The following is a 57,409-nucleotide window of genomic DNA, read 5'->3' as shown; positions in this document are numbered from 1 at the left end:
CAACGTCGCGCGCTGCTTGTCTCGCCCGATGGGCCCGTAAAGGCCCACCCCGGAGGGAACGGGGAGGCGCTGGGGCTCGGGCTTCGCTGCGGCCGCCTGGGCCCGCAGATCGGCCAGTTCGGTCCTGGCAGCCCGTGCATCCGCATCATTCCGGCGCGCCGCGCGCCGCCAGTGCCGCTGGCCGAGCCAGACCGCGCAGCCGCCCGCAACGACCCCGAGGGCCGCCACCAGGATGAGGAGCAGGAACAGCGGCAGCGTCACCGAGAATGACGGGTCGTTCGTAATGAAGGGGTCGAAAGAGACCGTGACGAAATGCCGGTTGGCGACGGCGAAGGTCACCAGGATCAGGCCCAGCGGAATCACGATCAGCGCGGTCAGGAACTTTCGCATCTCGCTTCGCTCGCCTTGAATCAAGCTTCCGGCCGCATCTCTCGCGACCGCGGAAAACCCTGACGCCGGCCTCAGTCTGGCGCGCCTGGATCCGGATGGTCGCGGTTCAGCCGTTCGCGCATTTCCTTGCCGGTCTTGAAGAACGGAACGCTCTTCTGATCGACGGGTACATGGGCGCCGGTGCGCGGATTGCGCCCTGCGCGCGCAGGGCGATGCTTGACCGAGAAGGCACCGAAGCCGCGCAACTCGACGCGATCACCGCGCGCGAGAGCCGCTACGATCTCTTCGAGAATCGCATTCACAATGTTCTCGACATCCCGCTGGTACAGATGCGGGTTGTGCTCGGCGATACGCTGAACAAGTTCGGATTTGATCATCGAGAGATAGGACCCGGAAGCGTGCGGATGACCATTTCCGTGAAAATACCGTGATCTGTCAAGACGCCAAATGAAGGTTGAGCGTCGGGAAAATGCGTGACAAATGCCGAAAAAGCGGGCTGACCCGTCACCCGCCAGACGGGAAAAGCCTCTGAAGCTCGCCCGGTTCCATCAATTTGACGCAGCCGGCTGCCACAGGGCCAGCATTCCATCCATTCCAAGTCGATCGACGGCCTGCGCGACGCCGGTTTGCCCGATCTGATGCGCAATCGAGCCTAAACCAAGCGCTTCCAGCGTGACGACAGCAGCCGTTTTGAGGAATGGCAGATCGCCAAAGCGGGGCTGGAGCTTGTAATCGCGGACGGTGAGGCCCTTCTTGACGCCCTTCTGCTCGACCAGCCAGGTCACCGCGGTCTTCTCGTCGCCGAGCTGATCGATCAGCTTGAGATCGATCGCCTGGCGTCCGGTGAAGACGCGGCCATCGGCGACTTTTTCGAGCTGCGTGTCATCCATGCCACGCCGCTCCTTCACCAATCCCTTGAACCAGGCATAGGAATCCTTCACCAGCGCATCGAGCGCGGCGCGTGCCTCGGGGCTGGTCGGCTCAAAACCGTTCGGCGCGGCCTTCAGCGGCGAGGATTTCACCTCCTCGACCTTCACGCCGACGGTCTTCAGCAGCTCCGTGACGTTGGGAAACTGGAACAGCACGCCGATCGAACCGACCAGCGAGCTCTGCTGGGCGATGATGTGGTCGCTCGCAATCGCGGTGATGTAACCGCCGGACGCCGCGAGGCCTTCGACCACGACGACGAGCGGCTTCTTCGCCTTCAACCTCACAAGCGAGTCATAAAGCTGCTCGGAGCCGGCGGTGGTGCCACCCGGCGAGTTGATGTGAATGATGACGGCGGCGGCCTGCGAGTTCTCCAGTCGCTCCAGCGCCTGGGTGCGCTCGGAGTCGCTGCGGATCAGGCCATCGATCTGGACCCGCGCGATCGAGCCGGCGGATGCGAACGTGCCGCGCGCACCGGGTGTTGCGATCAGCGCGAAGCCCGCAATCGCCGCGATCGCGATCAGCGCAGCCAGCACGCGCCAGAACGTCAGCTTGCGACGAATCCTGCGACGATCGACGATGATGTCCGAATCGAGCGACATCGGAATATCTCCAAATGAAAGGCTGGGCGCGTTGTGCCGTCACAGCGTGACCATTGGCTTATCTGGATACATCAATTGCGGCGTAATTTGAAGAAAACAAGGCTGGGGTAGCCCGGATGGAGCGCAGCGCAATCCGGGACCGCTTTCGATCGTGGCGAGGCCCCGGATTTCGCTGCGCTCCATCCGGGCTACAAGCCGCAAACAAAAAAGCCCCGGCGCGAACCGGGGCTTTGATGGTTGCGAAACAGGCGTTTCGCTTACTTGTCGCGGTTCTTGAGCGCGGTGCCGAGGATGTCACCGAGCGTCGCCCCCGAATCGGAGGAGCCGTACTGCGCGATGGCTTCCTTCTCTTCGGCGACTTCGAGCGCCTTGATCGACACCTGGACCTTGCGGGCCTTCTTGTCGAACTGGATCACGCGGGCATCGACCTTCTCGCCGACGGCGAAGCGCTCGGCGCGCTGGTCGTTGCGATCACGGGCGAGCTCCGAACGCTTGATGAAGGTCGAGAAGTCGGTACCGGTGATCTTCACCTCGATGCCGCTTTCCTTCACTTCGAGCACTTCGCAGGTCACGACCGCGCCCTTCTTGACATCGCCCGGCTCGGCGAAGGGGTCGCCTTCGAGCTGCTTGATGCCGAGCGAGATGCGCTCCTTCTCGACGTCCACATCGAGCACCACGGCTTTCACCACGTCGCCCTTCTTGTAGTTGTCGATCACCTGCTCGCCCGGAAGCTTCCAGTCGAGGTCGGAGAGATGGACCATGCCGTCGACGTCGCCCTCGAGGCCCAGGAACAGACCGAACTCGGTCTTGTTCTTGACCTCGCCCTCGACCACCGAACCGGTCGGGTGACCTTCGACGAAGACCTCCCACGGGTTGCGCATGGTCTGCTTGAGGCCGAGCGAGATGCGGCGCTTGACGGAATCGACTTCCAGCACCTGCACTTCGACTTCCTGCGAGGTCGAAACGATCTTGCCGGGGTGCATGTTCTTCTTGGTCCACGACATCTCGGAGACGTGGATCAGGCCTTCGATGCCCGGCTCGAGCTCGACGAACGCACCGTAGTCGGTGATGTTGGTGACGCGGCCGGTGAAGCGGGCACCCAGCGGGTACTTGGCTTCGATGCCCTGCCACGGATCGTCCAGCAGCTGCTTCATGCCCAGCGAGATGCGGTGCGTCTCGTGGTTGATCTTGATGATCTTGACCTTCACGGTCTGGCCGATCGAGAGCACCTCGGTCGGGTGGTTGACGCGGCGCCACGCGATGTCGGTGACGTGCAGCAGACCGTCGATACCGCCGAGATCAACGAACGCACCATAATCGGTGATGTTCTTGACCACGCCGTCGATGACCTGACCCTCTTCGAGGTTCTGCACCAGCTCCTGACGCTGCTCGGCGCGGGTCTCTTCGAGAACCGTGCGGCGGGAGACGACGATGTTGCCGCGGCGGCGATCCATCTTGAGGATCTGGAACGGCTGCGAGTTGTTCATCAGCGGCGCAACGTCGCGGATCGGACGGATGTCGACCTGCGAGCGCGGCAGGAAGGCCACGGCACCGTCGAGGTCGACGGTGAAGCCGCCCTTGACCTGGTTGAAGATGACGCCGTTGACCTTCTCGTTGTTCTGGAAGGCCTTCTCGAGCTTGCCCCAGCTCTCCTCGCGGCGCGCCTTGTCGCGCGACAGCACGGCTTCGCCGAGGGCGTTCTCGATGCGATCGAGGAACACTTCGACCTCGTCGCCGACCTTGATCTCGCTGTCACGGCCGGGGCCGGAAAATTCGCGCAGGGCAACGCGGCCCTCGGTCTTCAGGCCGACGTCGATGACGGCCATGTCTTTCTCAATTGCAACCACCTTGCCCTTGACGACGGAGCTTTCCTGCAGGTTGCCACCTGCGAAGGACTCGTCGAGCATCGCGGCGAAATCGTCACGCGACGGGCTATAGGTATCAGCAGAAGTCGAAGCCATTTGTTCTCCAGTTGCGGATGTCGTGCCGGCCGTTGGGTTCATGGGCGCATCGCACACGCAGTGTCGGAAGGTCCGCAAGACCTTCGAGCGACCGCTCGCTGCTCCGGCATGGAGGCGGAGCAGCGGAGGCGGGCCGGCTGAGGCCCGCGCGTTCGATACGTGGAAATCTTGGTCCGGAGCCTGGATCGCGCCGGGCCCAAACAGGGGACCGGGGTATCGACCTCAAAGAGCGGGAGCGGGCGCTTCCTCCAATGACGGCGGCGGCTTAACCCCGCGACCGGCCCGCTCGGACGGCCTCGATAATGTCGATGGCGGCCCGGACGCCGCCTTCTATATCCAGTTGGGAGTTATCTAGCAAGTAAGCATCCGGGGCCGGTTTCAAGGGCGCAATCGGCCGGTTCTTGTCGCGCTCGTCGCGCCGGATGATGTCGGCGAGCACCGCCGCCTCGTCCGCCTCCTCGCCCCTCGCCTTGGCCTCCATGGTCCGGCGGCGGGCGCGGACCTTGGGATCGGCGACCACGAAGATCTTCACGTCGGCATGGGGGCAGATCACGGTTCCAATGTCCCGGCCGTCGAGCACGGCGCCGGGCGGATCGGCGGCGAATTGCCGCTGGAAATTGAGCAGGACCTCGCGAACCCTGGGGATCGCCGAGACGATCGAGGCGCCCTCGCCGGCCTCTTGGGTCTTCAGGGCGGGATTGCCGAACTTTTCGGGATCAAGCTCCAGCGCAGCCTGCACCGCAGCCACCTCGTCCCGGAGATCGTGACCGGATTCCATCAAGGCATAGGCCACCGCGCGGTAGATGACGCCGGTATCGAGATGACGATAGCCGTAATGATGGGCGAGGCGCTTGCCGAGCGTCCCCTTGCCCGAGGCCGCGGGCCCGTCGATGGCGATGATCATGAAAACTCGGCCCCTAGCGAACGCATCATCGGGATGAAGTCCGGGAAACTGGTGGCGATGAAGGCGGTGTCGTCGACGGTCACGGGTTGGTCGGAGGCGCAGCCCATCACCAGCGCGGACATCGCGATGCGATGATCCATGTGCGTGGCGACAGTGCCGCCGCCCGGAACGTGGCCGCGCCCCTCGACGATCAGATCGTCACCGGAGACCTCGACTTTCACGCCGTTGACACGGAGCATGGCGGCGGTGGCCTCCAGGCGGTCGGATTCCTTGACCCGCAGCTCGTGCAGGCCGCGCATGATCGTCGTGCCCTCGGCGAAGGAGGCCGCCACCGCCAGCACGAGATATTCGTCGATCATCGACGGCGCGCGCTCCGGCGGCACCTCGACGCCACGCAGTTTCGACGCGCGTACGCGCAGCTGCGCCATCGGCTCGCCGGCATCGCCGCGGACTTCGCTTTCCTCGATCGAGGCGCCCATTTCACGCAGCGTGGTGAACAGGCCGGTGCGCAGCGGATTGGTCATCACGTCGGACAGGACGACATCGGAGCCTTCGACGATCAGCGCCGCGACGACCGGGAAGGCCGCCGAAGAGGGATCGGCGGGCACCACGACGGTGGCGCCATGCAGCTCGGGCTGGCCAATCAGCGTGATGCGGCGGCCGTGCTGCCCCTCCTGCGCGGAGGTGATGTCGGCGCCAAAGTGCTTCAGCATCAGTTCGGTATGGTCGCGGCTGGCCTCGGTCTCGATCACCGTCGTGGTGCCGGGCGCGGCCAAGCCCGCCAGCAGCACGGCCGATTTGATCTGGGCCGAGGCGACCGGGGTCTTGTAGGTGATCGGCAGCGGATCGCGCGCGCCCTGGACGGTCAGCGGCAGACGGCCGCCCTCGCCGCCGGACACCACTTTGGCGCCCATTTTCTCGAGCGGATCGAGGATCCGGCGCATGGGGCGGCTGCGCAGCGAGGCATCGCCGTCGAAAACCGCCGAAATCGGGCAGCCGGCGACGGCGCCCATGACGAGCCGGCAGCCGGTGCCGGAGTTGCCGAAATCAAGCGGCGCCCTGGGCTCGGCGAAGCCGGCAACGCCCACGCCGTTCACCTTCCAGGCGAAATCGCCGGTACGCTCGACCCTGGCGCCCAGCGCCTGCATGGATTTTGCGGTGTTGAGGACGTCCTCGCCCTCGAGCAGGCCAGAAATCTTGGTCTCGCCGACCGCGAGCGCGCCCAGGATGAGGGCGCGGTGGGAGATCGACTTGTCCCCGGGGACCCGTACTTTCCCGGTCAGGGGACCGCTTGCGCGCGACTGAAGCGGCGTCGGCTTGTCGGAATCAGTCAAGTTTGTGTCCTTGGATAGGCCCGAAACGTCCCTGCGGGGCTCGCGGGGCAGGTACCACAAGGTCTGCCCGCCGTCACGGGCATGTCTTTCTCCCGTAATGCGCTATTGACAGCGGGCCGCCAACTAGCCAAGTGAAACACCGCTTTTCAGACATTCCCAGGATTCCTGCCGTGGCCAAGTCCGAACTCGGAACCAAACGTATTTGCCCGACCACGGGCAAGAAATTCTATGACCTCAACAAGAATCCGGTGATCTCGCCCTATACCGGCGAAGTCGTACCGATCGCGCCAGTGGCGCCGGCTCGCGCAACCCGCGGCGCCGAACCTCGCCACACGCCGGCTGCCGACACCACGCCGGAGCCGGCAGAGGTCGAAGAGGTCTCGCTCGAGGAGGCCGACGCCGAGGAGAACACCGGCAAGGTCAAGGCCGCGGTGCCCGAATCCGAGGACGACATCGAGGTCGACGAGACCATCGAAGACGATGACGACGATGATTCGACCTTTATCGCCGACGACGAAGAGGGCGATGAGGACGTTACCGACATCATTGGTGATGTCGGAGGTGATGAAGAGACTTGAGATCAGCCCTGATCTGTGAAAAAGGGTGCACCGCGCGAGTCACCAGGCTCGCCGGTCGGGAGTGATCCGAAAGGATCGTCCCAATTGGAAGACTAAGGGGCCATAGCTCAGCTGGGAGAGCGCTTGCATGGCATGCAAGAGGTCGGCGGTTCGATCCCGCCTGGCTCCACCAGCCTTCGCTGGCTTCGCCAGCTTCGGCTCGGCAAGCCCATCGTAGCGAAGGCTGTCGCGGCGTAGCCCGAAGGGCGAAGCCGGGCTTTAGCAGATCGAAAGCGGATGTAAGCTCTCCCTCGACAGCTCGGGAGCCTGCCGTGAGATACGTCTACATTCTCGAGAGCCTTGATTCCCTCCATTTCTATGTCGGGATCACTGACGACCTGCGCGCCCGACTGACAAAGCACAATGCCGGCGAGGTGCCACACACGTCGAAATTCGGACCTTGGCGTCTCAAGACTTACATTGCGTTCAGCAACGAGAAGCAGGCCGTCGCGTTCGAGAAGTACCTGAAGTCAGCGTCCGGCCGCGCCTTCGCCAAAAAGCGCCCCTAGCCCCCTACTCCCCGATCACCGCATTCAACCGGTCGCGCAGCGCGACGATCTCGTCCTTCATCGCGACCAGTTCCGAAACCGAGCAATCCGACGCCGCCAGGATCGAATGCGGCACGGCACGCGCTTTTTCCTTCAAGGCGTGGCCCTGCGGGGTCAGCGCGATCAGCACCTGACGTTCGTCCTCGCGCGAGCGTGTGCGCTTGACGAGGTGCGCGGCCTCGAGGCGCTTGAGCAGCGGCGTTAGGGTGCCCGAATCGAGGAACAGCTTTTCGCCGATGTCCTTGACCGGCACGTCGTCGCGCTCCCACAGCACCAGCATCACCAGATATTGCGGGTAAGTCAGGCCGAGCCGGTCGAGCAGCGGCTTGTAGACGCGGTTGAAGGCATGCGCGGCCGAATAGACCGCGAAGCAGATCTGGTTGTCGAGGCGCTGCGGGTCCAGCGCCGATAATTTCCGGGGCATCGAGAATCTCACGCGGTTTCCTCCATTCTGGGACCGGGCGGCCGTACATTCAATTGCGAACAATTAAATGTGAGGCATGCAAATTTCAATTGCGCGCAATCTAATTGTTTGCGATGTAGGTTCCACCCCAACCCGAACACCCGAGGAGACGAAAATGTCCGTGAACGTCCTGTACAAGACCAGCGCCAAAGCCACCGGCGGCCGCGACGGCCATGCGGCGACCCTCGACGGCGCGCTCGACGTCAAGCTCACCACGCCGAAGGAGCTCGGCGGCGGAGGCGGCGCCGGCAACAATCCCGAGCAGCTGTTTGCGGCGGGCTATGCCGCCTGCTTCATCGGCGCGATGAAGTTCGTGGCCTCGCAGGGCGGCCCGAAGGTTCCGGCTGACGCCTCTGTCACCTCCACCGTCGGCATCGGCCCGCGCTCGGCCGGTGGCTTCGGTCTCGACATCGACCTCGCCGTCTCGCTGCCGGGCCTTGCCCGCGCGGAAGCCGAAGCGCTGGTCGAGAAGGCCCACCAGGTGTGCCCCTACTCCAATGCCACGCGCGGCAATGTCGACGTTCGCCTGACGGTCGTCTGATCAAACGGCGGATTGGCTGGCCCGAGATCCCCCTCGGGCCGGCCGCTTTCCTTTGGTTTTGTTGTTGCCACGCCGCGGGATTGCACGGCGGCACCGCATACGCCCCTACGCGCCAAGCCATTGCTGGCGCAAAAAAACCTCGCTACGCCTGTGATCAACGACCGACACAGGGGAAGCGAAGGCATGACTGAAGCCGTTTTGGGCGCAATGAGCGGACTGCGCGTCATCGATCTCACGCGCGTGCTTGGCGGTCCCTACTGCACCCAGATCCTCGCCGACCACGGCGCCGACGTGATCAAGGTCGAGCCGCCCGCCGGCGACGAGGTGCGCGACTGGGGCCCTCCGTTCCATGAGGAAGACGCGGCCTATTTCATCGGCATCAACCGCAACAAGCGCTCGATCGGCCTCGACCTCGCCTCCGAGGGCGGCCGAATCGTGCTGCTCAAGATGCTGGAGACCGCCGACGTCCTGATCGAGAATTTCAAGCCGGGCACGCTGGAGAAATGGGGCATCGGCAACGATGTGCTCAGCAAGAAATTCCCGCGCCTGGTGCATTGCCGGATCTGCGGCTTCGGCGCCGACGGTCCGCGCGGCGGCAATCCCGGCTATGACGCCATCATCCAGGCCATGACCGGCATGATCGCGGCGACCGGTTCGCCCGAGAGCGGTCCGATGCGGATCGGCGTGCCGCTGGTCGACATCACCACCGGCCTCTATGCGGCGATCGGCATCCTGATGGCGCTGTCGGAGCGACAGCGCTCTGGGAAAGGCCAGTTCCTGGAGACGACGCTGTACGAGACCGGCCTCGCCATCATGCATCCGCACACCGCGAATTATTTCATGCACGGCAAGCCGCCGTCGCTCACCGGCAACGAGCATCCCAACCTCGTGCCTTACGCGATCTTCCCGACCAGGACCGACAACATCTTCATCGGTGTCGGCAATGACGGCACCTTCCGCAAGCTTGCCAAGGAGATCGGCAAGCCCGAGCTCGGCACCGATCCGCGCTTTGCCCGCAACAAGGACCGCATCGCCAATCGCGAGGCGCTGCGGGCCGAGTTGGCCGCCGTGTTCAGCCAGCACGAGGCCGAGCCGCTGTGCAATCGTCTGCTCGCCGCCGGCCTGCCCGCAGGTCCCGTGCAGAAGATCGACCAGGCGTTGACGAACGCGCACACGATCGCCCGCGGCGATGTCATCGAGAAGGACTGGTACAAGGGGGTGGCCTCGCCGATCCGGCTCGATCGCAGCAAGCCGAGCCTGCGCCGTCTGCCGCCGAAATTCAGCCAGCACTCGGCGGAGGTGCTCGGCGAGTTCGGCTACTCCAAATCGGAGATCGACGCGATGGTCGAGCAGGGCACCGTCTGCGGCCCCGAGCGCAAGCGCTAAACGCCCTCGCCGCCTCACCCGAGCAAATGCCGCACTGCGGCGCGGGCACGCATGTGCACCGCGAACGGAGGAGGCTGCGCGCTCGGCATTCGCCTATTTGACGGCTTCCCTTTTGGCCGCGCTTGCTGCTTTCGTTTCTCCCGCTTACACAGTCATGTGAACGTCATATGGCGCTGCTAGCGCAAGCGCTTCTTTTTGACGGCCAAGGGAGGTTTACTTGATGGCTCTTCGACACTTTGGGGCGGCTGCCGCAGTTGCGATCACGATCGGCATGGGCGCATCGCCGGCCTTGGCCGTGACCGAAATCCAGTGGTGGCACGCGATGACCGGCGCCAACAACGACGTCATCGTCAAGCTCGCCACCGACTTCAACGCCTCGCAGACCGACTACAAGGTGATCCCGACCTACAAGGGCAACTATCCCGATACGATGAACGCCGGCATCGCGGCGTTCCGCGCCGGCAACGCCCCGCACATCATGCAGGTGTTCGAAGTCGGCACCGCGACCATGATGGCCGCGACCGGCGCCGTAAAGCCCGTCTACAAGCTGATGGCCGAGGCCGGCGAGAAGTTCGACCCCAAGATCTACCTGCCCGCCATCACCGGCTACTACTCGACCTCGAAGGGCGAGATGCTGTCCTTCCCGTTCAACTCGTCGTCGACCGTCATGTGGGTCAACCTCGACGAGCTCAAGAAGGCGAACGTCGATATCCCCAAGACCTGGCCCGAAACGTTCGAGGCCGCCAAGAAGCTGAAGGCTGCGGGTCATGACACCTGCGGCTTCTCCGGCTCCTGGGTCACCTGGGTCAATCTCGAGCAGCTCTCCGCCTGGCACAACGTGCCGCTCGCCAGCAAGGCCAACGGCCTCGACGGTTTCGACACCGTGCTCGAGTTCAACGGCCCTCTCCAGGTCAAGCATCTCGAAACCCTGGTCGAACTCCAGAAGACCAAGACCTACGACTATGCCGGCCGCACCAACACCGGCGAAGGCCGCTTCACCTCCGGCGAATGCCCGATCTACCTGACCTCGTCGGCGTTCTTCGGCAACGTCAAGGCGCAGGCCAAGTTCAACTTCACCGCCGTGCCGATGCCTTACTATCCGGACGCCAAGGGTGCGCCGCAGAACTCGATCATCGGCGGTGCCTCGCTCTGGGTCATGGGCGGCAAGTCGGCCGAGGAATACAAGGGCGTTGCGAAATTCCTGACCTTCCTCTCGGACACCGATCGCCAAGTCTACATCCACAAGGCCTCGGGCTATCTGCCGATCACCAAGGCGGCCTACGCCAAGGCGAAGGAAGAAGGTTTCTACAAGGATCAGCCCTATCTCGAGACCCCGCTGCTCGAACTGACCAACAAGGAGCCGACCGAGAATTCGCGCGGCTTGCGTCTCGGCAATATGGTTCAGCTCCGTGACGTCTGGTCGGAAGAGATCGAGCAGGCGCTGGCCGGCAAGAAGACCGCCAAGCAGGCGCTCGACGCCGCCGTCGAGCGCGGCAACACGATGCTGCGTCAGTTCGAAAAGACCGCCGTCAAGTGAGGCGATGAGCGGCAGGCCGGTAAGCCGGCCTGCCGCTCAGCTGACATCATGCAAAAGCAAGCCATTTTCCAGTCAAAGCTATTGCCCTACGCGCTGGTTGCGCCGCAACTCGCGATCGTCCTGATATTCTTCTACTGGCCTGCGCTGCAGGCGGTCATCCAGTCCTTCCTGCTCCAGGATGCCTTCGGTCTCTCGAGCACCTTTGTCTGGTTCGAGAATTACATCGAGCTGTTCAAAGACCCCGCCTATTTCGAGGCGGTCGTCCGTACGTTCGTCTTTTCGTTCGCCATCGCCGTCTCGTCGCTGTCCTTCGCGCTCTTGCTCGCCGTGATGGCGGACAAGCCGCTGCGCGGCTCAATGCTCTACCGCACGCTGCTGATCTGGCCCTATGCGGTGGCGCCGCCCGTGGTCGGCGTGCTCTGGATCTTCATGCTGCATCCCTCGCTCGGCGTGCTGTCGCGCTATCTGCGCGGCCTGGGTGTCGACTGGAATCCGCTGCTCGACGGCAACCAGGCGGCTGGGCTGATCATCCTCGCCGCGGCGTGGAAGCAGATCTCCTATAATTTCCTGTTCTTCCTCGCCGGCCTGCAAGCCATCCCCCGAAGCGTGTTCGAGGCCGCCGCGATCGACGGCGCCCGTCCGATGCGCCGGTTCTGGACCGTGACCTTCCCGCTGCTGTCGCCCACGATCTTCTTCCTGCTGGTCGTCAACATCGTCTACGCCTTCTTCGACACCTTCGGCATCATCGACACCATGACCCGCGGCGGTCCCGGCACATCGACGGTCACGCTGGTCTACAAGGTCTATTCCGACGGCCTGCTCGGCGGCAATCTCGGCAGCTCCGCGGCGCAGTCGGTGATCCTGATGGTCATGGTGATCGTGCTGACGGGAATCCAGTTCCGCTTCGTCGAACGCAAGGTGACCTACTGATGGTCGAAGAAGAGGGCTTTCGGCGCTACGTCGCCCACGCGATTCTCTGGATCGGGATCGCGATCGTCGCATTCCCGGTCTACATCGCGATCGTCGCCTCGACCCAGGACAACGCCCTGATCGCGAACGGGCAGATGTCGCTGCTGCCGGGCGGCCATTTCTTCGAGGTCTACTACAAGACCATCTTCGTCGGCACGAGCGGCTCGACACGCGAGCCCGTCGGCAACATGATGCTGAACTCGCTGGTGATGGCGCTGGCGATCGCGATCGGCAAGATCGCGATCTCGATCATCTCGGCCTATGCGATCGTGTATTTCCGCTTTCCGTTCCGGATGGCGATCTTCTGGATCATCTTCATCACGTTGATGCTGCCGGTCGAGGTGCGCATCTACCCGACCTACAAGATCGTCGCCGATCTGCACATGCTCGACAGCTATGCCGGCCTCGCGCTGCCGCTGATCGCGTCGGCCACCGCGACGCTGCTGTTCCGCCAGTTCTTCATGACCGTGCCGGACGAGCTGCTGGAGGCCTCGCGCATAGACGGCGCCGGCCCCTTGCGCTTCTTCTGGGATACGCTGCTGCCGCTGTCGCGCACCAATATGGCGGCGCTGTTCGTGATCCTCTTCATCCTCGGCTGGAATCAATATCTCTGGCCGCTGCTGATCACCACGCGCGACGACATGCAGACCATCCAGGTCGGCATCCGCAAGATGATCACCACCACCGACGCGCTGACCGAATGGCCGATCGTGATGGCGACCGCCGTGCTGGCCATGCTGCCGCCGGTGTTCGTCGTCGTCGCCATGCAGAAACTGTTCGTGCGCGGCCTGGTCGAGACGGAAAAGTGAGGGGGCGAGTGGTGAGTAGCGAATGGCGAATGGAAAGCCTTTTGACGGCTCTCGCGTGCATGCCTTCCCAATTCGCCACTCCCCATTCGCCATTCGCTGGAAAAACTCATGGCTAACGTCACCCTGCGCAACGTCCGCAAGACCTACACCGGCGGCTTCGAGGCCATCAAGGGCGTCAATGTCGACGTCGCCGACGGACAGTTCTGCGTGCTGGTCGGCCCTTCCGGCTGCGGCAAGTCCACGCTGCTGCGCATGGTCGCAGGTCTCGAGACCGTCACCGGCGGCGAGATCGACATCGGCGGCCGCGTCGTCAACCAGATCGAGCCCGCCGATCGCGACATCGCGATGGTGTTCCAGAACTACGCGCTCTATCCGCATATGAGCGTCTTCAACAACATGGCCTACGGCCTGCGCAACCGCGGCATGGCGGAGGCCGAGGTCAAGACCCGCGTCGAGGAAGCCGCGCGCGTGCTCGAGCTCGCGCCGATGCTGGAGCGCAAGCCGCGTCAGCTCTCCGGCGGCCAGCGCCAGCGCGTCGCCATGGGCCGCGCCATCGTGCGCCAGCCAAAAGTGTTTCTGTTCGACGAGCCGCTGTCGAACCTCGACGCAAAGCTGCGCATCGCGATGCGCGTCGAGATCCGCAAATTGCAGCGCCGGCTCAACACGACCTCGATCTACGTCACCCACGACCAGCTCGAGGCGATGACGCTCGCCGACGTTCTCGTGGTCATGAATGGCGGCCAGGTCGAGCAGATCGGCAATCCGCTCGCGATCTACGAGAAGCCGGCGACGACCTTCGTCGCCTCCTTCATCGGGGCGCCGCCGATGAACCTGATGTCGACGCGCGCCGATGAGATCAAGTCACAGCTCGGCGGCGGTGCGACCGAGGCCGGCATCCTCGGCATCCGCCCGGAAGATTTCGTCATCACCGACCAGACCCCGGCCGGCGGTGTCGCACTGCCCCTGACCGTGGAAGCGATCGAGCGCGTCGGTGCCGAAACCTTCGTCTATGGCACCCGGGCCCAGGACGAGCAGCGCGTCGCCGCCACCCCCGGCGAGCTGCCGCCCGGCGAGGTCATCGTCCGCATTCCCGGAACCGAGGCCCCCGCCATCGGCGCGAGGATCCGCGTCGCGGCGGTACGGGCGAAGCTGCACCTTTTCAGCGGCGACGGGCGGACGCGGATCGAGGCCTGACCGGCTCCGAGGGGCCGGCCAATCAAAAACGCGAAAAACAACCCCATGCACAGTAGCCGGGGGTTTGTTTTCATTGGAGAAATCGTCCCGCTAATTCGTCATGCCCGGGCTTGTCCCGGGCATCCACGTTCTTGGTGCCGCGAGTGAGGCCGTGGATGGCCGGGACAAGCCCGGCCATGACGATGCGGAGGCATTTTGGGCGACGGCAGGCAATCGCCAATCCACAGGGCTCCCGCTACGTCCTTGAACCGACACGGGGTTATGACCATATTGCTGACCAAGGGGCGCCGCTTCCGGGCCCTGAAATGCCAAAGTCGCTTCGAGAGGACTTTGTAAACTATGTCTCGTGTTCCCACGCTTTCCAGTCCGTTCCTTCTGGGCTTCGACGAGATCGAGCGCGTGCTCGACCGCGTCGTCAAAGGCGCCGACGGCTACCCTCCCTACAATATCGAGAGGTGCGACCGGTCGGACGGCCAGCCCGAGCGGCTGCGGATCACGTTGGCGGTCGCCGGATTCACCCGCGACCAACTCGATGTAACCATTGAGGAAAACCAGCTCGTGATTCGCGGGCGTCAGCAGGACGACAAGACCCGGCAATACATCCATCGCGGCATTGCCGCGCGCCACTTCCAGCGCACCTTCGTGCTGGCGGAGGGGATGCTCGTGCTGGGCGCGGATTTGAAGAACGGGCTGCTGTCGGTCGATCTTGCCCGGCCTGAACCGGAGAGGATCGTTAAGACAATCGCTATCAATGAGCACGAATAATGGAACGAGTAGCGGACTCGACCGCTTAGTTTCTGTGAAGGAGTCGAGACCATGAGTGAAGGTCACGTTGCGTTCGAATACGAAGCCAAGAACGTCTCGCCCGAGACGCTGGCAACCCTCGGCGAGGGCCATATCGCCTATGTGAAGCAGATCCGCTCCGAGGATGTACCGGGCCTGTTTCCCGAGGCGCCGAAAATCGCGCCGGGCCTCAAGCTCTTCGCGCTCCACGCCGCCGACGGCACGCCGATCATGCTGACCGACAGCCGCGAAGCCGCGGTCGCGAATGCCTGGAGCAACGAGCTGCAGGCGGTGAGCGTCCACTGACACGCGCGCGCTCTCGCGCGCGACAGACGAATTCAAATGCGCGGGCATGCCTCAAGCAAGGCGGCCCGCGTATTTTTTTGCGCCCGCCAGATGACGAGCCCCCTCACGGTGAGGGCACTTGCTAGGGTGTGTATTCATGAAGCTGTCGCCTCAGCTCCTGATATGCAGTCCTGCTTCATCCCCGAAACCAGACAAAGAAACCCCGCCGCGGCACGTCCGCTAAGGGCCATAAGTCGACATCGCAGGCTTGGCCTAAAAAACGACGCTGCCGACTGAAGCGGCCTTACTTTTTTGGTAGCAGCCCCAAAACAAACCATTGAGCCGGAAAGAGGGGAAAGAACAGCGCTCCCCAGAGGAACCAAATGCGTTTAGACCGGCCTCTCTCTGCCGCAAAGTTCGCCGTTACGCGCCCGCACCAAAACATCAACCCGATGACGACCAAGCTAAACATGATCGAGCCGAGCATGGGGTAGCTCCTGCCGATAGGTCCTTCGCCTGTACCATACAGGATTGGCGTCGCAGCGCGATAACACGCAAATCACATCCGCATGAGAATTGATCGGCGACTGCGAACTTGGGCTGAACCTCCAAGTGCGAAGGTCTGTTCTGGGTCAAAAGCTGCGGTCAGCTCAACCATCGTGTGACGTCCGCTTTCCCGTAGACAGCCGACATCGCGACGCCTCTTACGCTGGTCAGCTGGCGTTATTCTGCTCAACCAAAAGCAGTCATGTGTCGATCTCGGTCTGAAGATGAATGGAGCTCGATGAGATGTTTCGCATTTTATGGCACAGGTAACCCTTGCGCGCCGGTTTCGCCGAGCGCACTCTTGCAGAGCGCTTTCACAAGAACTACGGAGGGTGCGACCATGCCACGGGTCAAGCAAGCTTCGAAGCAGAAACGCACAGCCAAAGCCGCCACCGTGAAGGTGCTAGGTGCGGCCGGACTGGGTCTTTCGCTGGCGAGTAGCGCATCCGCATCCACGATGCCCGCTACCGGTATCCCGCAATCCAACACCTCGCCAAATCAGCGCTTCTTTCTTGGCGAAGAGGAAATGGCCGACGTCAGTCTGGCCACGTTCCATCTTTTCGATAGAGAAAACTTTGGCAGCGGCGTGCAGCTAGCGCGCGGGTGCGGTGGTTGCGGGTGCGGCCATGGTTGCGGGGGGTGCGGCGGCGGCCGAGGTTGCGGCGGCGGCGGGTTTGTTGGCGGCCGAGGTTGCGGTGGTGGCGGGTTTGTTGGCATCCGAGGTTGCGGTGGTGGCGGGCTCGTTGGCATTCGAGGTTGCGGTGGTGGCGGGTTCGTTGGCATCCGAGGTTGCGGTGGCTTCCGTGGTTGCCGTGGCTTCCGTGGTTGCGGTTGCGGCGGCTGCGGGTTCGACATCGGGTTCGATGACGACATCGGGTTCGATGGCTGGGGCTATGGTGGCTGGGGGTTCGGCGGTTGCGCGGGTTGCTGCGCATCCTGGGGGGCGTGCCGCTTGTGCTAAGTCCCACCAGGGACTCTGCTAAGCTGCGATCAGCCTCTCGCTGGTTACGAGTTTAAGGTCGACTTCGGGTCAAGATGCGAAGAACTCAGAGCGAGCAAATCCAGTCCGCACCCCTCGCTAAGCGGACCTCCTTGAGCGGTGTCGTCACTTCGCTGATGGGCCAATAGGCGACATCGCCGATCCGCCTTTTTCATTCAATGACCTCGTCGTTTCCATCAACACCCGACGGGTAGGTGAGCCTAACCATCGAGAATCGGTCAAGTGCATTGCCCCTTCGGTGCAAACCGTCTTCTGGCGAGAGATGGGCGTCAACGGTAGCATTGCGCACACTGTTGGGCGGGGAGAGACGAATGATCTCTGCTTGTTGGCTTGCCGTTTGGATCGCGTGCTTCGGCTTAGGAATGGCCGCGGTCTACCGGACGGGGCTTGGTATCGAACGTTGGTCTCCCGCTCTCGGCTTGGCCTATCTCGTAATCATTGGCCCTTCAGTTCCAATCGTAGCTTGGTTGGCCGCGGATCAGATCGTAACTGTAGAGCAGGCCAGTTGCGCGGAGTTGGACCCAGCAGCGGATCGGCTGAACGGCATGTCGCCATCCGAATTCCGCGTGCGCTGTATCGCGACCCAAGACAATTCGGGTTGGCTTGCTCGTCGCAGAACATGAAAGCTCTGGAGACAAATCATGCCGGAAGCGCTTGAAGTCGAGATATCTGCCTTCTTCAACAAATACATGGAGACATTCACCACCTGGGATGGTGATCAAATCGCCAAACTCTACTGCGCTCCCTGCATCACCATGCGGGGTGACGGGTCGATACATTGTTTTCAGTCACGTGACGAGATTGCGCGGTTTTTCCAAGGAGTGGCCGACACCTACCGACGCGAAGGGGCCGAAAGTGGAACTCTGCACGATGTAGTGGCCGTTCCTATAGGCGAACGCAGTGCTCTCGGAACTGTAACGTGGAAAAACCTCCGACCGGATGGAAGCGTTACAAGGCAATGGCGGCAGTCGTACAACCTTGTTCGCTCCCCCGACGGCTGGCGCATCCTTGCTACGACATTTCACCTAAGCGGGGTACCGAGCTAGTGATTTCCGCTTTGGGGTCATTTGCAAACATTCCCGAACTAGCGACCCACGTCCGGTTCGCCCCTCGTAGCGGGCATGGCGTCCCCCGGCCAGGACTTGAAACCCAGCAGCGAGATTTAACGCCTGCGTTAAGTCGACGGGGTTGAGCCGGCACTTCGAAAGCGGACGTTATGCCTATGAGTACAAGGCTCAGCCGCCCGAGCGATCCGACAGCCGTGCGCGGATGTCCGGCTTCAGCACCTTGCCTACCTTGGAGCGGGGCAGATCGTCCCAGACTTCGATCTGCTTCGGTGTCTTGACGCTGCCGATCCGCTGCTTGACGAAGGCGGCCAGCGCCGTCGCATCGACGCTTTGGCCGGCGCGGGGCTGCACCACGGCGACGATCCGCTCACCCCATTTCTCGTCCGGAAGGCCAATCACGGCGCAATCCTGCACCGCCTCATGCGCCCGCAGCGCGTTCTCGACCTCGATCGAGTAGACGTTGAACCCGCCGGTGATGATCATGTCCTTGGCGCGATCGACGATATAGAGGTAGCCGTCGTCGTCGATGTAGCCGATGTCGCCGGTATGGTGCCAGCCATGCGCGGAGGCTTCCGCCGTAGCCTCGGGATTCTTGTAATAGCCCTCCATCACCAGCGAACCGCGGACCACGATCTCGCCGCGGGCGCCGGTCGGCAGCAAATTGCCGTCGCCATCCATGATGCCGGCCTGCACCAGCGGGCTGATCCGCCCGGCCGAGGCGAGACGCTCCATCGCGATCGTGCCGTCGGCATTGTAATGCTCGCGAGGCGCCATCATCGAGATCATCATCGGCGCTTCGGTCTGACCGAACAACTGCGCCATCGGCCCGATACGCTGGAGCGCCTCCGCAAGCCGCGCGGCCGAGATCGGCGCCGCGCCGTACCAGAAGCATTGCAGAGAGCCGAGCCTCGCGGAGTCGAGCTTCGGATGATCGAGCAGCATGTAGATCACGGTCGGCGGCAGGAAGGTGTGCGTGACGCGATAGCGCTCGATCAGATCGAGAAATTCCGCGATGTCGGGGTGATGCATGATCACGATGCGGCCGCCGAGCGCCAAGATCGGGAAACACAGCACGCCGGCCGCGTGGGTCAGCGGCGCAAGCGCGAGGTAGATCGGGCGGCCCTTGAAAGGATAGCCCATCAGCGTCAGTGCCGTCATCGCCTCGATGTTGCGGCCCGACAGCATGACCCCCTTCGGCTTGCCGGTGGTGCCGCCGGTGCCCGGGATCATCGCGAGATCGTCGATCGTCTCGCGTTGATAGTGGTCGTCTGCAAGGCCGGCGAGCCAGCTGTCGAACGAGGGCGCGAAGGACAACTCAGCATCGAGGCAGACGACGGCACGAAGCTTCGGCAGCTCTGCACGCACCGTCTCGACCATCGGCGCGAAGCTTGAATGAAACAACAGCAGGCTGCAGTCGAATTGCTCGAGGATGAGCCGGTTTTCGGCCGCCTCGTTACGCGGATTGATCGGGCACCAGACCGCACCGCCGCGGGAAATGCCGAACACGCAGGCAAACGCGACCGGATCGTTGCCGGAAAGGATTGCGACCTTCTCGCCGGCAGCAATCCCCGATCGCGCGAGCCCGCGCGCGACGCGGTAGCTCAGCAACTGCACGTCGCGATAGCTGAGGTCGCGTCCATCCATGGTGAGGCACGGCGCGTCGGCGCCGAGCGAGGCACCTTTGTCCAGGTAATCGATGAAGCGCATGATCAACACCCGAAGCGGTAGCGGGTGACGCGGAGGTCCGCGCCACCCGCGATTGACTTAATCGTGCACGGTCAGAACCGGCTTGCTGACGAGCCCGAAGCTGCGCAACTGCCCGAGCAGCTCGTGATGGCCGAACGCCTGGCAGCCGGAGGCGAACCCCACGCGCTTCGGCGGCTGCTGCAGCAGGTGTGCCGCGGCATAGGCCTGCAGCAAGCCGGTCTGCTTGTAGTTGCTGTTGCCGTAGATGACGCAGTGCGCGCGCCCCAACGGGCCGGAGGCATGTACCGAATCCAAGGACTTGTTGACGCGCGGGTTCTCGCGCGGCGGCATGGTGTTCATCACACCGGCGGCGGTCTGCGCCAATGCGGCGTAGCGGTCGTCGGGATTCATATCCTTGGTCGCCTCCAGCGCGGCCGCGACGATCTGCGGCACGCCCAGCATCAGCGCGCGATTGAACACGCCGCCCAGCACCTTCACGTTGGCCACGCGCGGATCGCGCTTGAACCACACCGGGTGCGAGGTGCCTCCCCAGGGCAACGCCAGCGCCAGCTCGTGCTGACCGGGGATGGCGAGGTTGTACAGGCCGGCATCGGGCTGATGCTCGACGTACTTGTTCTGCTCCAGGTAGTAGGCCTTGGCCATCGCGGCGTTGACCAGGATGGTCTGCGTCGATGCGATGGTCGGGCTGCCACCCCAGAACACGGCAATGTCGAGCGTGTCGAGGCCGGGCGTCTCCAGGCACAGCTGGGCTGCGATCTCGCCGGTGGTGTACATCTGCGCGATGCCCGGCGCCAACAGCAGCCCGGCATTGGCGAACTTCGTGCCCCACTCCTGCTCGAGCGTGATCAGCCAGTCCTGCTCACCGGTGGTGTCGGTGTAATGACACTTGGAAGCGAGGCAAGCCTGCACCACTTCGCCGCCGAACTTGGCGAAGGGACCCACGGTGTTGAGCACCACCGAGGCGCCCTTGAACAATTCAGTCAGCGCAGCCACGGTGTGCGGCACCTTGACCACCTCATAGTCGGCGGTCTCGATGCCCGCTACATTCGACTTCATCGCGGCGTTGAGCTTCTCATTGCTGCGGCCGGCGGCGATGAAGGGGATGTTGTATTCGCGCAGATATTCACAGACCAGCCGGCCAGTATAGCCGGAAGCGCCATAGACGATGACGGGCTTCTTCTCGCTCATTGCGTTCCTCCGAAATGCTTGTTGTCGGCTTTGTCGTTACATGCCCATGCCGCCATCGACCGGCAGTCCGATGCCGGTGATGAAGCGCGCCTCGTTCGAGCACAGGAACACCGCGGCATCGCCGATGTCCGTGACCTCGGCGAGACGGCCGAGCGGGGTTTGCTCCACCACCGAGCCGACTGCGGCGTTGACGTCAGCCGCGAGCCCGACCTTGACGATGTCGTTGGCGAGCTGCATGCCCATGTCGGTCGGGATCAGGCCCGGATAGATGCAGTTTACGCGCACGCCGAGACCGAGCTTGCCGGCTTCCATCGCTCCGACCCGCGTCATGCGGTCAACCGCGGATTTGGTGCCCGAATAGACCGCGATGCTCGGAAAGGCGATCGTTGCCGCAACCGAGGCGATGTTGACGACGGCGCCGCCCTTGCCGGCCGGCCCGCCCGGGCGCATGGCACGGAAGGCGTGCTTCATGCCGAGCACGGTGCCGACGATATTGACGTCGCACATCCGCCGTGCGTCCTCGGCCTTGACCTCGGAGATCAGCGACGTGATCTCGATGCCGGCATTGTTGATCAGAATGTCGTAGCCGCCGAGGGTTGCGACGGTCTCGGCAACCGCCCGCTCCCATTGAGCGTCGTCGGTGACGTCGAGCTGGACGAAGCCCGTGGCGACGTCTTCCTTCGCGATAGCGGCTGCGCTGGCGCGGCCGGTCTCTTCCAGGATGTCGGCGATCATGATCGAGGCGCCGGCTCGCGCCAGAGCTTGCGCGATGGCCGCGCCGATTCCTCTAGCACCGCCGGTGACCAGGGCTTTCCTGCCTGCAAGGCTCTTCCCACTCATGACGCACTCCTCCGTTGCTGGTGATCGATTCGTGCCGCGCCAATCGGCGCGCACCAGGTCGATGGGCGCAGGCCTTTCGGTGGCACCCAGCGAAGCGTTCCTCCATGGTCGGACGTCTTGACGACTGTCCAAATTCTCGGTGCGAACCTCCGCCAATATCTTGACACTTGTCAAGAACGAATTTGACAGTTGTCAAAGGAAGTGGTTGTGAGGGGATGGAGCATTCCGCGGTCGACGCGGTATAAGTCCTTGAAAGAACGGGACTGAGGAAGGGACGAGATGGCGCGGCAGGTGACGGGAGCGGCCCGGCGTGTGGCTGATGCGGCCGAGGTGCTGCGCGACGAGAAGTTCAACGCGCGGCGCGTCGAGCTTGCCGAGGCCGCGCTCGAAACGCTTGGAGAGCTCGGCTTCGCACGCACCAGCCTGCGCGAAATCGCGCAGAACTCGGCGTTCACGCACGGCGTGTTCCACTATTATTTCAGCGACAAGCTCGACCTGATCTGCTGCTGCGTCCGCCACTACAAGGCGAAGTGCGTGACGCGATATGACGATGTCGTCGCGACAGCAACGAGCCGCGACGAATTGACGGAGGGTTTCCTCGCCAAGCTCGCAGCAACGCTGCAGAACGAAGCCCGGATGCACCGCCTTTGGTACGATTTGCGCTCGCAGGCGATGTTCGAGGCGGCGTTTCGCAAGGATGTACTCGAGATCGACAAGAGCCTGGAAGCGATGATCTGGCGCATCGCCTCCCGCTATGCCGAGCTCGGCAGCAAGCGGCCGGCGTCGTCGCCCGCCGCGCTCTATGCGCTGTTCGACGGTCTGTTTCAAAGTGCGCTGCTCAAGCACCTCGCGGGTGACAAGACGGCGATTCCCGAACTGCTCGACGAAGTCCGGCGCCTGCTGCCGACGGTCTGCTGAAGCGCACGCGCGGCGCCGGCGAAGGCGTGGCCAGAAATTTCTGTCCGGGAATGGCCGCGGCGAATGCAAGGCGTTAGGCCGCGGTCGCCAACGCCTGGAGCAACGAGCTGCAAGCGGTGAGCGTGTACTGAGCACGCGCTTCGCACGAAGTGAGTTTTAAGCGGGCACGCCTTCGCACGAAGGCGTGCCCGCTTTCATGGGTGTTAGATCGCCTGCGCTCTCCTCGTCATTGCGAGCGCAGCGAAGCAATCCAGAATCTTTCCGCGGAGAGATTCTGGATTGCTTCGTCGCTTCAGCGCAAAATTGCTTCGCAATTTTGTTGCGAGCTCCTCGCAATGATGGAGTGCGGGGTTACAGCGCGGCGCTGCCGAGTGCTCTAAGGCAGCACGATCTCGATCGGCGCCTGGTCGTTCAGCCCGAGCGGCGCGGCGGGATTGGGCGGAGTGGCGCCGCAGACCGGGTTGCCGCCGGCCCCAAGCGAACAGGCGCCTGCGTCGCGCGGAATGATCGCGAGCCGGCCGTCGACATAGGTGATGTCGTAGTTCGCGGATGTCAGCCCCGAGGCGGCGATGCCGTAGACCCCGGGATTTCGCGTGCCCTGGGCCGAGCCGCCGTAGACGAGCGTGCCTGATAGCGCGGACAGCCCCTCCCCGTTCACGAATCCGGAATAGATCGCGCTGCCGCCGGAGAACGGCACGCCGTCGTAATTCTTCGTGACGCCGTTGACTGCAATGGTGAGCGGCGCCTTGTTGACGGTCAGCGAACCGTCGACATAGGTGATAGCATAATTGGCCGAGGAGAGGCCCGACGCCGTCAGGCTGTAGCGGCCGGCATTCACCGCGCCCTGCGCCGTGCCGCCATAAAGAAGCGCGCCCGACAGCACGGATGCAGTCTCGCCATTCATGAAGCCGGAATAAGCGACGCTGCCGCCGGAGAAGGCGAGGCCGTCATAGGTCTTGGACGCGTTGGCGGTGATGGTGAGCGCCGCCCTGTCGATGGTGAGGCCGACCGCGACCGAGCCGACATAGACCGCGCCGCCCGAGCCGGTCGCGTTGATAACGTCGGGGCCGCTGAGATTGTAGCTGCCCGCGCCCAGTGCGGTGGTGACTGCGCTGCCCCAGCCGAGCGTGACGCGATTGGCGTTCACGCCGGTCATCGTCAATCCGCCGAGCGAGGCCAGCTTGCCATAGGTGGTGCTGGCCGAGCCCGCGACGTTGACATAGGCATCGTAGACGGTGTCGCCGAACGCGCGCAGCACCGGCATGCCGTTATTGGCGCCGCTGACGGACTTGCCCCAGACGGCGGCGAAGTCATAGCCGTTGTTGATGAAGGTGAAGGGATCGCGCAGCTGTGCCGTGGTGAGCATGCCGCCATCGCAGATGCCGCCGCCGAAAGATGCGCCACAGGCGGCGCTCTGCCCCGATGTCTCCCTGTTCGCATAGCTTTGGGTGACGTCGCCGCCATCCCAATTCATCCCCACGATCGCGCCGACATTGCTGGTTCCCGACACGGTGCCCGCGAAGTAGCTTCGGCTCACATGGCTTTCCTGATTCACCCCCACCAGCCCGCCGACCTCGGAATTTCCTGAAACCGCTCCCGTGGCGTAGGAATCGAGCACCGAAACGGCTTCATTGCTGTGCCCGACCAGCCCGCCGACCGACCTCGTTCCGGACACATTGCCGGTCGCGTAAGACTGGCTTACCACGGCGCCGTACCAGCTGCCTCCCACCAGTCCGCCGACTGCCACGACACCGGACACGTTGCCGGTGGCGTAAGACCGCTCCACCCGGCTGTACTGTTGGAATCCCACCAGTCCGCCGGCAGCTGTGCCTGTACCGCCAATTGCGCCGGTGCCCGAAACATTGCCGGTGGCGTGACTATCGGTGACGAGACCGATGTTGCTGTATCCCAACAAGCCACCGACGTTGATGCCGCCAGATACGGTACCCGTGGCATAAGAGTGGCTCACCGTACCGATGGCATAATCCCCGGGGCCCGGTCCCATCCACGTACCGATATTGTACGCGATCAGCCCGCCAGCACCGTCCCAGCTAGCGGACACGTTGCCGGTCGCATACGAGTTGGAGACGAAAGAGGCGACGACGCGCCCTCCCAGCCCGCCGGCGGCGCCATAGCCCGCAACCGTGCCGGTGGCATATGAGTTGCTGATCGTCGTGATATAGGCGTCGCCGACCAGCCCGCCGACCATGGCGCCGCTGCCGGTCACATTGCCGGTGTTGTAAACGTTGCTGATGGTGTTGTAAGCGACGCTGCTCGTGCCGCCGTAGACCCAGAGGCCGCTCGACCCCACCAGCCCGCCGACGGCATTGTTGCCCGTCACGCTGCCGCCTTCCAATCCGACATTGCGGATGGTCCCGCCATCGATGTAGCCGAACAGGCCGATGTTATCGCTGGACGGCCGGTTGATGATCAGGTTGCTGATGCGGTGACCGAGCCCGTCGAAAATGCCGAAAAAATATTTGCTGATATCGCCGATGCCGCCGATCGGCGTGAAGCCGGCGCCAGCATTCCAGCCCGCCGTGGCGCTGGCATCGATGTTCGCGCCCAGCACATAGTTGCCGGACCGGTTGGTGTTGATGTTCTGCAGGGCATTGACATCGGTGATCACCGCATAGGTGATGGCGGCGTCGGATCCTTTCCGGGTCTGGAACAGGCTGCCCGCCGCCAGGTTGACCGGCGCGTTGATGGTGTAGCCACCGGTGGCCGTGGTCTGTGCGTATTGCAGGACCAGGCCGTCACTGCTCGTCGTGCCGGTCGAGGTCAGCGGCGCATTGATGACGATGGCGTTGTCGGCCCGCAGCGTCAGGATATGCGAGCCCCAGGTGACGGCGGAGTTGACCGTGACGTTGCCCGCGTCGGTGCCGCTGCCCGAGGTCGTCACCGTCACGTCGCCGCTCGCAAGCGCCGTCTGCAAGACGCCAGCGTAGTTGGCGTCGATGGTGATGTTGACGGGATCGATCAGCCAATGTCCGCCCAGCGTATCGACCTTCAGATCGGCGGCGAGATTGACCTTGGCGGCGGAGGTTTCGACCGAGCGGGCCCGCAGCGTGCCGCCGGCATTGACCTCGCCATGCTTGGCATCGCCGAGCAGCAGGATGCGGCCGTTCCTGCTGCCGATGCTCGCGGCCTGCACCACGCCGGTGTTGTTGACGACGCCCTTCATGGCGTCGCTCGCGCCCTTGGCGGTGAGGATGGCGAGCCCGCCATCGGCGCGGATCAATCCCTTGTTCTCGACCAGGGTCTTGACGGTGGAGGCCTTGACCTCGACCGAGAGCAGGCCGTCGCCATTGAAGTCCAGCAGCACGTCGGTGCCGGCGGCGAGCGCCGTGCTGCCGGTGATGGTGCCGGAATTGCTGACGCTCGGCGAGATCAGCGCCACCACCTTGCCGGAGATGCTGCCCTCGTTGCTGATCGCGCCGCCGCTGCCGGTGAAGTTGTAGCGACCGGCGAGAAAATCCGCGTTGCTGATGCCGAGCGTGGAAGCGACGAAGCCACCGGTCTGGACGCTGCCGGTCTTGCCGATGGCGATGCCGTTCGGATTGATCAGGAACACTTGCCCATTGGCGCTGAGGCTGCCGAGGATTTTTGACGGGTCCTGGCCGACGACGCGGTTCAGCGCGACCGAGGATGCGCCGGGCTGGTTGAAGGTCACGGAGCTGCCGGCGCCGATCGAAAAACTCTGCCAGTTGGCGATCATCCGGTCGCTCGACTGGTTGATCATCATGGCGTTGCCGGACTGACTGATCGTGGCCTGTCCCGACACGACCTGGCCGCCGGTCGGCAGCGTCTGCGCCAGCGCCGGCGGCGTCAGCATCGTGGTCGCGGACAGCGCGATTGCGAGTCGCATCCGCGGCAGGGTCGATGTCATCGCGTGCCCCCTCGAAACATCAGAAGCGAATGCCGGCTTGCAGCCAGAACTGGTCGTTGGCCTTGACGCCATCGGCATTGGCGCCGGTGATGACGGAACGGCCGGGATTGTCGCCCAGCGTATGGGCCCAGCTCGCCGAGACGTTGAGCCACTCGCGCGTCCAGCGCGCGGCGAGGCCGGCGCTGGCGAGCCCGTAATCATTGCAGCCGCAGACAGTGACCGGCGCGATGCCGTTCGGCGACACGTTGATCTTGACGTAGCCGCCGTCCAGGAAGCTCGCGAGTTGCAGGCTGCCGAAGCGCACAGGCAGCGGCGCGTTGTAGCGAAGCTCCAGCGTGCCGAGCACGCCCATATCGCCGCGCGCCTCGCCCACGGGATAGCCGCGCACGCCGAACGGGCCGCCCAGCGCAAAATCTTCCGAGGAATCGAGATTCTTGTCGGCCCATTGCCCGTAGAGGCGACCGAACAGTGCGAAGTCGCCGGGCAAGGCCTGAAGCCGGGCAACCGAGGCATTGATCCGATTGAACTGCCCTTGCGTCCGGAGCCCGGCCTGGTCCGCCGCGAGCGCGCTCGCCACGCGCGAAAGATCGAGATCGCCAAAAGTCCAGCTCACCGACCAGTTGGTGATGCCGCCGCCGAGCAGCGCATCGCGCCGGTCGCCGTTGAGGCCGAGCGTGCCGGAGGTCGAGCGCTTGTCCTGAAGCTTGCCGACGATGCTGTCGTCGACCAGCGCCTTCCAGGTCACGGTGCCGCCAAGCTGGAGGTTGAAATCGCGCGAGCGGATCAGGCTGTAGTCGACGCCGCCATTGGCGAAATGGGCAAAACCGGTGAGACCGAGGGCGCTGCCGATGGCGTCGATATTGTGGTAGTCGAGATAGCCGTAGCTCGCATTGGCAGTGAAGCCGCTGGCGCCGAGCGGCACGCTCGTCGTCAGCGAGCCGTACTCCTGCCCTTGCGACACCGTGCCGGAGAGCCGCGTCAGGTCGCCGTAGCCGGACACGTCGGTGAGCGAGATGAGCCCGTTGCCCTGCGCCTTGCCCACGTTGGAGCTGCCGTAATTATCGGCCCAAATACCGCCCCCGAGAATGGGCGCCTGCGCGACGCCGACGACGAGCTTGCTGGTGTTCGGCGCATCGCCCGGCGCGAGCTTGGCATGCACCGACACGCCCGGCAGATCGTTCATCCGCAACAGCGCATCTTCCAGATCCTGCCGCGTCACGCCGTTCGGCTTGAGACGACCCTCGATGATCGCGCGCAACAGGTCCTCACGCACGCGCACGCCGTTGGCGCGGTCGAGCGTGATGGTCTTGAGCGCGCCCTCGGCGATCTCGATCGTGACGATGCCGTTGGTGATGTCCTGAGGCGGCAGCAGCGCGCGCGCCAGCAACCGGCCGCGGCCCTGGAGCACGGCCGTCACCTGATCGGCCAGCGCATAGAGCCCCTTGATGCCGAGGCGCTTGCCGCGCACCGAGGCAACGAGTTGGTCGCGCTCGGGCTGTGGCAGCAGCTCCACCTTGCCGGTGAAGCGAACGCCCTTCACGATGATGCGCTCGCCCCGGTCGGGAATGGCGGCGGGCGCCTGCTGCGGTCGAATCTCGTCAGGGGCCGGCAGCCTTTCCTGCCGCTGCAACTCCTGCTGCCGCTGCATCTCGCGGAGCAGCGATCCGGCATCCTGCGCGACGGCCGGGACTGCGGTACCTGCTATCGCTAGCCCCACCACGATAGCCCTGCACTGCACCGCGCCAACCACTTTCATCCTATGGGCCCGACCTTCGGGCGATAGGTCACCACATCAGCGAAAGCGCAGGACGGCGCGCCGATCCAAGCACCGCTTGCGTTCCTTGGCGTCATTAGCGGAGTCCGACATGGCGCGATGTGCCGGACGTCTCAAATGGGGAAATTTTTTCGCGTGATCTCGCCGGTTGTTACGCGATCACGACATCCCGCGCGCATGCTGCGGAGATGGCCGCGTACCATTGGCAATGGCGTGGATCGATTCCGCGTCTCAGCGGGCGACGAGGAAAAGCGAAGTTACGCCGCGGTCGCCGGCGGCAGCGCCAGCACCGAATAGATCGCCTGGGCGTCGCGCGAGGCGCGGAGCTTCTTGGCGATGTCCTGGTCGCGCAGGAGGCGGGCGATGCGGGCGAGCGCCTTGAGGTGATCGGCGCCGGCGCCTTCGGGGGCGAGCAGCAGGAAGACGAGATCGACCGGCTGACCGTCCATCGCCTCGAAATCGATCGGGCGATCGAGCCGCGCGAACAGGCCGAAGATCTTTTCCAGCTTGGGCAGCTTGCCGTGCGGAATGGCGACGCCGTAGCCGACCGCGGTGGTGCCGAGCTTCTCACGCTGCAGCAGCACCTCGAACACGGAGCGTTCGTTCTGCCCGGTCAGCTCGGCGGCCTTGGCCGCGAGCTCCTGCAGCGCCTGCTTCTTGCTGTTGACCTTCAATGCCGGGAGAATCGCCTCGGGTGCGACCAGATCGGTAATCGGCATGGAGGGTTTCCGAGGTGAATTAAACCGTCAGGTTCCGAATTGGCCAGCTTGGTCAAACCATGCCTGGCCGGCATCAAGAAGGTGAAGCAGGAGGGGGACTTAGCCCCGATCCTGATGTGGGGCGCTTCTACTCCAACGCAATCCCGGTGCCAACTGCTGCGTGCGGCTTTGCCCCGCTCATTGTTAAGGGCTGCGGTTGGTACGGGGGCCGGTTCCAGCCCTTAACCGTCCGGTTTGGCCCCCGGCGGGTCGATCCAGCCGACATTGCCGTCGGCCCGGCGGTAAATGATGTTCACCCGGCCGCTGGAGCCGTGCTGGAATACCAGGCAGGGCGCTCCGCTGAGGTCCAGCTCCATCACGGCCTCGCTCACCGACAGCTGCTTCAGCGAGGTGGTGGCCTCGGCGATGATGACGGGACTGTAGCCGGTGACCTCGTCCTCATCCTCACCCTCGCCCGGCGCCTCCAGCACGTAGCTCGTGGCATCCAGGGCGGCGAGAGCGGCGGAGGCGACATGGGCCTTGCGGGCCGAGCGGTCCTTGAGCCGGCTCTTGTAGCGCTTGAGCCGCTTCTCGATCATCAGGAGCGCCTGGTCGGCGCTGGCATAGGCATCCGGCGCGTTCGAATCGGCCTCCAGCGTAATTCCCGTATCAAGATGCAGAGCACAGTCGGTGCGGAAGCCGAAGCCATCCTTGCTCAGGGTGATGTGGCCGGAATAATTGCCGTCGAAATATTTGCGCAGGACCTCGTCGGTCCGATCGGTGACGCGGCCGCGCAGAGCGTCGCCGACGCTGACGCTCTTTCCCGAGATTCTGAGGGTCATGTGATGCCTCGCTTGGTTTTAAGTGCCCAGCTTGGATCGGTCTCGATGGGGGATCGAGAGTAGCGCGATTTCGCGCCAGCGCAATCAGGCCGGCTCGGTGTTGCGGGAGCGATCGGGCATTGCGGTGGAGAGGACGTTACCAAGAGCGCTCTGCTTGTCACGGCGGCGTTGTACCGACGAGGGAATGCGCATGGCTTCGCGGTACTTCGCGACCGTGCGGCGGGCAATATCAATTCCCGAGGCGCGTAACCGTTCCACGATGGTGTCGTCCGACAGGATCGCCGACGGCGCTTCCGAATCGATCAGCTGCTTGATGTGGTGACGCACGGCCTCGGCGGAATGCGCCTCGCCGCCGTCGGCGGAGGCGATCGAGGCCGTGAAGAAATATTTCAATTCGAATGTGCCGCGATTTGTCGCCATGTACTTGTTGGCGGTGACGCGCGACACCGTGGATTCATGCATCTGGATGGCGTCGGCAACGGCCTTCAGATTCAGCGGCCGCAGGTGCGCCACGCCGTGGGTGAAGAAGCCGTCCTGCTGGCGCACGATTTCCGTCGCAACTTTCAGGATGGTGCGGGCGCGCTGATCAAGCGCGCGCACCAGCCAGGTCGCGTTCTGGAGCGCGTCGGTGAAATAGGACTTGTCGCCGTCCTTGCCGATCTTCTTCGACAGCTCGGAATAATAGGTCTGGTTGACCAGCACGCGCGGCAAGGTGTCGCTGTTGAGCTCGACATGCCAGCCGCCATCCGGGCCCGGGCGGACATAGACGTCGGGCACCATGGTCTGGAGCCGCGCCGAGCCGAACTTCATGCCGGGCTTGGGATTGAGCCGGCGGATCTCGCCGATCATGTCGGCGATGTCCTCGTCGTCGACGCCGCAGAGCTTGCGCAACGACGCGATGTCGCGCTTCGCCAGCAGATCGAGGTGCTCGACGAGGGCCTGCATCGCCGGATCGTAGCGGTCGAGCTCGCGGAGCTGGATCGCCAGGCATTCGCTTAAATTGCGCGCGCAAACGCCGGGCGGATCGAATTTTTGCAGCACGGCAAGGACGGCCTCGACATCGGCTTGCGATGCGCCAAGACGCTCGGCGGCCTGGCCGAGATCCGGCGGCAGATAGCCGGCCTCGTCGACGAGGTCGATCAGGTACTGGCCGATCATGCGCTGAGCCGGGCCGGTGAAGGCGACCGAGAGCTGCTCGGCAAGATGGTCGCCGAGCGTGATCTCCGCGGCAACGAAGGCTTCGAGATTGTAGTCCTCGTCACCCGAGGCACCGCCGCCCCATTCGGTATAGGTGGTCGGCGCCGCATCCTGGGCGTTGCGCGCGGCGGCCTCGGCTGGTTCCTCGGAGAAGACGTTGTCGAGACCCGTATCCAGGGTCTGCTCGATCTCGGCGCGGGTGCCGAGATCCTTGCTCATCCATTCTTCCTGGCCCGGCTCGAACGCCTCGCCCGGACCGCCGCCCGGCTCGTCGTTGTGGCCACCGTCGGAATCGCTGAACTGGCCGGTCTCGGCCGGGGCTTCACCCGCGGGCGGCTCGTCGTTGGCCCGCTCCAGCAGGGGGTTTCGCTCGAGCTCCTCTTCCACGAAGGTCGTGAGATCGAGATTGGACAATTGCAGCAGCTTGATCGCCTGCATCAGCTGCGGCGTCATAACCAGCGACTGCGATTGCCGAAACTCTAATCTCTGCGTGAGCGCCATGAAGCAAGAACCGATCCCAAAAGTTGGTCCGATTTTTGCTTATCCTAGTCCGGGCTCGATGTACACGGCTTGACGAAATCGAAAAACGGGCTAGAGGCGGAATTCCTCGCCAAGGTAAAGCCGGCGCACGTCGGGATCGGCGACGATCTCATCCGGGCTACCCTCGGTCAAGATTTCACCGGCATAGACGATATAGGCGCGATCGGTCAGGCCGAGCGTCTCGCGGACATTGTGGTCGGTGATCAGCACGCCGATGCCGCGGTTGGTGAGATGGCGGACGAGGTCCTGAATGTCGCCGACCGCGATCGGATCGATGCCCGCGAAAGGCTCGTCGAGCAGCATGTAGTTCGGACGCGTCGCCAGGGCGCGCGCGATCTCGACGCGGCGGCGCTCGCCGCCCGACAGCGCGATCGACGGCGATTTCCTCAGGCGCGTGATGTTGAATTCGTCGAGCAGCGAGTCGAGCTGCTGCTCGCGCTTCTTGCGCGAGGGCTCGACCACTTCGAGCACGGCCCGGATGTTCTGCTCGACGGTGAGGCCGCGAAAGATCGAGGCTTCCTGCGGCAGATAGCCGATGCCGAGCCGCGCGCGCTGATACATCGGCAGCTTGGTGACGTCGTGGCCGTCAAGCTCGATCGCGCCGCGATCGGGCTTGATCAGGCCGGTGATCATGTAGAACACGGTGGTCTTGCCGGCGCCGTTCGGGCCGAGCAGGCCGACCGCTTCGCCGCGGCGCACATAGATGCTGACGCCGCGCACCACCTGGCGGCTGCCGAAACTCTTTTCCACGCTATGCACAGCCAGGTAGCCCGGCCGCTTCAGAAGCTGCGGCCCGCCGGCGCCATTGGGCCTGCTGGCGGCCCTCACGGGATGCACCGCCTGGGCACGCGGCGGCTCGGTCTGGTAGTCGGCTTGGTAGTCGGCCTGGAAATGGTCGGGCGCGCGCATCGACTGGTCACGGGCGATCGGCGATGCATCGCGCACCGGGCTGGGCACGAGACCGCCGACGCTGTCACCGAGGGCGGTGATGTCCTGGCGCGCAAATCCTGGCCGGCCGCGTTTGGCGGGGCGCCGACGGAACATGCTGAAGAGATCGACCATCCCGCCTTCTAGCCTTTCACGACAATCCTGCGCGATGATCCGCGCGCGATCCCGCGATCTGCCGCACCGGCCTTGCGATTCGCCGGCACAGCATGAGTGAAGGGATGTCTCATGCCCAGTGAAACACGCCCGAAAAGCGGCGAACCCCGCTTGGAAAGCCCTTCGCGCTAGATACAGCCTCGCCGGGCAAGCTTCAACCTCGGATCGGCGGCATCTGGCCCAAGTCTCTGAAGTTACTTCAGGAATTTACTTTTTGCCGGCACCGGGCAGTTGCAGCGGCGGCGCCGCGGCGGGCTTGCCCGGGTTACCCGATCCGCAATCATTGCTGCCGCCCTGCGGCAGCAATGCCTGCACCCTGCCGCTGTCGGATTCCACCCGCGAGACGCCCGTGGTCATGTCGACCGCCAGACGGTCGCCGCGCAGCACGTTCTTGCACTGCGTCAGGACGACGCCGCCGAGCATGGTGATGAGATTGGTCTTGGTGTCGAACACGGCGGTCTCGCCGGTCACAACCTGGTCCTTCTGGGTGACGACGACATTGCCGCGCGCCTCCAGCCGCTTGATCGAGGAGCTGCCGCCCGGCCCCGGCTGCGCCGACTGCATCGGAGCCGCCTTCGCCCCTTTCGCAGGTGCAGGCTGCGGCGTGGCCGGCTTGTCGCCGCCGCCCGAATCGTAAAACACCACGAGCGTCTTCGAGGTCATGGTGGTGTCGCCCTGGATGACCTTCACATTGCCGGAGAAGGTTGCCTCCTTCTTCTTGTCGCGCATCTCGAGCGAGGCGGCTTCGATCTGGATCGGCTGGTCGCGGTTTTGCGAAAAGCCCTGCATTGCGTTGGGCACGCCTTGCATCGTGCTCTGTGCGACGGCCGCACCGGTTGCGACCAGCGCGACAGCGACGAGCGCGGCCGCACCGAGAATGGCGCGCCGCTTGTCTTCGTTGCGCGAAAAGAATCTCATCATGAAAATCACTTTGAATTGGCAGACTTGTTCTGCGGCGTGCGTGTCTTCACGGGCGGCGCCGGCTGCTCGGCTGGCGCAGGCTGGGCGACGGCGGGATCATCCAGCTTGTCCAGATGCATCACTACATTGCCCTCGAAGCGGATGACGTCGCCGCCTTCCGTGATCCGCAGCCGATCGGCGGTCAGCGTTCCGTTGGTCAACTTGACGTCGACATGCTCATCCGAGGAGACCGTTCCCTTGCCCATGTCGACGAACGCCGAGTTCAGCCGCGCCTCGTAGCCGGTCGAGGTGCGCAGGAAGATGTCCTTGTGCAGGTCGAGCTGCTGCGCCTTGTTGTCGAAGCGGCCGGTGCGGGCATCGAGCAGCAGGGTCGATTTGTCTTCCATCAGCACCTTTGCGCGCAGATCATTGAGATCGACATGATCGGGGTCGGTGATGTCCTGCGTCGCGGTCTTGGCCCAGAGCTCGTAGGGCCGCTGGTCCGGGGTGAAGCCGGACATATGCGGCGTTTCCATCGTGATCTTGGTGCCTGTCACCACGAGATTTCCGGAGTCGAGCTTCACGGGGATCTGGAACGGATTGAGGAAGGTCGAGACGGCGACGATCGCGGCCATGGACCCGGCCACCGTCACCGGCACCGCAATGCGCAGAATCCGCACCAGGCGGCTGTGGCGCGCCGCGCTGGCAAACTTCGCCGCAAGCGCGGCGTCGTAGGTGGGATTATGGGCCGAATTCACCTGAGCTCCCGAGGTGTCGCTCGTCTCGTCCGGTTGACGGGCGCACGCCATTGTATCCGGCGCCGCCTGAATATGCAGCCTGCGACAGGCCGCACGAAAGTGTCCGAAACGCGGCGGCAGCCCTAAGCTAACAGCGACCGGAGGCCTCAGGAATGCGCGAAAATGTCCTCTTCCGCCCAGCCCTGGAGGTCGAGCAGGGCGCGGGTCGGCAGGAAGTCGAAACAGGCTTTTGCCAGCGCGGTACGGCCTTCCCGCACCAGCATGGCGTCGAGCCGCTCGCGCAGGGCATGAAGGTGCAGCACGTCGGAGGCGGCGTAGGCGAGCTGCGGCTCGGTCAGGCTGTCGGAACCCCAGTCGCTGGATTGCTGCTGCTTGGAGAGGTCGACATTGAGCACCTCGCGCACGAGGTCCTTGAGGCCGTGCCGGTCGGTGTAGGTGCGGGTCAGGCGGGAGGCAATCTTGGTGCAATAAATCGGGCCGGTCATGACGCCGAAGGTCTGGTACAGCACCGCGACGTCGAACCGCGCGAAATGGAATATCTTCGTGATCCCAGGATTGGCCAGCAGGGCCTTCAGGTTCGGCGCGTCGGTGTGACCCTTGGGGATCTGCACCACGTCGGCGCTGCCGTCGCCGGGCGAGAGCTGCACCACGCAGAGCCGGTCGCGGTGCGGGTTCAGCCCCATGGTCTCGGTGTCGATCGCCACCGCTCCGGTGTAGCGGGACAGGTCGGGCAGGTCGCCGCGATGCAGGCGTACGGTCATGGCGTTTCAAAACCTCAATCGAATTGGTCTGTCGGCATCATAAGCTAATCGGATTGCCCGCGATGTAGCCACTGGCGGCGGGCCGCGCAAGCGGCAGCTGTTCCCGCCGGGGCGCGGTCAGATCGCCGCCAGCATGATGCAGATCATCGCCGCCACCGTCGCGCGGCTGGCGCCATCGCGAAAAGTGTAGAGAATCGGATCGTCGGGCATCTCGCGGCGATGCGCCATCATCAGGGCACGGCCGAACCAGTAGAGCAGCAGCGGGTTGAGCAGCCACAGCATCCAAGGACGGCTGTAGAGCGGCGTCACCGCGGAGGAGGAGACGTAGAGCGAGAACACGGTCACCGCGTTCATGGCGCTCGCCGCCGCCATCGCGCCAATGATGTGCAGGTCGGTGATCCTGTAATCGCGGTTGGAGGGATCGGCGAGGCCGGCGCTCTCGCGCATGCTGAGCTCGCTGAAGCGCTTGATCAGGGCGAGCGAGGTGAACACGAACAGCGAGAAGATCAAGAGCCATTCCGACAGCACCACGCCGACGCCGACCGCGCCGGCGATGATGCGCAGCGTGTAGAGGCCCGCGAGCGTCACGACGTCGACCAGCATCTTGCGCTTGAGCGCGAGCGAATAGGCGATCGTGGTGGCGAGATAGCCGCCGAGCACGCCAAGGAACAGCGGCGAGATGCAGAGGCTGGCAGCAACCGCGAGCAGCCATAGCGCGGGGATCGCAAGCAGCGCCGAGGACATCGGCAGTCGACCTGCCGCCAGCGCGCGATGGCGCTTGGTCGGATGCTGCCGGTCGGCGGCGAGGTCGAGCAGATCGTTCATCAGGTAGGCGCCCGACGCGCAGGCCGAGAACGCCAGGAACGCCAGCAACGCGTAGCCGAGCGTCGCAAGGTTCATCTGATGCGCCGTGATCGCGGGCACGAACACCAGCGTGTTTTTGGCGTATTGATAGACGCGCAGCGCCTGCGCCCAGGTTTTGAGGCTGGCACGGCTGCTGCCGCGCGTCTCGATGCGCTCCATGGAGGCGCGGTCGAACGGCAGCCGGTCAGCCGCTGCGAGATCGGCCGGCGCAACGACGCCATCGAACCCGAGATGCGCGGCAATGCCCGCCGCATGGTGCGCAAAGCGGCCGGCCACCAGATAGATCGTCTCGCCCCGCGCCCGCGCCGCCAGCGCCTGGTTCAGCACGTCGGCATCATAGGGCAGATGGGCGTAGTCGAGCTCGGCTTGCGCCAGGATACCCGTGAGCGCCGCCATGCCCGGGCGTCCACCCGCGCCGAAGCGGGCCAGCATGCGGCCGGGGCTGGAGAACAGCGCTTCCAGCAGCAATTCGGAACGGAGCAGGGCACCCTCGAGATCGATGACAAGCGTCCGCGCCGCGGCGGGGGTCGCCGACGGTGTGGGGACGCCAGAATCGTAGTGCCAGGCAGGCTGCTCCATCCGAAAACGCTCTATTGGCCGCAACATGACCGGCCTTGAGGCCGGGGAGCAGGGAAATGGACGGCCGAGAGCCTAGGCGGCATTCGCTAAGGGCGACTTAACCGGCGGAGAAGGGCGGGCGGCCCCTGGGGGATGCCGGGGCCAATCCATGCACCCTGCTGTTGCATGGATCCCACAACCCGGCGCCAGCTTCATGGTCCGGCAGGGCTTTTGCCGCGCGCCCCGTGAAAATCCTCCCGGCCGACCCCATCTGCCAGTTTCGCGCGCTCGCTCGCCCCGCTCACAATGAAATCAGGTGTCATGACCGAACAGACGCTCGCTGCGCCTATCGACGACCAACAGGAACGCCAGCGCGGCTTTACGCGCTACCAGGCGCTCCTGATCGCGCTGCTCGCGTTTACGCAGTTCACGATCATTCTCGATTTCATCATCATGTCGCCGCTCGGCGCCATCCTGATGCCCGCGCTCGACATCACGGCCGGGCAATTCGGCGTCGCGGTGTCGGCCTACGCGTTCAGCGCGGGACTTTCGGGCATTTTGGCCGCCGGCTTTGCCGATCGCTTCGACCGCAAGCGCCTGCTGCTGTTCTTCTATGTCGGCTTCACGCTCGGGACCCTGCTCTGCGCCGCCGCGCAGACCTACCATGTGCTGCTGCTCGGCAGGATCGTGACCGGATTGTTCGGCGGCGTGATCGGCTCGGTCGTGCTGGCCATCATCACCGATTTGTTCGCGCTGCACCTGCGCGGCCGCGTGATGGGCTTCGTCCAGACGGCGTTCGCCGCGAGCCAGGTGCTCGGCATTCCCGCGGGCCTGTTTCTCGCCAATCACTGGAACTGGCATGTCTGCTTCATTGCGATCGTCGGCCTGTCGATCGTCGCGATCGCCATCATCGCCTTCGCGATGGAGCCGGTCGACGCGCATCTGAAACTGAAGCAGGACAGAAACCCGTTCCGCCACCTGATCGCGACCATCGGACAACCGCGCTATACGCTGGCCTTCGCCGTCACGACATTGCTGGCGACGGGCGGATACATGCTGATGCCGTTCTCCAGCGCCTTCACCGTGCATAATCTCGGCATCGACATCCTGCATCTGCCGACGATCTATCTCGTCTCCGGCCTGTTCAGCATCGTCACGGGGCCGCTGGTCGGCAGGGCCAGCGACGCGTTCGGCAAGTACCCGACCTTCGTCTTCGGCAGCGTGGTGTCTGTCATCATGGTGCTGATCTACACCCATCTCGGCCACGTCTCGCTCGCGACCGCGATCCTCGTCAACGTGCTGATGTTCGTCGGCATCTTCTCGCGCATGATCCCGTCGCAGGCGCTGATGTCGGCGATCCCCGACCCCAGCCAGCGCGGCTCGTTCAGCGCGGTCAGCGCGTCGCTTCAGCAGCTCTCCGGCGGGCTCGGTTCGGTCCTCGCCGCCGCCATCATCGCGCAACAACCGGATGGTTCGCTGCTCCATTTCGACCGTATCGGCTACGTCGTGGTCGCGTCGGCGATCGTCTCGCTGGTCGCGATGTACTTTGTGCAGAAGGCGGTGGCGGAACGGACCGGGAGACGGGTGGTCTGAGGGCCGGTTAGTGCTTTACCGTGGCCGGGAAAATGAGCGACTGATCGTCGATCTCCTGATCCGGAAGCTGATGGACGCCGGCCATGGCGTGCAGCTCGACCAAGGACGGCATGGCCGCGGCGGACAGCTCTATCGAGCGAGATTGCGTCCTGAAGATCAGGGCAGAACCGGCGATCAGAGCTGCAACGACGAAACAAGCGATCAGCGACCGGCGCATATGGCGTCTCCCACGTCTATGTGGAGAACAGAAAGCTTAACAAACAATAATGACCGCTAAACGCGGGCACTCGACTCGGCGAACGCCGTCGTCGCGGACTCCTGCACGAAACGATCAAGGATGCCGGCGGCACCGAGTGCGACAACAGCGGCGAACAGGCAGGCAATAATGAAAACGCGCATCCTGTTGATCCCTACCCCTATAACCTAGCACGCTCCCAAACGGATTGGTGCAGCGCCCGTACAAAACACCGTGTTCAACCCGGAAGCGCGAAGGCCTCCGTCTCGATATCGATAAACGTTCGTCCGAGCGCGCCAACGGCGTCATAGAAGTCTGCCGAACTGGCCCGCTCGAGATCGGCGAAAAAGTGCCTCATCCAGCGTGAGACATGCTGATCGAAGAAGAGGCGCTCGGCGCCCGCTGGCGCTGCAAGGCTCCCGCCGGCGAGGCCTGCCATGATCTCACAGAGAAATCCGGCGTGATCCTCGGGCTCCGTACGCTCCGGGGCCTGTTCGAGGCCGAGCCCCTCGAGAGTTTCCCGCAACCGCGCAAGTGGACGGCCATACAGGGTATCGGACAGGTAGTGTGACGCATAAGGCAGCAGTGTTCCCTTGCCCAACCCTGCAAAGAGGGCGAAGAACTCGCGCGATGTGGTCTGCTCATTTGTCCGGCGCGCCGCATCCGCCAGCGCCATGTGCGCCTTGCCCATCGCACTTGCATCGCCGCGCAATGCAGAGATCCGGTGCAGCAGCTGCGTGTCCGGGCTGCGCGTCAGCAACGTGGCCAATAGCGCATATTCCTGCGCCCGGGCGAGGTCGTACTCATCGACGATACGCACTGAAGCGGTCCTCGAGGCTAGATCCATCATTGTTCGATCGCGCAAGACATCTAATCCTGCCGGTTGCTAGCGTGGTAATGCGCTGCCATGACGTCGTGTTCGCTGGGAGGGCGGCTCTCCGACGGCAGGGCTGACGCACTGCATTCTCTCATTCCGGTCCTGGTCCGGTCGCGCCGCGGCATCATCGGGCAGCGATTGAGATGCCAATGTCGTCGGCTCGAGACCGGGCTGTTCGGCATCGGAACGCCTTTGCGGAATGAGCTCGCTTGGCGGCGGCGCGTCCGCAAACGCGTCTCCCACCTGCTCCAGCCCCTTCGACATCCGCGCGACGAGATCGGCGACGTTGTCTGCGGGATCGAGCGGGCCAAATCCGGGAATTGCGTTGGGATCGTTGAAATCCCACTGGTTCTCCGCAATCCCGACGAAGTCGCGGATCGCGGGGTCCGTTGCCCAGGCACGGCGCAATGCCAGGCGCGTCAGTTCGGCCGGAACGCCCGTCTGCAGGAACGCCGCAATGTCGGTGTGAGCGGCAATAGATTCGATCGACGGCAAACTGGCGGGATCGAAAGGCCGGTCGGTCCCGTCATTCGCCACGGACGGCTGAGCAGCCTGCTCACTGTCGGTCGGAGCAAGTTCAGCGTTTTGGCTTTTCGAGGCTTGCTTGAGCCGCGCCCAGCGAACGAAGACGTTAGTCTCTGACATCGATCTCTCTCATGCCGCTGCTAACGATTGCGCTGCCGTTTGACGAATGGTCGTTCGACATGATGCTCGGCGACGAACCGGCCGACGATCTCGGAGATGCCTGGTGGCATCGGCACGGCTTCGACCAGATTGCTGCCTGCATCGGTAAACGCCTCGCCCTCCGCCGGATCGGCCGTAACCGCGAGCAGCTCGTAGGGCGGCTCGGAACCGGTCGGACGCAAATTGACCCACAGCGTCGGCGAGCCTGACGTGAGATTTTCGCGATAGTTGGTGGTTTCGGTCCGGTGCAGCTCGATCACGGCATCACCTGCGTAGAACAACGTGACCTCGCCTTCGCCTCCAATCGGAGTCCAAGGCTCCGCGGTCGGCTCTCCCGCGAATACCGAGACGGGCCGCCACAGAAAATCGGCCCACGCACTTTTCGCCTTGCGCCGTTCGATTGCGACACCGACAGCAATGCGTGCAAGACTTGTCGATATCAATGTACCCTCTCGTGATCGAGACGTGGTTCCTGCTTCCGAAGCCAATCCAGCGACGCCTCGCGCTCGCGCCCCGCCGAGAGCGGTAATCGTGCGCTCATGATACGGGCGTCGTCTTTTCCGATATCCGGAGTATATACTTCGGGGGTGAACGGGCCAGTAGGTGGCCGCTCTATTTTGGGAGCGCGAGATATTGTGACCGTCATATCCGACACCGGCAGGCGCCTCCTGATCTGCTCATGCGAAGGGACGATGCCGCTCGATGCAGACGCAATTCGCCGCGGTTGCCGTGGTGAAGTGACGGCGGCGACGCAGCTCTGCGGCGCCGAACTCGGCCGATTCAAGGCTGTCGCCGCCGAAGATGGTCCGCTCACGGTGGCCTGCACGCAGCAGGCAGCACTGTTTTCGCAGGTTGCTTCCGAAAATAATCGTGCGAATTCGATACAGTTTGCCAACATCCGCGAGACCGCCGGATGGTCTGGCGATGCCGACCGCGCCGGACCGAAGATGGCCGCGCTGCTGGCCGCCGCGGCCGAAGTCACCGCACCCGCGCCGATGGTCCAGCTGGAAAGCAGCGGAGTCATCCTGATCTACGGCCGCGACGAGGCCGCGATCGAGGCCGGCGACTTGCTCAAGGAACATCTCGACGTCACCGTGCTGATTGCGCCGCCAGCCGCGATCGCACCGCCGCGTAGCGTTGATTTTCCGATCGCCAAGGGCCGGATAACGAGTGTCAAGGGACATCTGGGCGCGTTCGATGTGGTGGTCGACGATTTCGCCGAAGCCGCACCGTCCTCGCGTCGCGCCCTGACGTTTGGCAAGTCACGCAACAACGCCCGTTCGAGCTGCGACATCGTCCTCGACTTGACCGGCGGGCCTGCGCTGGTTCCTGCCGACTTGCGCGACGGTTACCTGCGCGCTGATCCCGGCAGTCCCGCAGCAATCCTCCAGGCCGTGCTGAAAGCGCGCGACCTCGTCGGGACCTTCGAGAAGCCACGCTACATCACCTTCGACGCCGGGCTTTGCGCGCATTCGCGCTCGAAGCGGACCGGTTGCACCCGCTGTCTCGATTCCTGTCCGGCCGGCGCGATCACACCTGCCGGCAATCATGTGGCGATCGACGCCAACATCTGCGCGGGCTGCGGCCAATGCGCGACGGCCTGTCCCACCGGCGCCGCGTCCTATGCGCTGCCGGCGGAAGACGCGCTGGTCAGAAAGCTGCGTGCCATGCTGCTCGCATACCGTCAGGCGGGCGGCGAGCGGGCAATTGTCCTCGTCCATGACGAAAGCCACGGCGCGCCGCTGATCGACGCGCTGTCGCGGTTCGGCGACGGCTTGCCCGCGAACGTGCTGCCGTTTGCGGTCAACGAGGTCACGCAAATCGGGTTGGAGAGCATCATCGCGGCTTTTGGCTATGGCGTGTCGGCGGTGCGTTTCCTGCTACGGGCCAAGCCGCGCCATGACGTCTCCGGATTGACGCGGACGGTCGCGCTCGCCGATCCGATCCTTGCCGGACTCGGCTTCGGCCAGGCCCGGCTTTCTGTCATCGCGACCGACGATCCGGACGGCCTGATCGAAGCGCTCCGCACCGCGCCGGCCGACGCGCCCACTCCGCGCCCTGCGAGCTTCCGCGCCGTGGGCGGCAAGCGCGACGTGCTGCGCTTTGCGCTGGCCGAACTGCATCGCGCGGCGCCTGCACCCGTCGATGTCATTCCGTTGCCCGAGGGCGCGCCGTTCGGGGCGGTCGAGATCGATACTGCGGGCTGCACGCTTTGCCTGTCTTGCGTGTCGGTGTGCCCGACGAGCGCGCTGCGCGACGACCCCGAGCGCCCGGCATTGCGTTTTGTCGAAGACTCCTGCGTCCAGTGCGGCCTGTGCCGGACGACGTGCCCGGAAAAAGTCATCACACTGGTTCCGCAGATCGACTTCCGTGCCAGCCGGGCGCCGACCCGGGTTCTCAAGGAAGAGGAGCCGTTTTGCTGCATCCGCTGCGGCAAGCCATTCGGCGTCAAGAGCAGCATCGAACGTGTGGTGGCGAAGCTCGAAGGCCAGCACTGGATGTATTCGGGCTCGGCGCAGCGGCTCGACGCCATCAAGATGTGCGGCGACTGCCGCGTCGGTTTCGTGGCCGAACAGGGCTTCGAATCTTATGGCGCACCGGGCCCAACCGTCCGCACCACCGACGATTACCTGCGTGACCGGAACGCGAAGAAAGACCCGGACGGCCGCTCCGGCTGAAATGCCCGGTTCAGGTTGGTGCGAGCGCCATCGCGCTATTCAGCCGGCGTGGCCGAGGCTTGCCGGCCTTCCGCTTCGAGCTTTTCGGCAAGCCAGCGGTCGTGATGCTCTCTCGCCCAATTGATATCGACCTCGCCCGTACCCATGGCTTCGAACGCGCCTTCCATGCCGAGCGTGCCGATATAGATGTGTCCCAGGATCAGCGCGATGAAAAGGATCGCGATGACGGCGTGGGCGACCTGGGCGATCTGCATGTCGGCAATGTTGGTCCCGTAGAAGGGAAACAGCAGCACGAATCCTGATGCCGATACCAGAAGGCCGGCTGCGACCGACAGCCAATAGACCATTTTCTCACCGAGATTGAAGCGGCCTGCAGGCGCATGTTTCGACTTGATGAAGCCGCCGCCCTGCTTGACCCAGTCAATATCGACTTGCTTGAACAGATTGTCCCTGAAGAAAAGCACCGTGATCAGAACGAGGCCCGCCACGAAGGCGAAGCTCGTGAAATTGTGCACGTACTTCGCGATCTGGGAGATGTCCGAGAATAGATCCGGGCCGACCAGGGGCCGCAGCAGGACCTTGCCGAAGGTGATGTTCAGGCCGGTCAATCCGAGCAGCACGAAGGAGACCGCTGTCAGCCAATGCGCGAACCGCTCGAAAGCCTTGAAGCGGACGATCGTCTGGCCGGAGCGCCCCGCTTCGATGCGAAGCCGCCCCATGATCAGATAGGCGAGCGCGAGCACTGCAAGCATGCCGACGATCACCACCGCCCCACCCCAGTGCAGCAGGACTTCGTGGAAATAATCCCAGGTCCGTCCCGCCGGCTGCATCAGCACGCTGGCTTTGACATCTGGGATGTCGATCCGGCCCTGGGTACGCGGCGCCTGCTCGAGAAGCGTCTTCTGATTGGTCACACTGGCGGTCGGATTGGGCGCCCCGTCGGGACCAAGCTTCTGGGCGAGCACCGGGGCTGTCGCGAGACCGAACAGCATCAACAACAGCGCTGCGAAGCGAATGCGTGCGAAAGCCGTCATGACGGATACCCAATCTTCGTCCCTGATCGTCGCGGTAAGCGCAGGTCCCCTACGACTTGACGTCCTCGTGATAGGCGGTTGTCCAGCCCCAGGCTCCGGAGCCATAGCCGCGCTTCTCGACGCGCTCCTCGTAGATCTGGGCGATGATGTCGCCATCGCCTGCGAGCAGCGACTTGGTCGAGCACATCTCGGCGCACATCGGCAGCTTGCCTTCGCCAAAGCGGTTCGAGCCGTATTTCGCATATTCCTCGGCGCTGCCCGGCGCCTCCGGCCCGCCGCCGCCCGCGCAATAGGTGCACTTGTCCATCTTGCCTCGCGAGCCGAAATTCCCGACCTGGGGATATTGCGGCGCTCCAAACGGACAGGCGTAGAAGCAATAGCCGCAGCCGATGCACAGATCCTTGTCGTGCAGGACGATGCCGTCTTCGGTCGGATAGATGCACTTGACCGGACACACCGACGCGCAAGGCGCATCGGTACAGTGCATGCAGGCCATCGACACCGACCGCTCGCCCGGCTTGCCGTCATTGATGGTGACGACGCGACGCCGATTGATGCCCCAAGGCACCTCGTTCTCGTTCTTGCAGGCGGTCACACAGGCATTGCAGTCGATGCAACGGTCCGCATCACACAGGAATTTCATGCGTGCCATCGGTCTAACCTCTCATGCGGCCCTGATCTGACACAGCGTGGCTTTCGGCTCCTGCATGCCGGTGGCAGGATCATAGCCATAGGTCGTCAGCGTGTTGACGCTCTCACCGAGCACGATGGGATCGGCTCCCGTCGGATATTTCGCCCGGAGATCGGCGCCTTCGTACCAGCCCGCGAAATGGAACGGCATCCAGGCAACGCCCTTGCCGACGCGTTCAGTCACCTGCGCCTTCATCCGGGCCCGCGAGCTGTTCTCTGCACCGGTCACCCAAACCCAGCCGCCATCGACGATGCCGCGCTCGGCTGCGTCCGCCGGGTTGATCTCGACGTACATGTGCTGCTTCAATTCGGCGAGCCATCGGTTGGACCGGGTTTCCTCGCCGCCGCCTTCGTATTCAACCAGACGGCCCGAGCTCAGGATCAGCGGAAACTGCTTCGAGATCGCGCGATCGACGGCGGCCTTCTGCACGGAGAAGCCGATATTGGGCACGCGGAATTGCTTCGCGTCCGGCAAGGTCGGATAGTCGGCGACGAGGTCGGGACGCGGCGTGTAGATCGGCTCGCGATGCACCGGAACCGGATCGGGAAGATTCCACGCGATCATGCGGGCCTTGGCGTTTCCGTAAGGCGAACAGCCGTGTTCGATCGCGACCCGCTGGATGCCGCCGGACAGATCGGTCGACCATGACACCTTGTCGGGATCGGCCGGATTGATGCGCTCGATCGTCTCGCGTTCTTGCGCAGTGAGGTCCTTGTCCCAGCCGAGTTTCTTCAGCACGCCAAGGGTGAACTCGGGATAACCGTCCTTGATCTCCGAACCGACGGAGTACGAGCCCTCGGCAAGAAGATTATCGTGATCTTCCCGCTCCACCTCCTGCCCGTTCTCCATCACCTTGCGCTTCACGACGCGCTCGACTCCGAACCGCGCGCGGAAGGTGCCGCCGCCCTCTTTCACCGGAAGATTCGTGTTGTAGAGGATCGGCGTGCCCGGATGCCTGTACTCGGGCGTACCCCAGCACGGCCAGGGCAGGCCGTAATAATCTCCACCGACCTCCGGATCGTCCTTCGGCGCCCGCAGCGTCACCAGATCGAACTTGTGCTGGTTTCTCATGTGGGCCTTGAGCCGCTCCGGCGACTGGCCGCAATAGCCGGTCGACCAGCCGCCGCGGTTGATCTCGCGCAGGATGTCGTCCGCCGAGACTGCGCCGTTCTCGACCTTGATGTTCTTGAACATCAGGTCGGCAAATCCGAACTTGCGGGCGAACAGGTACATGGTGTCGTAGTCGTTCTTCGATTCGAAGACCGGCTCGACGATCTTTTCGCCCCATTGCAGGGAGCGGTTCGAGTTGGTGCGCGAACCTTCCATCTCGAAGCTCGTGCAGGCCGGCAGGAGGTAGGTGCCGTTCTTGCGCTCCGACAGCACCGACCACGCGGTCGGATAGGGATCGCAGACCACCAGCAACTCCAGCTTCTCGATGCCCTTCACGGCCTCCGGCATCCGGGTGATGGTATTGACGCCATGCCCCATGATGAACATGGCCTGCACCGGATTGGGCTGACTGATCTGATTCTTCGGCAACAAGGTTGCATCGAACCAGCGCGTGCTGGGAATACCAGGGGTTTCCATCAGCTTCTTGTCGGGGAAGCGCGACTTCATCCAGTCGTAATCGACCTCCCATACCCGGCACCAATGCCGCCAGGCCTCCTCGGCAAGACCGTAATACAGCGGGAGCGAGGTGACATCGAGACCGAGATCGGTTGCACCTTGCACGTTGGTGTGGCCGCGGAAAATGTTGGCGCCTGCGCCGGGCAGCCCCATGTTGCCGGTGGCGAGCAGCAACAGGCAGCTGGCACGGACATTGGAGGTGCCGGTGGTGAATTGAGTTTGCCCCATCGCCCAAATCAGGGTGGACGGCCTTTGTTTGGCGAACAGTTCGGCGACGTGCTTGACCTGCGCCTCGGGTAGGCCGGTCACGCGCTCGACCTCCTTGGGCGGCCACTTCGCAACCTGCTTCCGGACCTCATCCAGGCCATAGACGCGCTGAGCGAGGAATTCCTTGTCCTCCCAGCCATTCTCGAAAATGTGCCACAGCATGCCGTAGATCGTGGCGATATGCGTGCCGGGGCGAACCCGGACATATTCGGTCGCGTGCGCAGCGGTCCGCGTCATCCGGGGATCGACCACGATCATGTTGGCGCGATTGAGCTCCTTGCCTTCAAGAATGTGCTGCAGGGAAACCGGATGGGCCTCGGCGGGATTGCCACCCATCAACAGGATGGTCTTGGCGTTGCGGATGTCGTTGTAGCTGTTGGTCATCGCGCCGTAGCCCCAGGTATTGGCTACGCCGGTGACCGTCGTGGAGTGGCAGATCCGCGCCTGATGATCGGAATTATTGGTGCCCCAGAACGCAGCAAGCTTGCGATTGAGATAAGCGGCCTCGTTGGTGAACTTGGCGGAGCCAAGCCAATAGACCGAGTCGGGCCCCGCCTTCTGGCGGATATCCAGCAGCTTGTCGCCGATCTCGTCGATCGCCTTCTCCCAGGAGATGCGCGTCCACTGTCCGTTGACGAGCTTGACGGGGTAACGCAGGCGTCGTTCGTTCAACACGTCGTCGCGAACTGCCGCACCCTTGCAGCAATGCGAGCCGCGATTGATCGGACTGTCGTAGTCGGGCTCCTGCCCGATCCATACGCCGTTGGCGACCTTGGCGATCACCGAGCAGCCGACCGAGCAATGCGTGCAGACGTTCTTGCGGGTCGTGACCGTTGCGCCGACAGGCGGCGGCGGACCGGCTTCGGCCTTGCGCACGCTGTGCAGCGCGAGTTCACCCACCGCGGCCAATGCGCCGGCCGTGACTCCAGAGCGCTTCAGGAACGTCCGCCGGTCCAGTTTCGCCGATGCTTCGTCGGCCGCCGCATCGAAAAGCCTGGCACGCTCCGGACGACGCTCGGACTTCCTGATCAGCACGGAAGTCTCCTATCGAGCGGGATAGCTGTTGACGCGATAGAAATTCCTGACTTCCTGGGAGTCAGGTCGATAGCGAGCCTTCCGCTTCTGATCGAGATCAACAGGCTTTGCGGAAGCCGCCGCCGGCAACAATTGGCCGGCACCCAACGCACCGGCACCGACAATGGTCAGCCGAAGCAAGTCACGTCGAAGAAGCTTTGGCGCTTGATCATTCTTCAACGAAGCACACTCCCTGTCGGGGTCAGGCCTTTCCGAAAGCTATCCGAGTTTTGCGCCGGACATCAATCACAGACCTGCGTTGCATAATCTGCAGGAGCGGCCGTGCACGCAGCTTTGCGCTCGTGTTACCGCAACAAGCGGCCAATCGTCGTCAACATCATTGTTATCAGCCGTTCGGCTCAGCAGATTGTCGTGCGAATTGGAAACGGCGAAACATCGAGCAGATGATTGCCGGATGGGTGACGTCACACGCGGCGCGAGTGACGAACTCGCGATCGATACGAATGATACGTCGACATCGTGAGCGATCGCCGAAATCCGCGTCGGGTCGGCGGGGCCATTTTGGGCGAGACGCCGTGCCATGCGAAGGGGCGCTCCCCTCCCCGGTTGGCACTCAAAGTGACCGCCTGTCACCGGGCGTGATTTGAGAATCATCGGCATCGGGGCACGAGCCACGGCGCCCCCGATACAATTGCGCGTGCCGCGTGGGGGCGCATCTCGACGCGACCGACAAGGAGGTATCCGAAGTACGCGTCAGGTCCGTGATGGCAGGCGCCGACAATCCGGCCGGAATGCGCTGCAGGAATGACCGAGAGAGACCCATCCGGCGCATCGGCGGGGCCACAGCCCTTCGTTGCACGGCCAAGGGGCACGCAACACAAGGATGCGATTTATCTATCTGGAAATGCTGGATATCCAGAAAAGGCTGGTGCCCAGAAAAGGACTGGGTCGCCACCATCGCGAACAGCGGCATTTGCGGGCGTTTCGAGCCGACCGGCTGGGCCTTGTGTACCGGTGTTGTGTACCGGCTTCAAGACCCGAGTCGTCGGCATCGCCAAGGCCAGCCAGTCTCAGTCCAATCATCTCATCCCCACTGTCTATGGCCCTTCCTCCTTGGCGTTCCCAGCTGGTGTTTCAGGTACGATGACTTCCAGCTTCACGTCGAAAACGACATTCCCATATTCGTCCCGCTCGATTCTGATTTTATTGAATTCCAAAAGTTTGGACGCGAGTTCCTGAGCGATCCGCGCCGTGATCATTTCAGTGGCATCCTCGTCAGTGTAGCCGCCAAGTTTCATCAGCTTTCCATGGCTACGCAGAGGCTTGATACGATGTTCAGGGACTTCTCGGGTCGGCTTTTTTTCAGACATAGGATAACTCCGCTGCGGCTCTATGTGCCGGATGTTCTGATCGAAGTCGGGCCTTAATTTCTTCTGAGAAGTCGCCCCCCCCGAGGCCTTCTTCCGCTCGTAGTATTCCCGACTCCGCTTGCGCTGGCAGACCAAGCATCTGTTGTGGCTATTCCAGGACGTAATTGTCTGGCACCTCGAGCAAAATCTCTTTGGCCGTTCCTTGGGCTGAAATGACACTAGATTCGTCGATAAGATCACATGAGTCAGGGAAGTCGCCGCCCGCCACCGTGAAAAGTGGCGAGCGGCGGGTGCTGTTAGTCGAGGAGAGCCGTGACGTTCATCGACAAGTACCGGCGGTACTGCTCGAACAGCCGCCCGGTCTCATCATCATCGTCTCCGGACATCGTGTACTCGCAATACCCGAGGACATAGAGCAGCTGCTGGATGGCAGTGGTCGCGCGCCGCGGGACCGCGCGCTTGCCGTTCCCTGCTCCAGATTCAATCCCAGCCGCCTCGAAGACAGTCTTAGCGAACGGGTGAGAGATGTTGACCTCAACAACCAGACCGCCAACCTCTCCGTCCATCAGCGGGCGGTACAGCACCCCGTCGGGCAGGCTATCAACGGCCCGCAGGTAAGGCGCAAAGCCCCGCTTCACGGCCGGCGGCGGCGTCTGTTCCGAAGGTTGGTCGGAGGCGGGGACATCTGCCTCGAGGGCGGGATCGTCCACGACGATCGGCTGCGTGGGCTTCGGAGGAGCGACGACCGGCCCACGCCGGGGAACACGAAGCTCGCCCTTCTTCTGGTTAACAGCTTCGATCAGCAGGTTGGCACGAGACCCGATGAGCCGATTTGACTCATTGAACAGGTCGTCGATCTCAACCTTCGTCGGGACATCCTTCTGACGCCAGAGCGCGTCCGCTGTACGGGCCGAGTCGCGGAACAAGTCCTTGAACTTGGCTTCCGCCTCGTCGTCGAGAACGATGGTGGATTTCGCAACGTCGACCTTGAAGTGTGTATCTGCCGAGCTATCGAACTCGATCTCCGCCCGGAAGGCGTTGAGATGGAAATCACGGCTGAACAGGCCGAAGGTCTCGCCGCTGCGTACCAAACGGCCGTTCCGGTAGACATACGCACCCTGGTGCTTCTGGTTGTAGCGATACCGCCGCACGAGTTCTTCCGGCTGGGAGTTCGGATGCGGCAGCGCGATGGCCGTGAAAAACGCCGAGGTGCCGTCGTCGAAGTCGATCTTCTCCCGGCGGTAAATCGACTGGGTGTCAGGATTCTCGCGATGGAGCGGATCGAACGGCTCCACCGGAATGTCGTCGATGTTGATGGACAAGCGGCGAATGCTGTCTGCGGTCGCAGAGAGGATCTTGCCGTAGGTCTCCCCTGCTTTGCGTACCAGGTTCGAGCGCAGCTTCGTCAGATCGCGGGTCTGAAGCTTCACAGCGCGCAGAACAACGACCGTCCCCTTTCCACCCGATTTGGTCGTCGGACCAGGAAGGGCGGCAAGCGCCACCTCAAAGAACTTGCGCTCCTCGGCTGTCGGCGCACGAGCTTCCTGCTCCCAGCGATCCGTGCGCTCGATCCGCCCCTGGTCGATAGAGCGGCGCTGGATCACACCAGTCTCGCTCCGGGTCAGGATCTCAATATTAGTGGCGAGCGCGAACCCGGCACCCTTCAGTCCCACACCGAACCGCGATAGCGAGGTCGACCGATAGAGATGTTCGGTGCGACTGCCTGCGCGAAGCACCTCGTCGATAATCGCATCCGCAATACCGCTTCCGTTGTCGGCGATGACAATCTGCTCGATGGTCTTGCCCTTCTTAGCGAAGGACACAGAAACGCCAGAAGCTCCGTTTTCGACGGAGTTGTCGACGATATCCATCGTCGCGGTCAGGGGATCGTAGGGGAATGCTGCGATCGCGTGGGCGATGCGACCAGCGGAGGGGTCTGTCTGGATGACAGATGCGTCCTGGCTGATTTTGGACACAGCAGCAGCCGTTGAGCGAATCGTGCTCATTTTCAGTTCCTTTCTCACCGGAGCACCTTGCGTGATCCGGATCATGTGACGCCGCTTGACACCTTGGGACGTTGCGTCCGAAAGCTACCGGCGACCGGAAACATAAGAGCGAGCCTGAATCCGGTCAAGGAGCGGCAGCGAAGATTTTAGCTGAACTACATCGCAAACGTATTTCGCGACATCTCCTTCAGCTCCTCCTCCACCAGCCGCTTAGGCAACTTAAAGAAGTCGAACAGCTCGTACAAAGGTGCGAGCATTGAGAAGATCACTTCGGGAAGAGCATCTGGAAGCGAAGACACCGCGACCGTAGCAGTGGCTTCATGCTGATCTTGGCTGGTGCTGCGCCCACCGAACATTATCCTACGAGTATTGCCATGGGAGACGAGAACCCGGCCAGCGAGCTTGGTCCACTTAGCCGCCAGGATGAGATTTGCATTCGCTCCATTGAGCGCACGGGCGATGTAGAGCGCCTGAAGGACCGCTTCGCCTAAGCGCCAAGTCGGCGTGGTAATGTCGAGGGATGTTCCAGGTTTGACGTCCTTCCATCCTCCATCTTCTGGATATCCTCGCCGCAAGAACAGCAAGCCCGCGGGCGAAATGCGCCAGAAGTCATGGTGGGCCGGCTTGTCGTAGGACCCGTCCGTGTCAGGCCCGACCCAGCACTCGATGGCTCCATCTACTGCAATAGGTCTGTAGGGATTTCGACTGAGATTCACGAAGGGTGGCCAGCCCGAATGGTTCCGGACCGCGAGGCGGATAGTGTCATTGAGGTCGGAAAGGGATTGACGATCAAAATCGCCGTCTATGGCAATCGATAGATCATAGTGACCATTCGGTAGTGTCGGCGGCACGCCCGGCGGCAGAGCAGCAACGCGGCCTTCCCAACGCACGATCGCCTTTGCTTGGAAATCCTGCAGCTGATCAAGCAGACTGGGTGTTGTAGGCCGGGCGCTTGGAATCACACCGGCCATGATTGAACGCATCGCGTCAAGCAGCTCCGCTTGTCGATTCTGGAGACACCGCTCAAAGAAGCGGTCCCATTCTTCCGCGCTCTTGGGCTCCTCGCCAGCAGGGCCAGGCCGACGAATATACACACGATGGGGTACAAGTTTCTTGCCGTCTGGTGAGCCCGCCTTGGCACGGATTGGCACCCTGTGGCCGCCGGGCACGACAATGACGGGATACTTGTCAGTTCCGCCGGTTCGAGACCGATGAAGCACGCGACACTGAACTCCAGGATCGATGTACTTAGCCACAACCGATTGGATGCTGTCCTGCGACCAAGCATCCAGGTTTGCGGGCCGACCAGCTGCCACGTTGAAAGTCCCGTCCGTCTGCTCTTCAAAGCCGACCACCACGACGCCCCCGCCATGATTTGCAAGGGCAATGATCTCTTTAGCTAAGAGGGCGCGGTGGTCATTGTCGGTCAGGTCGAGCCATTCCTTCACTTCTACGTCTAGGGTTTCTCGCGGCTCGTTAACGAGGTCATCCAGATCGGCGTTCGGGTCAGACATTGGCGCTCCGGTGGCAACGAATCGGTCGCAAATTCGAAGCTGGTATAGCGCGCATTACCCGCCAGTCGCCACCAGGGCGAGTACAACCCACAGTGATGCAAAGCGCGCGGAGCTACACTGAGCGCAGGTCGTGGCACTAAGCGGACACTAAATCGAATTGTCGCTTGGTCACAAAGCACACCGAAGCAGTCCTAGTCGGAAGCCCTAATTAATTTCCCCCAACATGCGTCCGATTGCAGTTGCTGCGTGGGGCCTTCCGCTTTCGCTACTATGGCCGGATCGCGCCAGCTCATCGGCGATAGCTCGGAGTGAACGGCGACCGCCCTTTGGGGTCTTTCGGCGCAACCGCTTGGCCAGGGCGATCATTTCCTCGCCGTGTTTCTCGTCGTCAATTTCGCGATAGCTCTTGCGGCCTTCAACCTTTACGCCAAGGGCGCGCTTCCGATCTCGCGCGGAGGACGTCGAGAGGTGTGCGCGTCCTGAAGCTGTAGAATGAAGAGTCGGTATCTTTCGAGAGGTAGGCCATTCGATAGTTCATACGCGCTGTGTCCCGGTCTTGTGTACCGGTTAGCGGCTCAAATTCCCTGCAAATGAGCGATTTCAACCACTTGGGTTGGGGGTGGTGCCCAGAAAAGGGCTCGCGACTTCACGGCCGTTAAGCCACTGGCACCTGAAGCCAGCGCGTCTACCAATTCCACCAACCTGGGCATGCCGTTTGGGGCACGGAGGCGGTTACTACGGTTCGGTGACGCGCTTGGCGCAGGACGATGGCCCTTTCTGGCAGCGTCAGAAGTCAACCGTCATTGACAACCACAACGTACGCGGCATGCCGCTGATCACATAACCAGTCGGATTGCCGATCCAATAGCGTTTGTCGAAGAGGTTGGTGAGAGAAGCACGGAACGTGGTGGGTCGTCCCACCAGTTGGGTTGCGTAACGTGCACCAATGTCGAACGTCATCCAGGCCGGGACACTTTGGATGTTGTCAGCGCTGACATAGGCTTGGCTGGTGTAGATGGTACGCGCCGTCGTGGTCAGCCCGGGCAGGAACGGAGTGTCCCACTCGACACCGAGATTGCTCTGCCATTCCGGAGCACCGATGGCACGGTTGCCATCATGGAGGTGCCCTTCAGTCTTTGTCAGCCGCGCGTCGAGGTAAGTCACCCCTCCCAGGACGCGGATCCCGGGCCCGACTTCACCGAACGTATTGAACTCGATGCCACGGTTCCTTTGCTCGCCATCGAGGCTGAAGATCCTGGTAACCGGATCGGTCACGCCGTTCGGCAAGCTGATCTGGAATGCCGCGAGGCTCGCGCCGAAGCCTCCGAGATCAAGCTTGGTTCCGACTTCATACTGCTTTGTCTTGAAGGGCGCGAACACCGCATTGGTGTTGGCGGCGCCGGACGGCGGCGTTGGTCCAGGCGTGAGGCCTTCGATGTAGTTGGCGTAGAAGGACAGCTCCTTGATCGGCCGAACCACCAGGGCCACGGAAGGCGACGTGGCGCTCTGATCGTAGTGGGTCGTTTCCAGGCCGCTCACGGGGGCATAGCTGTTCGCGATGACCTGCTGCTGTCGCGCTCCGACGATCACCTGAAGCATCCCGTTCATCATCGAGAGCGTATCGGCGACGCCGACACTTCTCAGACCAAGGAAAGCCGACTTCCCCTCAGGGAATGAAGAAACCGGGGCGCCCGGACTCGCCAGCAGGGTCGGCGTGTAGATGTTGGTAAGATAGTTTCCGTAATTGGTCTGACCGAGCCGGTCAGTGCGGTTCATGGCGCTGCCGCTGACAACGACCTCATGACCAACCGGACCTGTGTCGAAACGCGCCCGCACGCCGGCTTCGCCCGATACGCCGTCGTTTTTGCCGGTCTGGAAGCGAGAGGTCGAGAGGGCATCGCCTGCTGTGTTTAGAATGGTGGCGCCGGGGGCTTCCTGCTTGTCGAAGGTGAATTGGTTGCCGCCGATTGCGCCGAACACGGTGACATTATTCGACACATCATATTCGGCGCGCGTAAGCCCGGTGAGACTCTTCGCGCGGGCATAGTCGAACGGCTGGGCAAGGTTGATGCGAGGGTCCGGAGCGTTCGGCACCGCGATGCCAGTGACGGGCGTGTAGCCACGAGCTGCCGCTTTCATCCAGTCGTCCTGATAGATGACATCGGCGGACCACCTGAAGCGCTCGCCCCGATAGTCAACGCCAAGCGAACCGACTCCGTCGCGTACCGACTGACGGTCGATCGTCGTATTGCCGCCATCGATCCCGCCGTTGAAACGAACGCCCCATTCCCGCTGTTCGCCGTAACGGCGCGCCACGTCGATTTCCGTGCCAAACCGCGCATTCGAGATGTAGCCGGCAGTCAGACGCGTCAGGTCCTCGTTTGCCCGTTTGGTCACGACATTGACGCTGCCGCCGATGCTGCCAGACGGAGCCATGCCATTGAGGAACGCCCCGGGCCCCTTGAGCAGCTCGATGCGCTCGATCGGCGCAGGGTTGATCCGGTAAGCCGGCACGAGGCCGTACAGCCCATTCAGCGCGATCTCGCCGTTCTCGACCCGGAAGCCGCGAATGGTCAGCGCGTCATAGCGATTGCTGCTACCGATCGCCGCCCGTACTGACGGATCGGAATTGGTCAGGACCTCGGCGACGCTCGTCGCCTGCTGATCGCGGATGGTCTTTTCCGTGTAGCTCGTGAGGCTATATGGCGTATCCATATAATCCCTGTTGCCGAGCAGGCCGACCTGTCCGCCCCGCGCGACTTGCCCTCCAACATACGGCACCGGCAACGCTGCCTGTTTTGCTCCAAGCGTGGCCGGCGCGCTCATCACCGGCGCGTTCTCACGTCGCTCTGCCCGCCGCGTCGTTGCAGAGCGCGATGTATTCGATGACCGCTGTTGCCGCGCGGGAGAGGCTCGCTGCTCGGGCGCAACGACGGTCACGGGAGGGAGTGACTGTCCGGACGTCGCCGATTGTTGGCGGCCCGACTGCTGTGCGACGGATGAGGTCGTGGTCAAAAATACTGACACGCACGCAAGCCCAAATGCGCGCGAGAAGGTCACGTCGTTAAGCATGCAGTCCCCGGAGTTTTCTTCTTGATGCCCCGTCCCAGACACGAATCGCTTGGGACGAGAGCGAATAAGCATTCGGGAAAATCCATGCCAACTAGAAGGCGTCTAAGCTTCCAGCTGATCCTGGCGCGCCGCTCTACGTTTCGATTTCACATCGCATCGATTGTTGGTAAGCGCGAAAGCCTTTTGCTGCCGCCCGAACGCACGATGCGAAAAACTTCGTAAGACCGCAACGCGCCGGATGTGATCGCGACGAGCCATGAGGCAGACCGCGCGAAACCACCGCGGTCAATTGTCACAGACGCGCAATTGCTGGGGACTCAAGACCCGACATGACATCGCTACTGGTAAATGCGTCGCGTACCGCCGCGCGGAAGCGACCCAACATGCGATCGCTGCGGACGTGGGCCGGCATCCACCGCTGGACGAGCATCATCTCGACGCTGTTCCTGCTGATCCTCTCCCTGACGGGCCTGCCGCTGATATTTCAAAAGGAGATCGACGAGGCGTTTGGTTCATCGGGAATGTTGGCCGAAGTCCCGGAAAGCAAGGGCGCGCCAACGCTTGATTCCATCGTCTCGGCAGCGCTGGCGAGACACCCCGGCGATACGATGATCTCACTCGAATTTGCAAAGCGGTGGCCAATCGTGGAGACGCGCTCGGCGCCGACCCCGGATGCCGGACCCACCCGGATACACCGCGAGGCGATCGACCTTCGCACCGGTGAGCTCACAACGATGCCGGAACGGCGTAGTCCCGTGATGCAATTCCTGCACACGCTGCACGCGGATTTGTATCTGGGGCTGCCCGGCGGCTTGTTCCTTGCCAGCATGGCACTCGTTGTCATCGCCTCTGTCGTCTCGGGCTTGATACTCTATCCGCCATTCGTCCGCCGATTTGGATTTGGCACGGTTCGCACGAACAAGAGCCGAAAAATATTCTGGCTCGACCTGCACAATCTGACGGGCATCATTACGATGGCATGGCTGCTCCTCGTTGCCACGACCGGAGCAATCAACACCCTGCATGGCCCCGTTTCCACTTCGGTAAGGACAGCCATGTCCGACGAGATTCGGCGGCGGGTCGTCGTGACACAAGCAGGGCGAATGGAAGAGGTCGATCGGCCCGGGTCAATCGAAGCTGCGGTTGCTGCTGCCCGCGGCAAGGTGCCGGCAGCGCGAGTGATGTCGTTGGTGTTCCCGAACGCTGAGATCAGTCCGTCCAACCACTACGTGGTTCTGATGAAGGACGGACAAATGATGACACAGGAGCTCTTCTACGCGGTGCTCATCGACGCCCATACCGGTGGCGTGTCGGACGTATTCGAGCCGACGGGTGTCACGAAGGCGCTGCTTATCGCCGAGCCGTTGCATTTTCCGACGACGTTTCCCGGTCTGGCGCCCAAGCTCGTCTGGGCGTTTTTCGACATCGTGACGATCACGGTGCTGGTGAGCGGTTTGTATTTGTGGGCCAGCAAACCGGGCGGTCGCATCCAGCGCAAACGCTCTGCGAAATAGGAGGCGCCGGTGCCGACACGGCGAGCGTATTCTTGCAAGCCAAGAACCCGCGGCCGCCATCCTCGCCAGGAGGGAGCGGATGGGCTGAGCGCGCTCGCCGGGGAGACAAAACCACCCGTGGCCAAGGCAGCCGTCCAAGCACGCGGATGGGGCTCAACTAGCTGGAATTGCTCATTTTCCAGAATCGTATGGTGCCCAGGAAAGGACTCGAACCTTCACGGCCGTTAAGCCACTGGCACCTGAAGCCAGCGCGTCTACCAATTCCACCACCTGGGCATGCCGTTTGGGGCACGGAGGCGGTTACTACGGTTCGGTGACGCGGTTGTCAAATGCTGCTTGGCACCTGCGCGGGGATGCGGATTGCGCATCGCAAACCGGCCCGATACAAGCCTGATAACACGCACTCTTTCCGCAGGAATGGACCCCAGGAATGGATCCCATGGCATCGAATCTGGAAACTCTCGTCACGGTTTTCGGCGGATCGGGGTTTTTGGGCCGGAATGTCGTCCGCGCGCTGTGCCGCCGGGACTACCGGGTCCGGGTCGCGGTGCGGCGGCCGGAACTGGCCGGGTACCTCCAGCCCTCCGGCAAGGTCGGGCAGGTCCACACCGTGCAGGCGAATCTGCGCTATCCGGCCTCGGTCGAGGCGGCGCTGCGTGATTCGCATGTCGTGATCAATCTGGTCGGCATCCTCACCGAGGGCGGCGCGCAGAGCTTTGACGCCGTCCAGGCCAGGGGCGCCGAGACCGTCGCAAAGGCGGCGGCCGCCGCCGGTGCGCGTTTGGTGCATGTCTCCGCGATCGGCGCCGATGCGG

At 63.3% G+C, this 57,409-nt stretch carries 49 protein-coding genes and 3 tRNA genes (2 of these 52 cut by a window edge); 17 read left to right on the top strand and 35 right to left on the bottom strand.

Features of this window, described 5'->3' with window-relative positions:
• The 6 genes from AC5ZFO_RS05500 to aroA all read right to left on the bottom strand — a co-directional run.
• Window positions 1-390: the 5' portion of a lipopolysaccharide assembly protein LapA domain-containing protein gene (locus AC5ZFO_RS05500; protein ID WP_282521651.1), read on the bottom strand. Its footprint begins 3 nt before the window's first position; 390 of the gene's 393 nt are visible here — the first part of the coding sequence; the start codon lies at window positions 388-390; its stop codon lies off the left edge, out of view.
• Window positions 391-461: 71 nt separating this feature from the next.
• Window positions 462-767, bottom strand: a complete 306-nt coding sequence (locus AC5ZFO_RS05495; RefSeq protein WP_007598410.1) for an integration host factor subunit beta — start codon at window positions 765-767, stop codon at window positions 462-464.
• A gap of 171 nt (window positions 768-938) precedes the next feature.
• Window positions 939-1,919, bottom strand: a complete 981-nt coding sequence (sppA, locus tag AC5ZFO_RS05490) for a signal peptide peptidase SppA (protein WP_282521652.1) — start codon at window positions 1,917-1,919, stop codon at window positions 939-941.
• Window positions 1,920-2,176: 257 nt separating this feature from the next.
• Window positions 2,177-3,880, bottom strand: coding sequence for a 30S ribosomal protein S1 (gene rpsA / locus AC5ZFO_RS05485; protein ID WP_014490919.1), 1,704 nt, complete (start codon window positions 3,878-3,880; stop codon window positions 2,177-2,179).
• A 265-nt stretch (window positions 3,881-4,145) separates the two neighbouring features.
• A complete protein-coding gene (gene cmk / locus AC5ZFO_RS05480; protein ID WP_282521653.1) occupies window positions 4,146-4,784 on the bottom strand; it encodes a (d)CMP kinase in 639 nt (212 codons plus the stop codon).
• Window positions 4,781-6,118, bottom strand: coding sequence for a 3-phosphoshikimate 1-carboxyvinyltransferase (gene aroA / locus AC5ZFO_RS05475; RefSeq protein ID WP_282521654.1), 1,338 nt, complete (start codon window positions 6,116-6,118; stop codon window positions 4,781-4,783). The genes cmk and aroA overlap by 4 nt, the downstream gene beginning before the upstream one ends.
• 170 nt (window positions 6,119-6,288) lie before the next feature.
• Between aroA and AC5ZFO_RS05470 the strand changes: the two genes are divergently transcribed.
• The 3 genes from AC5ZFO_RS05470 (at window position 6,289) to AC5ZFO_RS05460 (ending at window position 7,244) form a co-directional block, all read left to right on the top strand.
• Entirely contained in the window at window positions 6,289-6,696 is a 408-nt protein-coding gene (locus AC5ZFO_RS05470) for a TIGR02300 family protein (protein ID WP_063980175.1), read from the top strand.
• Window positions 6,697-6,792: 96 nt separating this feature from the next.
• Window positions 6,793-6,868, top strand: a tRNA-Ala gene (locus AC5ZFO_RS05465).
• A gap of 139 nt (window positions 6,869-7,007) precedes the next feature.
• Window positions 7,008-7,244 carry a GIY-YIG nuclease family protein gene (locus AC5ZFO_RS05460; RefSeq protein WP_282521655.1) on the top strand — a complete coding sequence of 79 codons (237 nt, stop codon included), beginning with the start codon at window positions 7,008-7,010 and terminating at the stop codon, window positions 7,242-7,244.
• A gap of 4 nt (window positions 7,245-7,248) precedes the next feature.
• On the opposite strand, the gene AC5ZFO_RS05455 is transcribed toward AC5ZFO_RS05460, so the two are convergent.
• On the bottom strand, window positions 7,249-7,707 hold the full coding sequence (locus AC5ZFO_RS05455) for a MarR family winged helix-turn-helix transcriptional regulator (protein WP_282521656.1): 459 nt from the start codon (window positions 7,705-7,707) through the stop codon (window positions 7,249-7,251).
• 154 nt (window positions 7,708-7,861) lie between these two features.
• Between AC5ZFO_RS05455 and AC5ZFO_RS05450 the strand changes: the two genes are divergently transcribed.
• The 8 genes from AC5ZFO_RS05450 to AC5ZFO_RS05415 all read left to right on the top strand — a co-directional run bounded on the left by AC5ZFO_RS05450 (window position 7,862) and on the right by AC5ZFO_RS05415 (window position 15,271).
• Complete coding sequence (locus AC5ZFO_RS05450; RefSeq protein WP_014490914.1) at window positions 7,862-8,287, top strand: organic hydroperoxide resistance protein; 426 nt, start codon at window positions 7,862-7,864, stop codon at window positions 8,285-8,287.
• Between the two features lie 183 nt (window positions 8,288-8,470).
• Window positions 8,471-9,673, top strand: a complete 1,203-nt coding sequence (locus tag AC5ZFO_RS05445) for a CaiB/BaiF CoA transferase family protein (RefSeq protein WP_282521657.1) — start codon at window positions 8,471-8,473, stop codon at window positions 9,671-9,673.
• Window positions 9,674-9,893: 220 nt separating this feature from the next.
• Window positions 9,894-11,210, top strand: a complete 1,317-nt coding sequence (gene ugpB / locus AC5ZFO_RS05440; protein ID WP_282521658.1) for a sn-glycerol-3-phosphate ABC transporter substrate-binding protein UgpB — start codon at window positions 9,894-9,896, stop codon at window positions 11,208-11,210.
• Window positions 11,211-11,258: 48 nt separating this feature from the next.
• Entirely contained in the window at window positions 11,259-12,140 is an 882-nt protein-coding gene (gene ugpA, locus AC5ZFO_RS05435) for a sn-glycerol-3-phosphate ABC transporter permease UgpA (protein WP_282521659.1), read from the top strand.
• On the top strand, window positions 12,140-12,988 hold the full coding sequence (gene ugpE / locus AC5ZFO_RS05430; RefSeq protein ID WP_063980180.1) for a sn-glycerol-3-phosphate ABC transporter permease UgpE: 849 nt from the start codon (window positions 12,140-12,142) through the stop codon (window positions 12,986-12,988). Before ugpA ends, ugpE begins: the two co-directional genes overlap by 1 nt.
• Before the next feature lie 108 nt (window positions 12,989-13,096).
• Window positions 13,097-14,182 (top strand): sn-glycerol-3-phosphate import ATP-binding protein UgpC, encoded by a 1,086-nt coding sequence (locus AC5ZFO_RS05425; RefSeq protein WP_282521660.1) that lies wholly within the window; start codon window positions 13,097-13,099, stop codon window positions 14,180-14,182.
• Between the two features lie 339 nt (window positions 14,183-14,521).
• Window positions 14,522-14,947, top strand: a complete 426-nt coding sequence (locus AC5ZFO_RS05420; RefSeq protein ID WP_014438749.1) for an Hsp20 family protein — start codon at window positions 14,522-14,524, stop codon at window positions 14,945-14,947.
• A 51-nt stretch (window positions 14,948-14,998) separates the two neighbouring features.
• Window positions 14,999-15,271 (top strand): BQ00720 family protein, encoded by a 273-nt coding sequence (locus AC5ZFO_RS05415; RefSeq protein WP_011083553.1) that lies wholly within the window; start codon window positions 14,999-15,001, stop codon window positions 15,269-15,271.
• Between the two features lie 283 nt (window positions 15,272-15,554).
• Here the strand turns inward: AC5ZFO_RS05415 and AC5ZFO_RS05410 are convergent, their stop codons facing one another.
• Window positions 15,555-15,737 (bottom strand): hypothetical protein, encoded by a 183-nt coding sequence (locus AC5ZFO_RS05410; RefSeq protein WP_282521661.1) that lies wholly within the window; start codon window positions 15,735-15,737, stop codon window positions 15,555-15,557.
• Window positions 15,738-17,437: 1,700 nt separating this feature from the next.
• Between AC5ZFO_RS05410 and AC5ZFO_RS05405 the strand changes: the two genes are divergently transcribed.
• Complete coding sequence (locus AC5ZFO_RS05405) at window positions 17,438-17,842, top strand: nuclear transport factor 2 family protein (RefSeq protein WP_085398148.1); 405 nt, start codon at window positions 17,438-17,440, stop codon at window positions 17,840-17,842.
• 189 nt (window positions 17,843-18,031) lie between these two features.
• Here AC5ZFO_RS05405 and AC5ZFO_RS05400 read toward each other — a convergent pair whose 3' ends face one another.
• Genes AC5ZFO_RS05400 through AC5ZFO_RS05390 form a run of 3 tightly spaced genes read right to left on the bottom strand, consistent with a single transcriptional unit; the run spans window position 18,032 to window position 21,598 of the window.
• A complete protein-coding gene (locus tag AC5ZFO_RS05400) occupies window positions 18,032-19,570 on the bottom strand; it encodes an acyl-CoA synthetase (RefSeq protein WP_282521662.1) in 1,539 nt (512 codons plus the stop codon).
• Window positions 19,571-19,627: 57 nt separating this feature from the next.
• Window positions 19,628-20,758, bottom strand: coding sequence for a DUF5938 domain-containing protein (locus tag AC5ZFO_RS05395; protein ID WP_282521663.1), 1,131 nt, complete (start codon window positions 20,756-20,758; stop codon window positions 19,628-19,630).
• A 36-nt stretch (window positions 20,759-20,794) separates the two neighbouring features.
• Window positions 20,795-21,598, bottom strand: coding sequence for an SDR family NAD(P)-dependent oxidoreductase (locus AC5ZFO_RS05390; RefSeq protein WP_282521664.1), 804 nt, complete (start codon window positions 21,596-21,598; stop codon window positions 20,795-20,797).
• A 279-nt stretch (window positions 21,599-21,877) separates the two neighbouring features.
• On the opposite strand from AC5ZFO_RS05390, the gene AC5ZFO_RS05385 reads away from it, so the two are divergent.
• Window positions 21,878-22,516: a TetR/AcrR family transcriptional regulator gene (locus tag AC5ZFO_RS05385; RefSeq protein WP_282521665.1), complete on the top strand. Its 639-nt coding sequence runs from the start codon at window positions 21,878-21,880 to the stop codon at window positions 22,514-22,516.
• A 376-nt stretch (window positions 22,517-22,892) separates the two neighbouring features.
• Here AC5ZFO_RS05385 and AC5ZFO_RS05380 read toward each other — a convergent pair whose 3' ends face one another.
• The 10 genes from AC5ZFO_RS05380 to AC5ZFO_RS05335 all read right to left on the bottom strand — a co-directional run bounded on the left by AC5ZFO_RS05380 (window position 22,893) and on the right by AC5ZFO_RS05335 (window position 36,419).
• Window positions 22,893-26,405 carry a two-partner secretion domain-containing protein gene (locus tag AC5ZFO_RS05380; protein ID WP_496121609.1) on the bottom strand — a complete coding sequence of 1,171 codons (3,513 nt, stop codon included), beginning with the start codon at window positions 26,403-26,405 and terminating at the stop codon, window positions 22,893-22,895.
• Between the two features lie 19 nt (window positions 26,406-26,424).
• Entirely contained in the window at window positions 26,425-28,161 is a 1,737-nt protein-coding gene (locus AC5ZFO_RS05375) for a ShlB/FhaC/HecB family hemolysin secretion/activation protein (protein ID WP_282521668.1), read from the bottom strand.
• Between the two features lie 275 nt (window positions 28,162-28,436).
• Window positions 28,437-28,898 carry a PTS IIA-like nitrogen regulatory protein PtsN gene (gene ptsN / locus AC5ZFO_RS05370; protein WP_008141251.1) on the bottom strand — a complete coding sequence of 154 codons (462 nt, stop codon included), beginning with the start codon at window positions 28,896-28,898 and terminating at the stop codon, window positions 28,437-28,439.
• A 221-nt stretch (window positions 28,899-29,119) separates the two neighbouring features.
• Window positions 29,120-29,719: a ribosome hibernation-promoting factor, HPF/YfiA family gene (gene hpf, locus AC5ZFO_RS05365; protein ID WP_212484999.1), complete on the bottom strand. Its 600-nt coding sequence runs from the start codon at window positions 29,717-29,719 to the stop codon at window positions 29,120-29,122.
• 84 nt (window positions 29,720-29,803) lie between these two features.
• Window positions 29,804-31,417: an RNA polymerase factor sigma-54 gene (rpoN, locus tag AC5ZFO_RS05360; RefSeq protein WP_282521669.1), complete on the bottom strand. Its 1,614-nt coding sequence runs from the start codon at window positions 31,415-31,417 to the stop codon at window positions 29,804-29,806.
• 90 nt (window positions 31,418-31,507) lie between these two features.
• On the bottom strand, window positions 31,508-32,518 hold the full coding sequence (gene lptB, locus AC5ZFO_RS05355) for an LPS export ABC transporter ATP-binding protein (protein WP_282521670.1): 1,011 nt from the start codon (window positions 32,516-32,518) through the stop codon (window positions 31,508-31,510).
• A 246-nt stretch (window positions 32,519-32,764) separates the two neighbouring features.
• Window positions 32,765-33,478, bottom strand: a complete 714-nt coding sequence (locus AC5ZFO_RS05350) for an LptA/OstA family protein (RefSeq protein ID WP_282521671.1) — start codon at window positions 33,476-33,478, stop codon at window positions 32,765-32,767.
• A gap of 5 nt (window positions 33,479-33,483) precedes the next feature.
• A complete protein-coding gene (lptC, locus tag AC5ZFO_RS05345; RefSeq protein ID WP_282521672.1) occupies window positions 33,484-34,215 on the bottom strand; it encodes an LPS export ABC transporter periplasmic protein LptC in 732 nt (243 codons plus the stop codon).
• Between the two features lie 146 nt (window positions 34,216-34,361).
• The gene (locus AC5ZFO_RS05340) at window positions 34,362-34,976 is read right to left on the bottom strand and encodes a ribonuclease D (protein WP_071908880.1); all 615 of its coding nucleotides are present in this window, start codon (window positions 34,974-34,976) and stop codon (window positions 34,362-34,364) included.
• A gap of 117 nt (window positions 34,977-35,093) precedes the next feature.
• Entirely contained in the window at window positions 35,094-36,419 is a 1,326-nt protein-coding gene (locus tag AC5ZFO_RS05335) for a UbiA family prenyltransferase (protein ID WP_496121606.1), read from the bottom strand.
• Window positions 36,420-36,719: 300 nt separating this feature from the next.
• Here AC5ZFO_RS05335 and AC5ZFO_RS05330 point away from each other — a divergent pair, with 300 nt between their 5' ends.
• Window positions 36,720-37,991 (top strand): MFS transporter, encoded by a 1,272-nt coding sequence (locus AC5ZFO_RS05330; protein ID WP_282521674.1) that lies wholly within the window; start codon window positions 36,720-36,722, stop codon window positions 37,989-37,991.
• A 7-nt stretch (window positions 37,992-37,998) separates the two neighbouring features.
• Here the strand turns inward: AC5ZFO_RS05330 and AC5ZFO_RS05325 are convergent, their stop codons facing one another.
• From AC5ZFO_RS05325 to AC5ZFO_RS05305, 5 genes are all read right to left on the bottom strand, one after another.
• Window positions 37,999-38,208, bottom strand: coding sequence for a hypothetical protein (locus AC5ZFO_RS05325; RefSeq protein ID WP_282521675.1), 210 nt, complete (start codon window positions 38,206-38,208; stop codon window positions 37,999-38,001).
• Between the two features lie 56 nt (window positions 38,209-38,264).
• The gene (locus AC5ZFO_RS05320; RefSeq protein ID WP_282521676.1) at window positions 38,265-38,390 is read right to left on the bottom strand and encodes a hypothetical protein; all 126 of its coding nucleotides are present in this window, start codon (window positions 38,388-38,390) and stop codon (window positions 38,265-38,267) included.
• A gap of 74 nt (window positions 38,391-38,464) precedes the next feature.
• Window positions 38,465-39,046, bottom strand: coding sequence for a TorD/DmsD family molecular chaperone (locus AC5ZFO_RS05315; RefSeq protein ID WP_282521677.1), 582 nt, complete (start codon window positions 39,044-39,046; stop codon window positions 38,465-38,467).
• A 66-nt stretch (window positions 39,047-39,112) separates the two neighbouring features.
• Entirely contained in the window at window positions 39,113-39,748 is a 636-nt protein-coding gene (locus tag AC5ZFO_RS05310; RefSeq protein ID WP_282521678.1) for a DUF3306 domain-containing protein, read from the bottom strand.
• A gap of 20 nt (window positions 39,749-39,768) precedes the next feature.
• Window positions 39,769-40,230: a DUF3305 domain-containing protein gene (locus AC5ZFO_RS05305; RefSeq protein ID WP_282521679.1), complete on the bottom strand. Its 462-nt coding sequence runs from the start codon at window positions 40,228-40,230 to the stop codon at window positions 39,769-39,771.
• Between the two features lie 249 nt (window positions 40,231-40,479).
• On the opposite strand from AC5ZFO_RS05305, the gene AC5ZFO_RS05300 reads away from it, so the two are divergent.
• Complete coding sequence (locus tag AC5ZFO_RS05300; RefSeq protein ID WP_282521680.1) at window positions 40,480-42,465, top strand: 4Fe-4S binding protein; 1,986 nt, start codon at window positions 40,480-40,482, stop codon at window positions 42,463-42,465.
• Between the two features lie 35 nt (window positions 42,466-42,500).
• Here AC5ZFO_RS05300 and AC5ZFO_RS05295 read toward each other — a convergent pair whose 3' ends face one another.
• The 8 genes from AC5ZFO_RS05295 to AC5ZFO_RS05260 form a co-directional block, all read right to left on the bottom strand.
• Window positions 42,501-43,499, bottom strand: coding sequence for a formate dehydrogenase subunit gamma (locus tag AC5ZFO_RS05295; protein ID WP_282521681.1), 999 nt, complete (start codon window positions 43,497-43,499; stop codon window positions 42,501-42,503).
• 49 nt (window positions 43,500-43,548) lie between these two features.
• Entirely contained in the window at window positions 43,549-44,151 is a 603-nt protein-coding gene (gene fdh3B / locus AC5ZFO_RS05290) for a formate dehydrogenase FDH3 subunit beta (RefSeq protein ID WP_014490880.1), read from the bottom strand.
• A 12-nt stretch (window positions 44,152-44,163) separates the two neighbouring features.
• Window positions 44,164-47,118, bottom strand: a complete 2,955-nt coding sequence (locus tag AC5ZFO_RS05285; protein WP_282521682.1) for a formate dehydrogenase subunit alpha — start codon at window positions 47,116-47,118, stop codon at window positions 44,164-44,166.
• Window positions 47,119-48,215: 1,097 nt separating this feature from the next.
• A complete protein-coding gene (locus AC5ZFO_RS05280; protein ID WP_282521683.1) occupies window positions 48,216-48,488 on the bottom strand; it encodes a hypothetical protein in 273 nt (90 codons plus the stop codon).
• 296 nt (window positions 48,489-48,784) lie between these two features.
• On the bottom strand, window positions 48,785-50,539 hold the full coding sequence (locus AC5ZFO_RS05275; RefSeq protein ID WP_496121601.1) for an ATP-binding protein: 1,755 nt from the start codon (window positions 50,537-50,539) through the stop codon (window positions 48,785-48,787).
• Between the two features lie 110 nt (window positions 50,540-50,649).
• Complete coding sequence (locus AC5ZFO_RS05270) at window positions 50,650-52,008, bottom strand: RNA-binding domain-containing protein (RefSeq protein WP_282521685.1); 1,359 nt, start codon at window positions 52,006-52,008, stop codon at window positions 50,650-50,652.
• Window positions 52,009-52,628: 620 nt separating this feature from the next.
• Window positions 52,629-52,716 (bottom strand) — tRNA-Leu (locus tag AC5ZFO_RS05265).
• 78 nt (window positions 52,717-52,794) lie between these two features.
• Entirely contained in the window at window positions 52,795-54,834 is a 2,040-nt protein-coding gene (locus tag AC5ZFO_RS05260; RefSeq protein WP_282521686.1) for a TonB-dependent receptor, read from the bottom strand.
• Window positions 54,835-55,409: 575 nt separating this feature from the next.
• Between AC5ZFO_RS05260 and AC5ZFO_RS05255 the strand changes: the two genes are divergently transcribed.
• Window positions 55,410-56,594, top strand: coding sequence for a PepSY-associated TM helix domain-containing protein (locus tag AC5ZFO_RS05255; RefSeq protein WP_496121599.1), 1,185 nt, complete (start codon window positions 55,410-55,412; stop codon window positions 56,592-56,594).
• 189 nt (window positions 56,595-56,783) lie between these two features.
• Here AC5ZFO_RS05255 and AC5ZFO_RS05250 read toward each other — a convergent pair.
• Window positions 56,784-56,870, bottom strand: a tRNA-Leu gene (locus AC5ZFO_RS05250).
• 163 nt (window positions 56,871-57,033) lie between these two features.
• Between AC5ZFO_RS05250 and AC5ZFO_RS05245 the strand changes: the two genes are divergently transcribed.
• On the top strand, window positions 57,034-57,409 hold the beginning of the coding sequence (locus tag AC5ZFO_RS05245) for a complex I NDUFA9 subunit family protein (RefSeq protein ID WP_496121597.1). 590 nt of this gene lie beyond the right edge of the window; the window shows 376 of its 966 coding nt (coding positions 1-376); the start codon lies at window positions 57,034-57,036; the stop codon falls past the right edge of the window.

Source organism: Bradyrhizobium sp. Unk1 (genome assembly GCF_059512345.1).
The sequence above is the reverse complement of the archived record's forward strand: the minus strand, read 5'-3'. Positions and strand labels throughout refer to the sequence as shown.

Coding starts and splice junctions, on each gene's coding strand:
- AC5ZFO_RS05495 (WP_007598410.1), bottom strand. CDS start 767: ATGATCAAATCCGAACTTGTTCAGCGTATCGCCGAGCACAACCCGCAT.
- sppA (WP_282521652.1), bottom strand. CDS start 1,919: ATGTCGCTCGATTCGGACATCATCGTCGATCGTCGCAGGATTCGTCGC.
- rpsA (WP_014490919.1), bottom strand. CDS start 3,880: ATGGCTTCGACTTCTGCTGATACCTATAGCCCGTCGCGTGACGATTTC.
- cmk (WP_282521653.1), bottom strand. CDS start 4,784: ATGATCATCGCCATCGACGGGCCCGCGGCCTCGGGCAAGGGGACGCTC.
- AC5ZFO_RS05455 (WP_282521656.1), bottom strand. CDS start 7,707: ATGCCCCGGAAATTATCGGCGCTGGACCCGCAGCGCCTCGACAACCAG.
- AC5ZFO_RS05450 (WP_014490914.1), top strand. CDS start 7,862: ATGTCCGTGAACGTCCTGTACAAGACCAGCGCCAAAGCCACCGGCGGC.
- AC5ZFO_RS05445 (WP_282521657.1), top strand. CDS start 8,471: ATGACTGAAGCCGTTTTGGGCGCAATGAGCGGACTGCGCGTCATCGAT.
- ugpB (WP_282521658.1), top strand. CDS start 9,894: ATGGCTCTTCGACACTTTGGGGCGGCTGCCGCAGTTGCGATCACGATC.
- ugpA (WP_282521659.1), top strand. CDS start 11,259: ATGCAAAAGCAAGCCATTTTCCAGTCAAAGCTATTGCCCTACGCGCTG.
- ugpE (WP_063980180.1), top strand. CDS start 12,140: ATGGTCGAAGAAGAGGGCTTTCGGCGCTACGTCGCCCACGCGATTCTC.
- AC5ZFO_RS05425 (WP_282521660.1), top strand. CDS start 13,097: ATGGCTAACGTCACCCTGCGCAACGTCCGCAAGACCTACACCGGCGGC.
- AC5ZFO_RS05420 (WP_014438749.1), top strand. CDS start 14,522: ATGTCTCGTGTTCCCACGCTTTCCAGTCCGTTCCTTCTGGGCTTCGAC.
- AC5ZFO_RS05415 (WP_011083553.1), top strand. CDS start 14,999: ATGAGTGAAGGTCACGTTGCGTTCGAATACGAAGCCAAGAACGTCTCG.
- AC5ZFO_RS05410 (WP_282521661.1), bottom strand. CDS start 15,737: ATGCTCGGCTCGATCATGTTTAGCTTGGTCGTCATCGGGTTGATGTTT.
- AC5ZFO_RS05405 (WP_085398148.1), top strand. CDS start 17,438: ATGCCGGAAGCGCTTGAAGTCGAGATATCTGCCTTCTTCAACAAATAC.
- AC5ZFO_RS05400 (WP_282521662.1), bottom strand. CDS start 19,570: ATGCGCTTCATCGATTACCTGGACAAAGGTGCCTCGCTCGGCGCCGAC.
- AC5ZFO_RS05395 (WP_282521663.1), bottom strand. CDS start 20,758: ATGAGCGAGAAGAAGCCCGTCATCGTCTATGGCGCTTCCGGCTATACT.
- AC5ZFO_RS05390 (WP_282521664.1), bottom strand. CDS start 21,598: ATGAGTGGGAAGAGCCTTGCAGGCAGGAAAGCCCTGGTCACCGGCGGT.
- AC5ZFO_RS05385 (WP_282521665.1), top strand. CDS start 21,878: ATGGCGCGGCAGGTGACGGGAGCGGCCCGGCGTGTGGCTGATGCGGCC.
- AC5ZFO_RS05380 (WP_496121609.1), bottom strand. CDS start 26,405: ATGACATCGACCCTGCCGCGGATGCGACTCGCAATCGCGCTGTCCGCG.
- AC5ZFO_RS05375 (WP_282521668.1), bottom strand. CDS start 28,161: ATGAAAGTGGTTGGCGCGGTGCAGTGCAGGGCTATCGTGGTGGGGCTA.
- ptsN (WP_008141251.1), bottom strand. CDS start 28,898: ATGCCGATTACCGATCTGGTCGCACCCGAGGCGATTCTCCCGGCATTG.
- hpf (WP_212484999.1), bottom strand. CDS start 29,719: ATGACCCTCAGAATCTCGGGAAAGAGCGTCAGCGTCGGCGACGCTCTG.
- rpoN (WP_282521669.1), bottom strand. CDS start 31,417: ATGGCGCTCACGCAGAGATTAGAGTTTCGGCAATCGCAGTCGCTGGTT.
- lptB (WP_282521670.1), bottom strand. CDS start 32,518: ATGGTCGATCTCTTCAGCATGTTCCGTCGGCGCCCCGCCAAACGCGGC.
- AC5ZFO_RS05350 (WP_282521671.1), bottom strand. CDS start 33,478: ATGATGAGATTCTTTTCGCGCAACGAAGACAAGCGGCGCGCCATTCTC.
- AC5ZFO_RS05340 (WP_071908880.1), bottom strand. CDS start 34,976: ATGACCGTACGCCTGCATCGCGGCGACCTGCCCGACCTGTCCCGCTAC.
- AC5ZFO_RS05335 (WP_496121606.1), bottom strand. CDS start 36,419: ATGGAGCAGCCTGCCTGGCACTACGATTCTGGCGTCCCCACACCGTCG.
- AC5ZFO_RS05330 (WP_282521674.1), top strand. CDS start 36,720: ATGACCGAACAGACGCTCGCTGCGCCTATCGACGACCAACAGGAACGC.
- AC5ZFO_RS05325 (WP_282521675.1), bottom strand. CDS start 38,208: ATGCGCCGGTCGCTGATCGCTTGTTTCGTCGTTGCAGCTCTGATCGCC.
- AC5ZFO_RS05320 (WP_282521676.1), bottom strand. CDS start 38,390: ATGCGCGTTTTCATTATTGCCTGCCTGTTCGCCGCTGTTGTCGCACTC.
- AC5ZFO_RS05310 (WP_282521678.1), bottom strand. CDS start 39,748: ATGTCAGAGACTAACGTCTTCGTTCGCTGGGCGCGGCTCAAGCAAGCC.
- AC5ZFO_RS05300 (WP_282521680.1), top strand. CDS start 40,480: ATGCCGCTCGATGCAGACGCAATTCGCCGCGGTTGCCGTGGTGAAGTG.
- AC5ZFO_RS05295 (WP_282521681.1), bottom strand. CDS start 43,499: ATGACGGCTTTCGCACGCATTCGCTTCGCAGCGCTGTTGTTGATGCTG.
- fdh3B (WP_014490880.1), bottom strand. CDS start 44,151: ATGGCACGCATGAAATTCCTGTGTGATGCGGACCGTTGCATCGACTGC.
- AC5ZFO_RS05280 (WP_282521683.1), bottom strand. CDS start 48,488: ATGTCTGAAAAAAAGCCGACCCGAGAAGTCCCTGAACATCGTATCAAG.
- AC5ZFO_RS05275 (WP_496121601.1), bottom strand. CDS start 50,539: ATGATCCGGATCACGCAAGGTGCTCCGGTGAGAAAGGAACTGAAAATG.
- AC5ZFO_RS05270 (WP_282521685.1), bottom strand. CDS start 52,008: ATGTCTGACCCGAACGCCGATCTGGATGACCTCGTTAACGAGCCGCGA.
- AC5ZFO_RS05260 (WP_282521686.1), bottom strand. CDS start 54,834: ATGAGCGCGCCGGCCACGCTTGGAGCAAAACAGGCAGCGTTGCCGGTG.
- AC5ZFO_RS05255 (WP_496121599.1), top strand. CDS start 55,410: ATGACATCGCTACTGGTAAATGCGTCGCGTACCGCCGCGCGGAAGCGA.